The sequence below is a fragment of the Altererythrobacter sp. B11 genome (assembly GCF_003569745.1).
GTDB lineage: Bacteria > Pseudomonadota > Alphaproteobacteria > Sphingomonadales > Sphingomonadaceae > Croceibacterium_C.
The window spans coordinates 788,560-846,230 of the sequence record NZ_AP018498.1; the positions used below are offsets into that span (position 1 = coordinate 788,560).

Genomic DNA, 57,671 nt, shown 5'->3' on the forward strand with positions numbered 1-57,671 from the left:
GCGCTCGGTCATCCCCAGGACGTGGAGCGCGCTGGCGAGGACCGCCAGGCCTACAGTCGGATCGCCAGCTTCGAGACGCTGGAGTGTCTGGACCGATACGAGCATACGCTCGGCCATCAGGCGCTGGGGTAATTTCCGGCGGCGGCGCGCGACCGCAAGGTCCCTGCCCAGTCGCGCAATCGCGCGCTGGCTCTGGGGCGGCAGTCCGCTGGCGGCTCGTGAAGCACGTGGCATGGGCTATTAGATGACATATCATGCGAGTTTATGCAAATTGGCATGATATGTCATGTGAAACGTATAGGGCGGCCACAGTAGAGTCGATCAGCAAGATGTCCGAAAAATGTATCACAATTTCGGAAAATGGACGGGCGGGGATCACAGGCGGGAGGAGAGGCTGCGGCGGAGGACGGCCACTGCGTTGCGAAGGAGCCGAGAATGTCCGTCTGCATCCCTGCACATCACAATTCTTCTCTCGAAGATACAGCACGTCGGATCTGCGAATCGCGCGGCGGCAAATGGGCGGGCACGAAGGGGATGGCTTGCTGCCCTGCGCATGACGACCGTACGCCGTCGCTCGGTGTGTCACTCGGACGAAAGGCCATTCTCTTCCATTGCTTCGCAGGATGCGATCAGCGCAGTGTGCTGTCTGCACTGGCACGCGAAGGTTTCGATGCGACCTCGCTATTTTCAGGTTCCGCGACTGCGGACCATTCCGAGCCGGCCAAGACTCTCAAAGCCTCGGCCGCAGCCCTGAGGATCTGGCGCGGAGCGCAACCGCTGCCCGCGAGTCCGGCAAAGGCCTACCTGGAGGGCCGCGGTATCGTCGCCGCATCGTCGGCTCTTCGTTTTCATCCACGAACGCCACTCGGCCCGAAAGGACGAACCCGCTTTCTGCCGGCTATGATCGCGGCCGTCGGTCTCGACGAGGGACCAATCGCAATCCACCGCACCTTCCTGGCTCAGGATGTCGGTACCAAGGCCGACTTCGCAAAGCCGAAACGCGCGCTCGGCTCGCTGGGCGGAGCTGCTGTCCGCCTTTTCGCTGCGGTTGCCGGCAAGCTCGGATTGGCCGAGGGGATCGAGAGCGCGATGTCGGCCTATGCCCTCACCGGCATTCCTGCTTGGGCGGCATTGGGCAATGAGCGCTTCGGTCTCGTCTGCGTGCCCGACAGCGTGACCGAACTCCATCTCTTCGTCGATCATGACGCCGGTGGCGAGCTTGCTGCTGCACGGGGTCTGGCGGCTTACGCGCGAGAAGGAAGGACGATCCACGTTCGCAGACCGTCTACATGCGGCATCGACTGGAACGATGAGCTCCGTGCGTGGCTGCGCCGCAAGGCGGCGCCCTAGAGGAGAGAGGGCTTCTCGAATTCCTGATCCGGCAGAGGGCGCGCGTCCCGATGCCTCAATCAGGAGGACGAACAGCCATGTACCAGTCAGACTTGTTTCCCGCCAGCGAGCAGTCCCTTTCAGTGCCTCTGGCATACGCCATCGGTGCCAGGATTGCCGAGGAGCTCGCATCAGGACGTCACCTTGCCCGCGCCGATATTTCGGGCCTGTTCGCCGAAGAAACCGGCGTCCAGGATTGGGGAAGTGCCTGGACCATCGACGACTACAATAATGCGGTCGAAATCGGCGCTCTGCTCTGGCTTCGTGAATCGTCACGCATAGACCTTGTGAGTGGGGTGCATGAAGCAGAAGCGCGCTTCGACTGGCTCGAGGCAGCGTTACCGCCCCGCCACGTTCGCAGCGAGGCCCAGGTCGAGCTGCAGCAATTCTCGACCCCGCCGATGCTGGCCTGGCTGATGGCGAAGGCGGCGGACCTCTCCAGCCGGGACATCGTGCTCGAACCGTCCGCCGGCAACGGTGCCCTCGCGATCTGGGCGGACGGCTGTGCGAAGTCACTCGCTCTCAACGAGATCGCTGCCGACAGGCGCGCTGGCCTGAGGCGCATCTTTCCCGGAACTCCGGTCAGTGCACATGATGGCGAACTGATCGCCGACCTGCATCGCGGGCCGGATCCATCGGTCATCATGATGAACCCGCCGTTCGCGCGCAGCCACGAGCGCGGCCAGGATGGTGATACCGCGCGGCGTCATTTGCGCAGCGCGATCCGGGCTTCCGCCGCTGGCGGCAGGATCGTCGCGATCATGCCCGAACGTTTCGACGCTACGCCCTTCGCCAAGACCCACGGCGACGCCTCGTTACTTCTCGATGTCCGGTTGCAGCAAATGTTTGTGCGGACCGGCACGGGGATCGCCGTGCGTATGGTCGTGTTCGACAAGCTTCCGACCGGGTCGGTCCCGCCGATTGAAGGCGATACGCGCCGCCTGATCGAACTCCATGCCTTACTGGCAAAGCTTCCGGCTCGCGCCTGCGCATCCGCGAGCCTTCACCGTCTTCCCGCACGCAAGCCCGTGCGTTTCGGGGCCAGGGCCACGAAGCAGCGCGCGCCGATCCGACCGTCGGCGCCGTTTGCATCGAAAGCAACCTACGGCACCGCGGCGATAGAACTGGCCTATTCCGTGCTTGCGGAGCCTGCGCCCGTGCCCGAGCAGACAGGAATCTACCTGCCCTACCGGCCCAGCCGCATCGCATTCGCCGATACACCGGCGCATCCCACGCCGCTCGTGGAATCGGTTGCCATGGGCTCGGTCGCGGCCCCTCGGCCCGAAGTGCGCCCGATGCTACCAGCAGGTTGGCAGTCAGCCGGTTTGCTGTCCGACGCACAGTGCGAGACGCTCGTCTATGCGGCCCAGGCATTCGCGCGCGACCTTCCCGGGCATTTCCGGCCTAACCAGCAAGGGACGATGCTGGAGTTATCCGGCGACGGTCAATCCTACCGTCAGGGCTTTTTCCTCGGTGACGGGACCGGAGCCGGCAAGGGAAGGCAGATCGCCGCCCTGATCATGGACCGCTGGCTGTCCGGCGAGCGACGCCATATCTGGATCACCAAGAACGAGGCGCTGCTGGAGGATGCGCGCCGCGACTGGGAAGCGCTCGGCGGAATGGCGCTCGATATCCAGCCACTCTCGCGCTGGAAGCTCGGACACCCCGTGACGCTGCCCGAAGGCATCCTGTTCGTCACCTATCCCACCCTGCGCTCCGGTCGCGCCGAAGACACGCGGCTCGACCAAATCCGCGCCTGGGCAAGAGATACGTTCGAGGGCGTGATAGCTTTCGACGAGGCACATGCCATGGCCAATGCGCTCGGCTCATCGGGCACACGCGGCAAGGTCAAGGGCTCCGAGCAGGGCATGGCCGGCCTCAGGCTCCAGAACACCTTGCCGCGTGCCCGCGTTCTTTATGCCTCGGCAACCGGTGCGTCGGATATCGCCAACCTCGGCTACACTGCACGCCTGGGCCTGTGGGGACCGGAAACCGCTTTCCCGACCCACGAGGCGTTCATGACCGATATTCGGGCCGGGGGTGTGGCGGCGATGGAACTCGTCGCCCGTGACCTCAAGGCACAGGGCCTCTACCTCGCCCGCGCATTGTCGTTTGCCGGGGTCGAGTACGATATACTCGAACATCGGCTGACCGAGGCGCAGATCCGCATCTATGACGCCTATGCCGACGCTTGGGCGATCATCCACCGCAATCTCGACGAAGCGCTCGAGGCGACGCGCGTGGTCGACGAGGACAGCGGCGATACGCTCAACCGCAATGCCAAGGCCGCAGCGCTCTCGATCTTCGAAGGCACCAAGCAACGCTTCTTCGCGCAGCTCCTGCTTTCGATGAAACTGCCGAGCCTGATCCCGGCCATGGAGGAAGCACTCGGCGAGGCGCATTCGGTCGTCGTACAACTGGTCTCGACCGCCGAGGCCATGCTTGATCGGCGCCTTGCCGACCTTTCCGACGAGGAACGCGAAGCGCTCGATATCGACCTGTCCCCGCGCGAATATGTGATCGACTATCTCGCCAAGAGCTTTCCTGTGCGCCTGATGCAGGTCTTCACCGACGAAGACGGAAGTCTTCGCTCCGAGGCGATGAGCGACGACGATGGCAATCCCGTCTTCTGCCCGCGTGCCATCGCTGCGCGCGATGCGCTGATCGAACAGCTCTGCGCCCTGCCGCCGATCGCAACCGCGCTCGATGCAATCATCGAGCATTTCGGGACCGAAGCGGTGGCCGAAGTCACGGGCCGGACGCGGCGACTCGTCATGGGGCGCGACGGTCAACAGCGCCTCGAACGACGAAGCCCCAGTGCCAATGTCGCCGAAGCGCAAAGCTTCATGGAAGGAACCAAGCGCATCCTGGTCTTTTCGGACGCGGGAGGAACAGGGCGCTCCTACCATGCCGATCTCGACGCGAAAAATCAGCAGCGTCGGGTTCATTTCCTGCTTGAACCGGGGTGGCGCGCCGACAACGCGATCCAGGGTCTCGGGCGCACCAACCGCACCAATCAGGCCTCGGCACCGTTATTCCGTCCCGTGACCACCGATGTGAAGGGCGAACGCCGCTTCATCTCTACCATAGCGCGCAGGCTCGATGCATTGGGTGCGCTCACGCGCGGCCAGCGTCAGACCGGCGGCCAGAACCTGTTCGACCCCGCCGACAATCTCGAAAGCGAATATGCCAAGGATGCGCTCACCCGCTGGTTCCAGTTGCTTTATGACGGCAAGCTCGAGGCGACGCGTTTCGGAGACTTCGTCGAGCGGACCGGCCTCCGGCTCGAAAACCCCGATGGCGGGCTGACCGACAATCTGCCGACCATCCAGCGGTGGCTCAACCGTATCCTGGCGCTGCCCATCGCCCTCCAGAACGCCATTTTCGATGAATATCTGGGACTGGTTGAAGCGCGCATCGAAGCCGCGCGCGAAGCGGGAACGCTCGATCTCGGTCTGGAAACCGTTCGTGTCGACAGCTTCGAGATTCTTGCGGACGAGTTGCTGCGCACCGATCCTGTCACCGGTGCACAAACCCGCCTCGTCTCGCTCGAGGTAAAGCGGCACCTTCGGCCCTTGCGGCTAGAGCGGCTCGTGCGCATGCACGAGATCGGAAGCCCGCACGCCATTCCCCTGCGCAATGCGCGCTCGGGAAGGATCGCCCTGTCGGTCTCCGCAAGGCGTCTTATTTCTGATGATGGCGCGGTGATCGAACGGCGCCGCCTGCTTCGTCCGCTCAAATCGGCCAACTGGACACTCGACGCGCTCGGCGAAAGCCTGTGGGAGGAAACCGGCGTCGCCGAATTCACCAAGCGCTGGCGGATCGAGGAGGAGGAAGCTGCGGCTTCTCCGGTCACCGAACGCGTGCATCTCGCCACGGGGCTTCTGTTGCCGGTCTGGAAGCGCCTGCCGGGCGATCACGTCCGGGTCACCCGGCTCGTTGCCGAGGATGGCCAGTCGATCATCGGCCGCGAAGTTCTCGATATCGACCTTGCCAAGATCGCCGAGACGTTCGGTCTGGCGGGGGTGACCGGTCCCGCTCCCGACGAAGTCGGGAAGCTGGTTCTGACAAGCGGCACGCCCCAGCCGCTCGCCAGTCATGACGCGCTGATGGTCAAGCGGTCGCTCGTCGGCGGTGAGCAGCGGCTCGAGCTCACCGGCTACGCGCCCGAGCGGCTCGAGTGGTACAAGGCCAAGGGCTGTTTCACCGAGATCATCCGTTACCGCACGCGGCTCTTCGTACCAGTGTCGAGAGCGTCGTCGGTCCTCCCCGCGCTTGCCGCCTGATCCATCGGGCGGACCCAATTCCACAATGAGAGTGGAGGGAGCCCTTTGGGCTTGTGGGCCTCGTGATCCTCACCTGCGCCTTCATTCCATCAGGAGAACACCCATGATCCAGTCGATTCCCTTGAAGAAGCTCGTCACGAGCCCGCGCAATGTTCGCAAGTCGACAGATGACCTGGCCGACCTCCAGCTAAGAGCAGACATCGCCGCGCGCGGCCTGCTCCAGAACCTCGTCGTGCGCAAGGCCAAGCGCGGCAAGTTCGAGGTCGAAGCCGGCGGCCGCCGTCTCGCCGCTCTGCAGGCGCTGGCCGAAGAAGGCACGCTGCCCGCAGCGCACGAAGTCACCTGCCTGGTCATCGAAGGCGAGGAAAGCGAAGTGCGCGAAGCAAGCCTGGCCGAGAACTTCCAGCGCCTCGCGATGAACCCGGCCGATGAGGCGCAGGCCTTCGCCGCTATCATCGAGGCGGGGGCGAGCCCTGAAGACGTGGCGCGTCGCTTCGGTCTCACCGTCCGTTTCGTCGAAGGGCGCCTGCGCCTGGCAAGCCTTGCTCCCTGCGTCTTCGAAGCGCTCGCCGAGGGCGCGATCACGCTCGACATGGCCAAGGCCTATGGCGCGATCTCCGACATCGAGCGCCAGGCGCATGTCCATGCCGAGCTGCAGGATGCCTGGTACCAGATCACCCCCGACACGATCCGCCGCATGGTGCTCGATGCCACGGTGCGCGGTTCCGATCCTCGGGCCGTTCTCGTCGGACGCGATGCCTATCTCGCCGCGGGTGGCCGGATCGAGCGCGAACTGTTCGACGATGACGCCAGCGAGAGCTGGATCGATATCGCGCTGCTCGAGGACCTCGCGCACAAGGCCATGGAAGAAGCCGCTGCCCGGACAGCCGAGGAATACGGCATCGCCTGGGTGCGGCCGACGCTTGGCAATTATGTCAGCCATGATCTCGTCGAAGGTCTCAGTCGCTTGCCGTGCGAGCCTGCTCCGCTGACCGAACAGGAAACGCAGGAACTTGCCGAACTCGAGGCCGATTACGACCGCGTCGCCGCCGTGCTCGAAGACGAGGACAGCGACGAAGACGAGGTCGCCAAGGCCGAACAGGAACTGGTGGCGATTGACCGCGCCATGCGCGTGCTTAACGATCGCCCCCCGGTTCTTGCCGAGGAACTGAAGGCCGAGGCCGGTGCCTTTCTCGTGCTCTCGCGCAACGGCGAGCCGTCATTGGCCCCGCAGTATTACACCGAGACGGAGGTTACTACCGACGACGATGGCGCGATCGAGGCCGTTGAGGAGAGCGGTGGGACGAAGCCCAAGGGCAGTTCGCTCTCGCAGCGCCTGCTCGACGAGCTTGCCATGCAGCGCCGTGACATCCTCGCCATTCACCTCGCCAACGACCCCGCGCTTGCGCTGGACTTCATGGTCTTCACGCTCGCCGATGCGGACGGGCACGACTGGCGCGCGAAGAAGGCATCGACGCTTGTCGGATCCGACGCTTCGGGTCCGATTGCCGGATTCGAGGCCAAGGACGCGCCGGCGAGCGCTGCGCTAGCCGAGTTCGCCGGAGCGCTGGACGAAAGCTGGCGTTCGGGGACAAGCCAAGTCGAGCGGTTCGAGACGTTTCGAGGGCTTTCCGACGAAGCGCGCTCGGCCTGGCTCGGGCATGTCGTTTCGCGAACCCTGATTGCGAGTTTGGCATGCGAAGGCGAACGCTCGGTGCCCCTGCACGAGGTACTGGGTGGTCTGCTCGAAGTGGAGACCGCGCACTGGTGGCGTCCCACCGCCGCCAACTACTTCGATCGCGTGGCCAAGGCCCGCACGCTCGAGGCGCTGGACGCTGTAGGAGGGCCGGAGCTGGTCAGCCGATACGCGGGCTCGAAGAAGGCCGAGCTGGCAAGTGCCGCCGAACGCATCTTCTCGGGCGATTTCATAGGCGAAGCCGGCACCAAGGAGCGCGCGCTTGCATGGGTGCCGCAGATGATGCGATTTTCGGACCTCGACGACACACCTCCGGGCGCCCAACTCGAGCAGGACGCCGGACACCAAGCGGTGATCGCCGAGCAGGCCGCCTGACCCCCTCCTGACAGGCTATGGTCGCTCGGCGGGCGGTCCGTTCCTTCGGGGACGGACCGCCATTCCTCGTGCTTCAAACCTTGACGCCGCAACGAAGCTCGTCATCTCGTGGCCGCAACGCTCGAATACACTGCGCCTGCGAGATGTTCCGCATACGACAGCTGATTCATGTGTGTCGCGGCCGATACCCAGGGCCTGAATTCGCGATATTCGCGCGTCGCGCCGAAGCGCCGAACCAATGGCTCGAGCGCGGTAACCAGCAGGTCGGGCCAGCGTTCGGGAAACTTGACGCCGAGCAGACCGAACCGGCTGCCCGAGCGAAGATCACGTGCGCATCGCCGTATCACATCGTCGTACCGCGGGACCATTTCCAGGCCAAAGGTCGAAAGCACGACAGACGCGGTGCGAGGGACTTCGAAGCTTTCGACATCGCCGCGGATCAATTCCACGTTTTCGAGGCGTGCCGAGACGACCTTCGTTCGCGCCCGATCGAGCATGCCTTCGGACAAATCGATGCCGACGACGCGCCCGCCTGGCCCCACCGCAGCGGCCAGGAGGGCGAGGTTCTCACCCGTACCGCAGCACAGGTCGACGACCTCGTCGCGGGGAGCAATATCCAGAGCATCGACCAAACTCCGCCGCCACCGGTCCAGGCCGAGCAGGCGGAAGGTGATCAGCCAGCCGTCATAGCGCTGCGCTATGCGGTCATAGAGATCTCGAGCTGCCGGCTTGTCGAGGATTGTCACGCTAAGCTTCCCTTTCGTGCCGCCAGTCGCCTCGCCTGGTGGGTTCTCTGGCGGCCATGCTCTTGGGCGAGCCAAGCTCTGCGACGGGCCTTGCTTCCCTCCCAATCGGGTATTTTCGCGCCGAAGTCACAGATAGCGATAGCCCAGCCCCACGAGCAGCGTTGCCGAAAGAATGAACAGGGCGAACAGCGCCATGGAGAGTGCCAGAACGCGGTTTTTGGGTTGAGCCATCGTCCGCAGACCCTCCGAGCTGGTGGGGTAAAGCAGGATGGCGGAGTTCGAGGGCGACCACGCGGTGCGACGCGCATCCATCCGGGTTTCGTGGCGTCCCCACATATCGACCACGGCGATCAGGCCCAGCAGGGTTACGAGGCTGCTGGGAATCCACAGCAGGAAGCCACCGACCATCTCGTCTCGCATCAGGTCGAGGATCGGTACCGGAACCGCGGCATAGCCAGGATACCACGGGACGGACTTGAGGGTGGTCGCCGAACCCACCAGGATCTGGCCCAAAATGGCCAGCCACAGCATCATGAGGCGCACGCCGTGTCGCAGCCCGTGCGGCGCGGGCCGGCGGTCGAAAATCCTTGTCCAGAAAACCATGCCGGCGAGAAACATGCTGAGATGGAGCAGCAGCGCGATGGCGGGCATGAGCAGCGCCGCGTCCTGCCAGGCCGGGACCGACCAGGCGAACAATGTGCCGAGATAGAGGCCGAGCGCTGCCGGAGGCATGCGAACGAGGCGCCAGCCCTCGCGTACCGTCCGGTTCCGGAGCGCCGGGGCAATGAGAGCCCCGCGAACGCCCCGGGGCGTTCCGCGCAGCAGTGTGCCCGCCGGATGGGAGAGCGCGATCAGCATCGGGCCGGCGATCCGCAGGCCGAGGAACATTGCTTGATGGAGGTCGAAGTGGTGCCGTGCCAGGTGTTCGAGAGGCCAGGTCGACGATGCCAACGCAATGATGAGGCCGGCCGCAAAAGTGAAGTCGCGCCAACCCCGGCCATGCTCCTTGCGGCCTCTTGCGTAGGCGATGCCGAAGGCCGGAACCGCGAGCAGCGTGACCACCGTAAGCGGGCCAAGGCCTGTCACTGCATCAGTTCCTCGACGGTAAGGCCTGCAAGGTCACGTGATCGATCCCGAAGCGCTCGTACAGCGTGCAGTGGTCCGGCTGGCGCGCCCATCATCAGGTGCGCCGTCATCCGCGATGGTCGGGAATCCCAGCAAGACGGCCACCGAACAATAGGCGCTGGAGCGCGGCGAGACGCCATACAGCGAAGCATTGCGCGGTGCCGTTAGCCCTTCTCGACGTTTCTGTCACCCCCTTCGTGCACTTGCGGGGCGGGGTCTTGCGCAAGCGGTGGGCATGGTCCTGCGCCCCCGGGCTGGGGAGCCGCGGCCGCAAGACGGTGAGGAAAGAGAGGCTTTTGGACCCTTGACCCGGGACACACCCGTCCCGCCGACAAGGAGAACAGACATGTCCGGTTCCAGGCGCTCGGCCGCAGCCCGATCTCCCGCACACCGCATCACGGCAACCATCATCGCAAAGCTCGAGCAGGGTACCAGGCCCTGGATCAGGCCGTGGCGCGGCCTGCCGGTCGCGCGGCCCTTGCGGGCATGTGGAACCCCCTATCGGGGCATGAACACCTTCTGGCTGTGGCTCATGGCCGACGCGGCCGGCTACGCTTCGCCATACTGGATGACCTATCGCCAATGCCAGGCGCTGGGCGGCCAGGTTCGCAAGGGTGAGACCTCGACGATCGCGATCTTCTACAAGGCCTACCGGAAGGAGGTCGAAGGTCCTGACGGTGAAAACGACACCGAAACCCGCCGTGTTCTCAAGGCCTATGCGGTCTTCAACGCCGAGCAGTGCGATGGCCTCCCGTCCCTGTACCATCCCGAACACCTCCTCGCGCCGGTCGAGCCGGAGGGGCGACTTGAGCGGCTCGACCGCTTCTTCGCAGCGGTCGGCGCGACCGTGCGCCATCACGGCTGCGAGGCCTGCTACGAACCGAGATTCGATCGGATCACGATGCCGCCGACCGGGTTGTTCGACACCTACGACCATTATTATGCCACGCTCGCGCATGAACTCTCCCACTGGACGGGACACGCATCGCGGCTCGATCGCGATCTGAAGAACCGGTTCGGCAGCGCAGCCTACGCCGCCGAGGAGCTCGTCGCCGAATTGTCCTCGGCAATTCTGGGGGCCGAACTGGGCCTCCCGGTCGCTCATCTCGATCATCATGCGAGCTACATCGCGTCCTGGCTTGAGCTGCTGAAATCCGACGACCGGGCCATCCTCACCGCCGCCGCGAAGGCCGAGGAAGCCGCCAGTCTGCTCATGCGCCTTGGCGGTATCGAAGAGCGGTCGTCGTCCGATGAAGCCGGCCGGTTCGATGCGGCGGCCTGAGGGAGAGGCGCCATGGGACGGTCTGTCAGCTACCCGAACGGGGCCATCGTCGCGTTTCGTCTGGTCGGCGAGACGCAGGACGACGCGGCGTGGGCCTATCACTGCCTTATCGACGATATCGTCGAAACCGCCCGAAGCACCTTTCCGTCGCTCGAGCCTTTCGAGGGCTGGCGCGGGCGCGAAGACCGCATCGTGCTGCGCAACGCCTTCGCCGATTGCGGCGTTTCGACCTATGGCGGACTTGCCGCCATCTGGCTCGTCGAGCGCGATGACGGCCCGTATCGGGACGCCGACTGGCGGCACCCGAGATCGGGACGCGCGCGGCGATGGCTCGAACAGGTGTCGGATAGGTTCATCGAACTGTTCGGCGAGCTGCATATGGTCGGACGCTTCTCGAACGGAGAAGCAATCTTCAGGCGCGGCGACGCCTCACTGTGAGGTCGGTGCCTCGCCGCTGTGCCTCCGCCGCTGAAATTCTCGCTCCCGATCCTTTTTCAAAAAGGATGCCGATCATTCGGCTCCGGCCCGTCCGCCGGGAGAGGCCCTGGGCCGGTCGGGTCAAGGCGCAACCTGCGGCCCGTCGGCCCGTGTGGCCCGCGCCAGCCTAGGGCCGCAGGTTCCCCGCTCCCGCGGTGCGCCTTTCTCCTTGTCCCGGCCCTGATCGGGCTCCGGCGGATCGGACCGGGGCCATCAGGGACCGTCTCCGATCCTCCGAACAGATCAGGAGATCGAACCATGTATGACAGCTTCACCCAACAGCTCGCCGGCCTCGACCTGTCCGGCTTAAGCATCAAGCCCGCGCCTTTCGACAAGACCGATTTTCCCTGCGACGACGCGATCGACCAGACGCTTGCCGGGGCCTGGTCGGACCTCTTCGCGATGTTCGCCGACACCGCTCTCGAAGCCGATGCCGAGGATTTCGCCTGGGGCTTCGTCAATCTCTTCCACCGCGCCGCCAGCCGGAAGTCGTCCCAACTCGACCGGGCGAGCGACGAAATTCGCGCCTTGCTCGCCTGTGCCGACGGATCGGAAGTCCATTCGAGCAATCTCGAGGAGCAGGTCGAGCGCGCGCAGGCGGCCGAAGCGACCATGATCGCCTTCGAACGGATGCGCGAAACCGCTGCTGCTCTCTATCTCGACGAGATCGGAACGTCCTGGCGTCCCATGACCGGCTCCCGGTCCAACCACTCCGCCCAGGTTACCTCCGCAGTCATCAATGCCCGAGATTTTCTGCGGGTTCGCGCCGAGCGTCGCCGCGCGGCCCATACGCCCGAAGGCACGCCGGTCGTCTTCGCTGGCGGCCGATCGTCCTTTCCCACGACCGACGAAGCCAAGGCGTTCGCCGCAAATGTATGGGCCACGTTGGACAAGGTGCGCGACCGGGTCCCGGACCTGTTCGTCGTGCACGGCGGCGACAGCAAGGGCGTCGACCGGATCGCCGCGAGCTGGGCCGAGCGTCACGATGTCCAGCAGCTGGTGTTCGCGCTCGACAGAAGGCTAGGCGCCCGCGCCGGGTTCAAGCGCAACGAGCAGATGCTCAAGCTCGAACCGCGCTATGTGATCGCGTTCCCCGGCAACGGCGTACTCGAGCGGCTCGTGATCGAGGCCAAGGCGCGACGTATCACCGTCGTCGATCGGCGCGGTCTGACCGGGAGCGTCTCGAAATCGGATCGCTGACTATTCGGCTTCCCTGGCGCACCAGCACCAATCCGGGCGCTGGTGCGCCAGTTCCTCAACGACACTGCAGGGGATCCCCGCGGCAGGCGATGTGTCATGCGAACTCGAGATTGGCCTGCAACCCGCGCGCGTCTATGGCGGGCAGATGCATCATTCCGATCCCAATCCACTGAGCCACGACCACAATTTCCTCAGCGCCTCGCACGACGCGCACGAGAAGCGCATTCGGTATGTGGTCGCCCTCACCGCGGCCATGATGGTACTGGAAATCGCCGCGGGCCTGTGGACCGGCTCGATGGCGCTCCTGGCCGATGGCATTCATATGGCGACGCACGCGGGCGCGCTCGGAGTTGCGGCTTTCGCTTACTGGTTCGCGCGCCGCCACGCAGACAATCCGCGGTTCACCTTCGGCACGGGCAAGGTCGGCGATCTGGCCGGTTTTGCCAGCGCGCTGGTTCTGGCGATCTTCGCGGTCGGCATTGCTGTTGAATCGATCCAGCGCATCTTCAGTCCGCTGGCGATCGCCTACACCGAAGCGATCTGGATCGCGGTTCTGGGTCTTCTGGTGAATCTGGCAAGTGCCTGGATGCTCGGAGCCGACCATCACCACGGCCACGATCATGGACATGGGCATGGACACGAAGCTCATGATCACAACGATCACGACCATGCGCACGCCGACAACAACTTGCGGTCTGCCTATTTCCACGTCCTGGCCGACGCCCTGACCTCTGTCCTCGCGATCGCCGCGCTGCTCGCCGGCCGCTATCTGGGGTGGGCGTGGATGGATGCGGCGATGGGCATCGTGGGAGCGCTTGTGATTGCGCGCTGGTCGTGGATGCTGCTGCGCGACACGGCGGCGGTACTCGTGGATGCCGACGCGGGGACGGAACGCTACAGTGAAGTGCGCGAAGCACTCGAAGACGGCGATACCGTGGTGGGTGATCTGCACATCTGGCGGATCGGGCCGGGCAAATATGCCGTGATTGCCTCAGTGATCGCCGCGCACCCGGCGACGCTAGAGGAATATGCTAGGCGTCTCCAGATGCACACGGAGTATGTCCATATAACTGTGGAAACTCAGTGTTGTTGCGTCGGCCACTCGCGGTTACATGTGCCATGATCGCCTATCTGTCAGCGCTTTCTCGACATCTGCGAATTTGAAATCATAAATTCGCATTCCTCAAAGTAAGATCTTACTTTGAGCGATGTGTTTGCGGAGTACCAGCATTTAGCGATCCAAGTACCCGGACGAAACCGCTTCTTTTGGGTGCTTCCTGCCGAACCGTGCGTGTGCTGGCATGATGCCGCTGGAACAGCTTATCAGGAAGCTCGCGCATTTGCCCAAAACTGTTCCCATCTTCTGGGTTTCTAGACGCGCAAGCAGGCCGCACAGGAACTCAACATGCTGACAGTTGAAAGCCGACCGATTGGGCTTTCATGCATAAAATCCATATAGACCGAGATGATGCCGATAAAGAACCAGCCTCGATGAAGCGCAATTTTGCGCCTGGATTCCACAATGGCATTGGCCGGACCGCTGGTGTTTTTCACGTATTCGCCGCGATAAACGGGAAGGAGAGGTTTGCGTTCGCATGGGCGATGCGCAAAAGAGTAGAAAAGCTATCACGGAGCAGACGACAAACTCGTAATTATCGGCCGTTGGCTCGGCATCGGGGCGTGTCGCTGCCTTTGGCAATGGGCACGCCTTCATCGATAGCGCGCAGACCGGCCCATGCCGTTGTAGGTTGGAGTTCGTGCGGTGGGCGTAGGATAGTGCACGCCAGTGCACGCCGCGGAATTTCGCCAGTGGTGGCGCTACGGCCAGCGGGCAGGGTCCATTTTGCAACCCACCTATTCATTTGCCGCCTCCATTGTCCCGGTAAGCAAGCAAACGAAGTGCGTTGAAGACTACGAGCAAAGTCGATCCTTCATGAGCCATGACCGCTGGACCGATGCCGAGCCCCATAACTGTTGCCGGCACGAGCAAGGCGACCACGCCGAGACTGACCACCAGGTTCTGTCGAATGACCCAGCGGGTGCTAAGACTCAAGCCCACCGCAAAGGGCAGGTGGGACAAATCATCGGCCATCAGTGCCACGTCGGCAGTCTCCAACGCGACGTCAGAGCCGGCGGCACCCATGGCGATGCCGACTGTAGCGTTAGCCATTGCTGGGGCGTCGTTTACGCCATCGCCCACCATCGCGACCGGCATTTCGGCGCGAAGCTTGGCAATTGCCGCCACCTTGTCCTCGGGCATCAGGTCGCCCCAGGCTTCGTCGATACCGACTTCACCAGCGACGGCAGCGGCAACGCGCTGGTTGTCTCCCGAGATCATGATCATCCGGAGAATGCCGAGCGCCTTGAGGCGGGCGATCGTTTGCTTGGCTGCAGCCCGCGGTGTGTCCAGAAGACCGATGATGCCCAGATCCCGGTCACCGATTTGGACGGCCATTGTCGTCCGGCCTTGCTCGCGCAGGTGCTCGATTGTCTGGGCGGACTGCGACGAGAGCGCAGGAAATCCATCGTGCCCAAACATCTCGGCCTTGCCAATCAACACTATCTTGCCCGCGACACTGGCCTGTACGCCTCGGCCGGTGAGGCTTGAGAGATCGCTCGCGACAGGGATATCTTGGCCGCCAAGAAATTGTTCGCCGTCGCGAACAATGGCTGCTGCAAGCGGATGATCGCTGAGCCGCTCGACGGCCACTGCAATCTTCATGAGATCGCTTTCGCTCACGCCGCTCGCGGGAACGATATCCGTTATTCGCGGTCGGCCCTCGGTCAGCGTGCCGGTCTTATCGAAGGCAAGAGCAGTCAGCGATCCGAGATTCTCAAGCGGACCACCGCCCTTGATCAGGACGCCGCCACGCGCGGCGCGCGCCACCCCTGACAGCACTGCGCTCGGTGTAGCGATTGCGAGTGCACAAGGGCTGGCCGCCACGAGCACAGCCATCGCGCGATAAAAACTGTCACGGAACGGCTCATCGACCACTGTCCAGGCGAACAGCAGAACCATCACCAGCGCCAAAACGGTGGGGACAAATACTCGCTCGAAACGGTCGGTGAAGCGCTGAGTGGGCGATTTCTGCGTCTCCGCCTCGCTTACCATCTGTACCACTTTGGCCAGAGTGGTATCGGCGGAAAGCCGGGTTACGGCAATTTCGATTGCGCCCGGGCCATTGATGGTGCCGGCGAACACACGATGCTCGGCGGACACTGTATCTGGCCGCGACGCCGCTTGCGCCCGGTCCGATACCGGCTCCTTGTCGACCGAAACGCTTTCGCCGGTAACGGGGGCCTGGTTGACGCTTGAGCGGCCCGTCACCACGAAGCCGTCGGCTGCCAGGCGTTCATTGGGTTTCACCACCACTGTATCGCCGATGACAAGGTCCTCGACAGGGATCTCGACCTGACCTTCGCCGCGTCGCACCATCGCCGTGCGGGGCGCGAGTTCCGCAAGAGCTTCGATGGCGCGTTTGGCCCGGCCCATGGCATAATGTTCGAGCGCATGGCCAAGGCTGAACAGGAACAGCAGTAGCGCGCCTTCGGCCCATGCCCCCAGCGCGCCGGCACCCGCCGCCGCGACCAGCATCAACGTATCGATCTCGAAGCGCTTCAGGCGGAGATTGTCGATCGCTTCACGCAAAGTGAACCACCCACCGAAACCATAGGCGGCAAGATAGCAGGTGAGCGAAAACCAGGGCGGAGCAGAGGTCAGCTTTTCGGCGGCGAAGCCGCTCGCCAGGAGCCCGCCACACAAGAGCGCGAAAATAAGTTCGGTCTGGCTGCCGAATATGCCCCCATGGGCATGATCATGGCCTTCCGCATCATTGTCGTTGGAATGGTCCCCTTTCCGGTGCTTATGATCGTGGGCGTGACTCGCTGACGCGGTTTCGGAAGTTATTATGGGTGCGTCGAGGCGATCCAACTCAGCGCGGATTGCTTCCTCCGAAGTTTTTTGGCGATCGAATTCGATCCTGATCATCCCGGCTGCGCTGACCACTGCTTCAACGACGCCCGGCGATGCGGACAATGTCTCGGCGACAGTTCTTGCCCGGCGTTGGTGGGAAATCCCTTCAGCTTGCCAGACAAGATGACCAAACTGGTCGGTAATCGTGGCACCAGCGGTACTGATCATGTCGCGAATGCGAGCGAGCGAGACGGCGTCTGGATCGTAATGCACGCACAGCTGCGGCAGGGTTTCGGCGCTGGTACTGTTCCTGAGATGCGCTTCCTCCACGCCCTCGTGTGCGGCGAGCAGAGCGGTCAGTCTCGCGATACAGCGATCCGCCGCAATTCCCACGTCTGGCAGGACGACCGGAATGTCGAGCCGTATCCTTTCGCTCATCTGGCGTCTCCATGTGGTCGCGCATTCCTGAAGGCTCCGGCCCCGGTCAGCGTGGGGTAGGGCTGCTGCACGGGGCTGGTCATGCTAAGGCATCTGCTTCGAGGAAATTGCGAAGAAGAGCGCTGTCGAGCGTGGCCGCACGCAGAAGGCGGCGCGGCGCTCTTTTTGCGAATGTACGGGATTGAGCGGTAAGGTTCGCCTGGGGCGTATTTTTCGTCTACTCGTTGCCTACGCGCTTCATTACTTATCGACGCAGGAGGCGAATTGGCTGAGGGCGACGAGAGGAGAAACATCATTCACTATCTCCGGCGGCATTTGAGCGCTGGTCCGTCGGAGCGCTCAATCACCATTTCCGGACCAGCAATGCGGACGTTGATGCCGGCGCCGACATAGGTGGAATCTAGCGAAAACGCTGCAAGTCGCACGGGCTTGTCGTTTGGCGGAGAGAGATCCACCATCAGACCTCCCTCGAAAACATCGACGGAATAGGCCTTCCCGTCGCTGCAAGTATAAACATGGCGTCCGATGGCATCGGGATCGGAGCCGGGGATGTGGTCACGGTCTTCTGGCGAAGCCGAACAACCCGAGCTGGCCAAGGCGGCCAGGAGGCCAAGGATTGCGCTCGTCGGCCTATCGATCATCTGGGGCTCCGATTGAGGCTGCGACACGAACTGGTCGCCGTGGGCGCCACAGGGGGCAAGCGCCCACGGCGTGGCCCTTCTCGGTCACGCGATGGCCAGCAAAGTGCTTGAAGGACCGAAACGCGCGCGGGGGCCGATTAGAAGAAACCACCCATAGTAAAGGAGGTGTCTGCAATGCCTGTTCGGATGGATCGGAGCCGCGGTGCGCGACAAGGCGAACAGTTCGGAAGCGGTGGTCCTCCCCTCCGCCAGCGAGGCGAAGGGGAGGTCTCGTTGCGGCAGGCGACGTGATGTTGCCCGCGCAGTCTTGCGTTCGGCATCTTTTGCCCGAAACGCGAGAGCATCTGTCATTCGCGGTCTTCCGCAATCGTTTTCTGGCCCCTGCCGCCAATGACTTCTACCTTTTCGAGGGTAATTAAGCCAATGTCCGGGATGTCTGCGAGGCCATCGACAAAAGTCCGGAGCCTCTGCTCTTTCTCGACGATCTCGATGACGACTGCGCGATCGCTTTCAAAAACGTGACGCCGATGGATATGCGCCGATCTGCCGAAACCCAGCCTGGCATCCAGAACGGTGATGCCCGCCAATCCCGCATCGCGCGCGCGCGATGCAATCACCTCCAGTACCTTGCGGTCGCCCAGGTAAGCGCCTTCGTCGGTGTAGATACGCAGCAACTTTGTCGTTTCAGGCATGATTTTCCTCCTTCACGCCGTTTCTGGTGCAACGGGCGAGGCATTCTCGTCCTTCCTGCGCTGGCGGTTTTCGATTGCTCCGAGCACAACCTTCGCAATCGACGGCAACACCAGAAGGGTGAGGACGGTTGCAGCGATCAACCCGCCGATGACCGTGACAGCGAGCGGCTTCTGAACTTCAGCCCCGGTCCCTGTAGCGATCGCCATCGGAATGAAGCCGATCGCCGGAACAAAACCGGTCATGATGACTGCACGCATCTTCTCGGCCATGCCTTCCCGGATCGCCTCGATCAAAGGCATCCCGTGCTCCTGACGTTCTCGAATAGCGGTCATCACCACCAGACCGTTAAGAACCGAAACACCGGCCAGCACAATAAGCCCGACCGCTGCCGAGACGGAGAAGTTGATACCGGTCACGGCGAGGGTGAAAATCCCGCCGGCCAAGCCCAGCGGCAAGGTCAGGAAGACCGCAGTTGCTCGTCCGGCCGATCCAAGGGCCACGAAAAGCAGCACGAAGATGGCGACAAAGGCAAGCGGGACCACGATTGAAAGTCGTGATGTCGCGGCTTGCAGGCTCTCGAACTGTCCGCCCCATTCCAGATAATATCCAGCAGGCAGCTTTACCTGAGCAATCTTTGCCTGCGCTTCCTGGACAAACGAACCTGCGTCGCGCCCTTCCAGATTCAACTGCACGACGACACGGCGCTTGCCGTTCTCGCGTCTGATTTCGTTGAGGCCTTCCGTGAGACTTATCTGCGCCACCTGTGCCAAAGGAACCTGCTTCCGCAGTTCGCCGGATTCTTCAGGCAAAAGCACAGGAAGTGAGCGGATGTCATCGAGATTGACCCGCGTTGCGTCAGGCACGCGTACAGTGATGTCGTAGCGCCGATCGCCCTCGTAAAGGAGGCCGGATTCGCGCCCTCCGAGAGCTGCGGCTACAGTATCGGCCACTTCCTGGACTGTCAGGCCGTAGCGAGCGATCATTGCGCGATCGAGTTTTACATCGAGCACGGGCGCACCGCCGACCTGATCGGCCTTTACGCTGCTTGCTCCCGGGATAGTCTGCAGCACCCGCACCATTTCGTTTGCCGTCTGCGACATTTTGTCGAGGTCGTCCCCATAGAGTTTGATCGCTACATCGCCGCGGACACCCGAAATCAGTTCGTTGAAGCGAAGCTCGATCGGCTGACTGACTTCATAAAGCTGACCGAGCTGAGCGCCGGCCGCCTTTTCGATGCGTTCAACTACATCGCCTTTGGTATGGACGCCATCCGGCCACTCGTCCTCTGGCTTCAGAATAACAAAACCATCGGAGACGTTCGGCGGCATCGGGTCGGTTGCGACTTCGGCCGTCCCCGTTTTTGAGAACATCAGTTCCACTTCCGGCAACTTAGCGACCGCTTCCTCGACCTTGCGCTGCATTGCCAGCGATTGTTCGAGACTGACCGAAGGCACCCGGGTGGAGGCAACCGCCAAGTTCTTTTCGTCGAGTTGCGGTATGAACTCCGACCCAAGCAGCCCGAAGACCGGAACGGCCGCCAGAAAGAAAGCGACGCCCCCGGCGATGAACGGGAGTGGCCGTGCAAGCGCCTTGTCGAGAAGAGGCAGATACCGATCCTTGCTCTTGCGGATCAGCCACACCTCCTTCTCGGCGACACGTCCGCGAATGACGATCGCTACCAGCGCAGGCACAAGTGTGATCGCAAGGATAAATGCGGAGACGAGTGCCAGCATGATGGTGATTGCCATGGGCGAGAAGGTCTTGCCCTCGACGCCTGTGAACATGAGGAGCGGCGCGAAGGAAAGAAGGATGATCGCCTGACCGAATACCGTCGGTTTGATCATCTCTTGCGAGGCGTGCATTGTCTCCTCAAGCCGTTCTCGAAGCGAGAGCAGCCGACCTTCATGTTCCTGCCGATGCGCCAGTCGCGCGAGACAGTTCTCGATAATGATTACGGCGCCGTCGACGATGAGGCCGAAGTCCAGTGCGCCAAGGCTCATGAGGTTGCCCGGCACGCCGAATGAATTCATTCCCATCGCCATCATAAGGAACGAGAACGGAATGACCAGAGCGGCGATGATCGCCGCGCGCCAGTTTCCCAGCAGCAGGAACAGCGACGCCGCCACGAGCAGGGCGCCTTCGGTGAGATTGCGTTCGACGGTTCCCACGGTGGCGCTGACCAGCTCGGCGCGGTCGAGAACGATTTCGGCTTCTACGCCCGGCGGCAACGTCTTCGATACCTGATCGATCCTCGCCGAAACGTTCTCGGCAACGATCCGGCTGTTCTGATCAATCAGCATGAGCACGGTGCCGATCACCGCCTCCTTACCGTTCAGACTTCCCGCGCCGGTGCGGAGATCGCCGCCGATCTTGACGTTGGCGATCTGGCCGACCGTGACCGGAACGCCGCCGCGCGTGGCTGCAACGGCATTCTTGATCTCGTCGACCGAACGTGCACGCGCATCTACACGGACGAGATAAGCTTCGCCGCCGCGATTGTAGTAATTGGCACCTACGGCAAGATTGGCCTTTTCCAGAGCCTCCCCTAGTTCGCTGTAGGAGATGCCGAAATTGGTTAATTTGGTCGGATCGGGTTCGACAACGAACGTCTTGGCGTAGCCGCCGATCGAGTCGACGCCCGCAACGCCCGGCACTGCCTTCAGCTGGGGTCCGATGATCCAGTCCTGCACGGTGCGCAGATAGCCGGCTTTGGCGACCTCGTCGGTGAGCAGGTCGCCTTCGGGCGTGAGATAGCTTCCGTCGGGTTGCCAGCCAGGTTGCCCGGCGACCTTCTTCGCGCCCTTCCCGTCCGGATTGGTATAGCCGACGGTGTACATGACCACTTCGCCCAGGCCCGTTGTCACGGGTCCGATTTGCGGCTGCACACCTTCGGGGAGGTCCTCGGTCACCTGTCTTAGCCGCTCTCCGACCTGCTGTCGTGCGAAGTAAAGGTCGGTGGATTCCGAGAATATCGCTGTAACCTGGCTAAATCCGTTGCGCGAAATCGAGCGCGTCGTCTCTAGTCCTGGAATGCCAGCGAGCGAGATTTCGACCGGATAGGTAACCAGTTTTTCGATTTCGACCGGCGACAGACGCGGATCGACAGTGTTGATCTGCACCTGGTTGCTGGTGATGTCTGGCACTGCATCGATCGGCAACTTGGTCAGCTGCCAGATGCCGAGGCCAGCGATTGCAAGAAAGAGGAACAGGACCATCCAGCGGGCGCGGACGGACAGTGCGATAAGTCGAGCAATCATGAGCTATTCCTCCTCGCCTGCGCCCTTGCCGAGCTCGGCTTTCAGCAGGAACGCATTCGTGGTGGCGATCATCTGACCCGTCTTCAGCCCCGAAGCGATTTCCACGCGTCCGGCGCTGCGCCTGGCAACCGTGACATTGTTCGCGCGAAATCCGTCCTCGGTTCGCACAAAGACGACATCGCGGCCCTCCAGCGTCTGAAGCGCCTCCTCGGGAATTACGATCGCGTCCGACACCTCGCCGCGGCTCGGCAGCAAGCGGACCCGCACCGGCAGCCCTGGCTGGAGGCTTCCCGGAACGTCGAGCACGGCCGTTGCCGAACGCGTTTCCCCGGCAAGACCGGGCGTAATCGCGCGGACGCGTGCCTCGATTGTTCGTCCATCGGGTAACTCCACGACCGCCCGGTCGCCCCGAACGAGCCGCTGCGCATCCGTTGGCCCGACCGCAGCTTCGATTTGCACCTTCGACGGGTCCGCCACTCGGAACAACTCGGTTTCGGGTTGGACGTATGCGCCAAGACTGACGTTTTCGCTGGTCACCCGACCGGATATGGGACTGGCAACGACTGAGCCGCTGCCATCACCCGTGACATTGGCTGCCCTGGCCGCAAGCCGCGCGCGCTGGGCCTCGGCGGCCGCGACAGCAGCTTCGGCTTGCGCCCGCTCATAATCCACGCGAGCCGATACCTGCTGTTCGTAAAGTTGCCGTTCGCGAGCGAGATTGCGCTGAGCAAGAACCGCCTGCGCCTCTGCGGCGGTCTTCGCGGCTGCGATCTGGGCCGCGTCCCGGCTTCGGACGATGGCGAGCGCCTCGCCAGCGCGGACCGGATCACCGAGCCGCTTGTACACGCGGGTCACAGCCCCACTGGCCAAGGCCGTGACAATTGCCTCGCCGGTCGGCGAAGCGGTCACCGTAGCCTGAGCAAGAACCTCCGAACCGAGGCCGCCCGACTGAACCGTCTCCACAGCAATATTAGCCGCCCGGATCGCGTCCGGCGTCATCGCAAGAGTGTCCATAGGAGCGACCGCTTCCTCGGCCTGTTCCTCATTGCCGGTTTCAACGACAGGGTCTGCGGTACATTGCGATACCGCGACAGCTCCGGCGGCGACGAGCAACACCGCACCCGCTCCGCCCAGGATTCGCCTATTGGGTTGGATCATTGAACATCTCCGGAAATCAGGGGCCTGGCCGCGCGAGGAGTTCCAGCGCCGGAAGCCGCGAGGGCAAGAATGTGAAGCGGCGAAAGAGCTCCACCGAGAAAGTTTCCTTGCGCGTGCTGCGAACTGCAACCGAGCCCAGGACTGCGTGCGGTCAAGCAAGTCATTGGCCCGCAAGCCGCAGACAATGGGGTGTGCTCAATATCGATCGCGAAGAAAGAGATCATTGCGCTGCCTCCATATCTCCCACAGCGGCGGCCTGACGTTCCAGGGTCGCCTGCGCTTCCGCTCTGGCGCGGCGTGCGGCGATGAGCTCAGCCTGCGTTTCGGAATACGCCTGTTGTGCATCAAGGAGCTCAATCAGCGAGGACTTGCCGGCCCGGTACGAGAGTTCGGCAAGTCGCAAGGCTTCGCGTGCCTGGTTGATGGCGCTGCCTGCCAAAGCCGCGACGCGGGCATCAGCGGCATCGAGCGCGGCTCGCGCATTTGCAATCGCCGCTTGCGTGTTGGTCAAAACGCTATTTCGCCGCGCTTCGGCCGCTTGAATGTCCGACCGGGCGGCCGCGACATTACCTTGATTGCGATCGAACAACGGAAGAGGCACAGACAAGCTCGCGACCAACGCGCGATCGCCCGTTTCGCGAAGCTGCCGCACGCCGACGCCGACAGACGGATCGAGACGGCCTTCGGCGCGAGCTTGGCGCAATTGAGCGTCGGCGATTGCGCGCTCGGCTTCGGCGAGGCGCACGTCGAGTGTTTGTGAGGCGCTAACGATGGGAGGCGGAGGGAGGAGATCGCTCCCGGCGAGTTCGGCCGGCGGTATATCCGTTCCGAAAAGCGCTGCAAGTGAACGGCGGGCGGCCTCCTCCTCCGCCTCTGCGGCGCGTAGCGCCGCCGTTGCTTGTGCGAGCGCTGCGTTGGCTCGCAAGCCGCGCAGCGGCGGCTCTTTTCCCGCGTCGACAAGTGCGCGTGCGACACGCGAGACTTCGCGTGCCCTTGCCTCATTCTCGCGGGCAAGGGCCAAGTTGTCACGCGCAGCTACGCCCAAGGCAAAGAGATGGCGAACCTGCAAACCGAGATCGGCGCGCGTAATCGCGAAGCGGTACTCCTGGACAGCGAGTTGGGCTTCGGCGAGCGTCATGCGCGCCCGCCGTCTTCCGCCGAGATCGAGCCTCTGATTCACGGAAACCGTGGTTTCCGTCCCGTTGAATCCCGAATAGGGGCCAGTGCCTGCAAAGTTTTCGACATCGACATTCAGGCTAGGATTGAATCGAAGCCCGGCCTGTTGCAGTCGTCCGCGAGCGGCTTCGACCTCAGCGCGAGCGGCAACCACCGCCGGGGACCGCGCCTCAGCTTCCTCGAGCGCCTGGGCAAGCGTAAGGACGGGGGGCAAAGGTTCTGTGCGAACCAAGGGCGGAACAAAGGGCGCTGGGGGGCCGACAATCGGCTGATCATCCACCTGGGCCGCGACGGATGTGGCCGACGCAGCCACGAGCGCCGCAGCCATAACGGCCGCAAAATTGGCATGCATGTATCAAGGACTCCCGACAAACCGAAATACGCCCGCACAGGACCGGGCGAGCTATCAGTTGTCAGGCCATTGGTGGTCTGAGGATATCAGAGCAGGCGGCCAGTGAAAGGCTCACGCTGTTTCGCACCGGAACGGGCTTCGACGCAGCTACAGGCTCCGATTCTGCATTGGCCATCATCGGAATTCCGATCTGATGACCGTGGCACCCGTGCAAATTTATTGACGCCTTGGAGGGATCGGACTGGCCATCGTCCTTCTGCTTTGAAAGGCCTTCGCAACAATCAATCGAGACCGCCGTGCTCGAATTTTGGCCCGACTCAGCGACATGCGCCATCGCACCCGCCGACAATCCGAAGGCGAGCAAAAGGCTGACAATGATAGAGAGCAACCTCTTCATTGGGACCCCCTAGCCTTGCGGAATGCGCAAGGGAAGAGAAAACTGTATTTGTGTTCAAATCATTGTCTGCGAACCGCAGCGGCTTGTATGATATACGGTCACATACGGCTTTTGCTTTCACACATTTATATTCCCATCAGCTCTGTACTCATTCCCTTCGGAAAGGTAAGCAATAATAGGCGCCAACTATCGTACCCGTAGACCGCTATGTCGTCTTGCAAAGAGTCTTTGTTTTTTGCCTGATCGGTATGACGGAGTACCCTCGCTATCGCCGCCTGATGGGCGCGCCGATTCTATTTTTCGTCCGGAAGGGCTCGGCTGCTATGACTAAGAGAGAGCAGGTGCTTCGGAGGTCGGAGCCGGGAGAGCAAGATGCTTGAGATAGCCGAAGACGATGGCCTGGTCCGGATACGGGCAAGCGGAACACTTGCGGGCTCGGACTTTGATCGCTTCGTCCCCGTCTTCGAAAGCGTGTCCGGACGCAAACCGGGTAGGATCCCCATGATCATCGAGCTTGCGTCCGACTTTTCCGGTTGGGATGTCGGCGGTCTGTTGCGCGACCTGAAGTTTGACGCAAGGCACCATGACGCCTTTGGGAGAATGGCAATCGTCGGCCTGAAGGAGTGGGAAAAATGGGGAACTAATCTCATCGCTTCGCTCTTCCCGTTCGGAGAGATGGAGTTTTTCGAGCTGGCGGATATGCACGAGGCTGAAGCTTGGGCGCGCAACAAAAGCCGGGGTCGAAAGTCGTGAGCGGCGCCGATTTCAACCTGGGCTCGCCGGACAAGCGGCGCACGCTTTGGATCGTGCTCTGGCTAAACGTGGCCATTGCGGTTGGCTTCTTTGTGACGGGTTATCTTGGCGACTCTAACGCGCTCATTGCCAACGGACTCGACAACTCGTCCGACGCCATAGTGTACGGGCTTAGTCTCCTGGCCTTGACCCGATCGCAGAAGTGGAAGCGCGGGGCCGCACGCTTTTCTGGCATCATGCTGCTGGTTTTCGCCGGCGGTGTGATCGCTGATGCCATACGCCGGTTTATCGAGGGATCCGAGCCGGGCGGCCTCATGATGATGGGGATGGCGCTCTTGGCCGGCGTAATCAATCTCTGGTGCCTCTATCTCCTGAAGAAGTTGAAAGGCAAGGACGTCAATTTGCGTGCAGCGACGACTTTCAGTTTCAACGACTTCGTCTCCAACGGCGGGATCATCGTTGCCGGGATCGTAGTGATGGTGACCGGTGCCAATTGGCCCGATCTGGTCGTCGGCATCGCGGTTGCAGGTATCGCGCTGTATGGCGGTATCGATATCTTGCGCGACGCCCACCAGGATACTCACGAGGAGCGCGGAACCGTTCACGACGAGGACAAAGATTGACGCTCATCGAATCGCTATTTTCTTCGCAAGACCTCTCACACGTCTTGCTTCTGGCGATGTTCGCGAGTGTGGGGTTGATCGCTGGGATGGTTTGGGCCGAGTATAGCCGATATCAACCGAACCAGAACGACCTAACTGCGCCCGCCGCGGCGGGCGTCCTCTTTGCCCTTGTTGCAGTTGGGGTAATGCCATCTGCGCAGGCGGATTCCCGCCCTTGGCTTGTTTCTCTGCTCCTCTTGTTCGGCAGTGCGGCTTATGTGCTGCTCGGCATACTTTCCCGCTACATCGAAGATCGCTGGGTCAAAAGCTGCAAGGTTCCGGGGGACGTCAGAAAAGCATCGGGTGGGACCATCAGTGCGGCCGCGATTGTTGATCTTATGAGATACGGTCTTGTGCTTGGAGCGGCCGCAGCTGCCTCCGCGACTTCCGCGATTATGGTGGCCACAGCATTGATTCTGGTCAACATTTCTGGGGCTCGTCGAACTTTCGCTGGATATCATCTACTAGATCTGAGACGCATGGACGGGGTTGCGATATTGGTTCTGTTCGCATTGGTGTTCATTAGCGTCGCGCTCCTCGTGTTCTGGAGTTTGCACGGATGGAACGCAATTGACCAGGCTTGGACCCTGATTTTCCTTGCAGGGTTTCTCCTTGCGGCATCGGCCAAGACCTTGCTCGAGCACGATGACGAAAAGTCTGAAAACCACAGAAAGTCGCTCCTCGCTTTTATTGTTGGGTTCGCAACCTTCGCGCTTTTCACTGCGGCGCTCGCGACAGCTTTCAAGGAATTTGAAATCCCCCAGACGGGTTTGGAGCATCCTAAAGAGCAATCCACAGGCGCGTTGGGCGCCGAACAGGCAAGCGGGGCAAAAAGATAATGGGAAAAGCTCACGGCCACGCCGGGCATAATCACGGCGAAGAGAACCTTAGCGATCGTCAGCTGATTTTTGCGGTAGCGATCAACATGCTGCTGACCGTCGCGCAGATCGTCGGCGGAATTGTATCGGGTTCGCTGGCGCTCATTGCCGATGCGTTGCACAATTTCAGCGATGCAGCCTCGCTCGGGCTTGCCTGGTTCGCCCGCCGGATCGGGCGCAGGCCGGCTGACAAGCTCATGACCTTCGGATACGCGCAGGGCGAGGTTGTCGCCGCGCTCATAAATCTGACGACGCTCTTGATCATTGGCTTCTACCTGATCGTCGAGGCGATCAACCGTTTCGCCGATCCGCAGCCTATCGAGGGCTGGACGGTCATCGGAGTGGCCGGCATCGCTCTGGTGATCGACCTGGTCACAGCATTCATCGTCTATCGCGGCTCGCATGACAGCATCAACATGAAAGCGGCATTCTTGCACAACGTCTCCGATGCACTGGCGTCGGTCGGAGTGATCGTCGCGGGCATCCTGATCTTGCTCTACGACCTTTATGTCGCCGATCTGGTCATCACACTGATTATCGCCGGATACGTCATCTGGCAGGGCGTCACGCTGATGCCGAGGACTGTGCGGCTGCTGATGGGCGCGGTGCCAGACGAGATCGAATTCGAGCGCATCGTCAAGGCGTTGGAGGATCAGGACGGCATTCTCAGCGTTCATCATGTTCACGTCTGGAATCTGGGTGAGCATGCACGCGCGCTTGAAGCGCATGTCGTTCTCGAGGCCGATACTCTGAAGCTGTTTGAAACGTTGAAGAACCGTGTGAAGGAGCATCTCGCAATCGATTTTCATATCCATCACGCAACGCTGGAACCCTGTCAGGAAAGCGAGTGCGAGCGAGCGCTAATTCCTGAACACCCGTCTCCTGGCATGCATTCACACGGTGAAGGACATTAGCGGTTTGCCGCAAGGGTGATTTGTCGGGGCGTTCAAGCGCTGCGATCCAGGAGTTTAGGTGATCGGGATGTCAGTTCTTGCCTATACGCTGATCCCTCTTGCCGCGATAATCTTGGGCGCCGCCTTTGCGATCCTGCGCAAACCGGGAGCCGCGTTCACGGCGGGCGTGCAGCATCTTGCGGCAGGGGTCGTATTTGCTGCTGCGGCCGGCGAAATCCTTCCCGACCTCAAGCATGCCCAGTCCCCTGTCGCGGTATTGGCTGGCGGCCTGGTCGGCGTTGGGCTCATGTTGCTGATCAGGAGAGTCGGCGAGAATTACCAAGGGCCGGTTGGTCTGACCGTTTTGATCGGTGTCGACCTGTTCATCGATGGGCTCGTGCTGGGGATTGGTTTTGTCGCTGCGCTGCAAACGGGTCTGTTGCTTACGATCGCGCTATCCCTGGAAGTCATGTTCATTGGTGTCGCGCTCGCTCTCGAGCTCCAGCAACGAAGTTGGTCGCGCGCCAAAATGCTGGGGACGATGGCGGCCGTGGGCTTGCTCCTGCCCATTGGAGCGCTGTTCGGGACGGCTGCGTCCGCTCTGCCCGCGCCCATGCTGGCGGGTTTGTTCGCGTTCGGCCTGGTTGCGTTGCTCTACCTGGTTACCGAAGAACTCCTGGTCGAGGCGCATGAGGCACCCGAAGGACCCATCGTCACCTCGATGTTCTTCGTCGGATTCCTCGCGTTGCTGATGCTCGAAGAAGGTCTGGCCGGATAGCAGAGATCTTCGGGTCGTGGCCGCCCGATATCAATCTCGATTTCGATCGATCTGTCGGGCCTAAGTCCCTGACCAAGAATGATGTCTATCACGCCATCAGCACGGGCAGAAAATCCCACAGCACGGCGACCCCGGCAAGGGCGATACCGAGTCCGGCAACGGAAACGATCGACCGTATACGCTTCCAGCGCCACAAGGCCGCGAGCGCAGCGAATGCAGCGAGCGTCAGCGCAAGCGTGATCCACAACACCACCGGATCGCCTGGCAGCACCGAGCTTACCGACCAGGCAAGTCCGAAATGCGCCGCCCAGACAGCCAGTGCGGCCGTCGCGGTCCACCAGTCGTGATCATTGTGAAAGTCGGCCGCCATCGCGTCAGCCCGGGAACAGGCGCAGGGCGAGGGTGAAGACCAACGCCATGAGTGCGGCGAAGAACAGGTAGCGCGAAACCACCTCCATCGTTGTGTTCGCGGGGGTTGTCAGCAGTCCGCGCCCGCTGCGGTATCCCAGATAGGCCGCCATGAGCACGCCGATCGCGGCAACGCAGCCTGCAAAGGCAAGCAGAGCGAAAACGGTCGCCCCCTGCCCGGTGGCGGCAGGCGCCAGAGCCTCGCTCTGCCAACCGGCTGCATCCCAGCCCAGCGCAGCGAGGAGCAGCGCGGCGGAGAATGCCTCCGTCATCCAGGGTAGCTGGCCCGCGAACGATCCCGGAGCGCGGGCCGCAAGCAGCCGCCGCCCTCCCCAGGCTGCGGCCGCAGCGAACAATTCGAGCGCCGCGATCCCGGCTGTCTGGCCCAGTGGCGGAGCCCCGATCCAGACCTCGGGATGAATGCCGTACAGATAGAGATAGCTGAACAGGCCCATGAAGCCGATCATGCCCATGACAATCATCAGGACGTTCAGGGCCCACCAGCCGTGGCTGGACGGCCCTGTGATGGCGATCGGCACGGTAATTCCAGCCCCGATGTCGGCCGTCTCCTGTGCAATTGGGCGGTCGGTCTCCCATAACCAGCGCAAGACGCATCCCACTGCGATCACGCCGCTGAACAGGCCGAAGGCATAGGCCTGGATCGTCAGCGAGAGAAAGAAGCCGGCAGTGAAGACAGCCGCTCCCACCGGCCAGGGCGAAGGTCCCGGCATGAGTTGAAGATATTGCGGTTCGGCATTGACCGGCGAGGTAATGATCGTCTCGCGCAGTCCGGTGGCACTGTTGGGCAGGAAGTACCGCCCCGCCTTCACGTCGTCGCAGATGCCGGGATCATCCCACAGCGGCTCGCGGCTCCGTACCAGAGGAATCGAGCGGGTGGAGTACATGCCCGTGGGCAGCCATTCGAGCGTCCCTGCGTCGTAGACGTTGCCGGCATCGTGATCGGTGGTGAAGCGGAAGTTGCGCAGCAGATCGAGCAGGAACAGCAGCACGCCGAGGGCGATGACGAATGCGCCTACGGTCGAGGTCAGGTTGAGCATATCGAGACCGCGTTCGGGCAGATAGGTATAGACGCGTCGCGGCATACCCATGAAGCCGGTCAGGTGCATCGGCAGGAATGTGATGTGTAGTCCGGTGAACATGAGCCAGAATACCCACTTACCCAGCCGCTCGGACAGCGGGTTCCTCGATGTCATGCCGTTCCAGTAGTAGAACGCCGCGAACATCGGAAAGACCATACCGCCTAGCAGCACGTAGTGCAGGTGTGCGACGATGAAGTAGGTGTCGTGCGCTTGCCAGTCGAACGGCACCATGCCTACCATCACCCCGGTCAGGCCGCCCATGACGAAGATAACGATCGATCCGACGAAGAAAAGGGCCGGGGTGGACCAACGGATCCTGCCCGAAGCGAGTGTGGCTATCCAGCAGAAGACCTGAATGCCCGCCGGGAGCGAGACCGCCATGCTTGCCGCACTGAAATAGCCGGTCGAAACGCGCGGCATTCCCGTGGCGAACATGTGGTGCGCCCACACCCCGAAGCTGATGAACCCCGTCGCCACGAGCGCCAGCACGTTGAGCCGGTATCCCACCAGCTCGGTGCGCGCCACGGTCGCCACCATCATGCTCATGAGGCCTGCGGCGGGCAGGAAGATGATGTAGACCTCCGGATGACCGAAAAACCAGAACAGGTGCTGCCACAAGAGCGGATCGCCGCCGCGGGTGGGATCGAAGAATGGCCAGTTGAAGGCGCGTTCCAGTTCGAGCAGCAAGGTGCCCAGAATCACGCTCGGAAAGGCGACTACGATCATCACCGCGAATACCAGCATGGCCCACGCGAACATCGGCATCCGATCGAGCGTCATGCCCGGCGCACGGGTGCGTAGCACGCCGACGATGATCTCGATCGCGCCGGCGATCGCCGAAATCTCTATGAACCCTATGCCGAGCAACCAGAAATCGGTGTTGATGCCGGGGCTGTATGCGATCGACGTCAGGGGCGGATACATGAACCACCCGCCGCTGGGGGCGAGCCCTACGAAAAGCGAAGCGAAGAAACACAGTCCGCCCACCAGATATGCCCAGAAGGCATAGGCCGACAGACGCGGGAACGGCAGATCCCGCGCTGCCAGCATTTGTGGCAACAGCATTACCCCCAACGCCTCGACCATCGGCACGGCGAAGAGGAACATCATCACCGTGCCATGCATGGTGAAGAACTGATTGTAGGTTTCCGGCGCCAGGAAGCTCTGCAACGGTGCGGCGAGCTGCACGCGCATTCCCAGGGCAAGCACGCCCGCCAGCAGGAAAAACAGGAACGCGGTCGCGACGTAGAAAAAGCCAATATAATTGTTGTTGACGACCGTCAGCAGGCCCCATCCCTTCGGATTGGCCCAGATTCGCTCGAGTTCCTCCACCTCGCCTTCGGGCCGCGGACGGTGCGTGGGGAACAGCCCGTACAGATGGTGGTCGAAGCCTGTTTCCGACTTCATTTCTGCGTTTCCAGCCAGGTCGCGATCGCGCCCAGTTCTTCGGCCGAAAGCGTGGGGTAGCTCGGCATTCGGTTTCCGGGCTTGATCGACTGGCTGTCGCCGATCCAGCCGATCAGCGTTCCGCGATTGTTAGGCAAAATCCCAGCGCCCAGAGTTAATCGGCTGCCGACATGCGTCAGATCCGGTCCGGCGAGGCCATTTGCCTCGGTTCCTTGGACGCGGTGACACGCCGCACAGCCGCTATCCATGAAAACTTGCCGCCCAGCCGCGGTCGCGTTACTGCGCCCGACTGGCGAGCGTACAGGGCGCAGGCCGGGCTGGTTCTCGCCGGCGATCACCGCCGCCGGCTCCGGCAGCGTGGGTGCCGTCCCGCCCGCCCGGCGCGCCGCAAGCCAGGCGGACCATTCGGCCGGTTCATGCGTCACGGTGACAAAACCCATCAGTGCATGGGCCGCACCGCAATACTCCGCGCACACTCCGCCGTATCGCCCTGGCTTGTCAGCCTGGACACGCAGCAGGTTGGTGCGGCCTGGAATCATGTCCTTCTTGCCCGAAAGGTGCGGAACCCAGAAGCTGTGAATCACGTCCGCGCTCTTGAGTTCGAACACGACCGGACGCCCCACCGGCAGATGGATTTCGTTCGCATCGCGCAACATCACATTGCCGGCGGAATCGAGATAGTCGACCCGAAACCACCACATTTCGCCGGTCACCCGGATACGCATCTCGTCTCCGGTGATGTCTTCGGTGAGTGCAGCCGTTAGCGTTAGCCCCCAGACCAGCAGCCCGGTCAGCACAAGCCCGGGAAAAGCAATCCCGCCGATCCAGACGGTCCTCTCGCCGCCAAGCTTTCTCTTGATCTGCGGCGGACCCTTGATCGCCACCCAGAGTGCAACAAGCACGACGCCCGTAACGACGAGCCCCATGCCAAGCAGCGCCCAGGCGAGCACCGTCACCCGTTCGGCATAAGGTCCGGCCGGATCGAGTACCGGCGGCGGCCAGCCCCAGAGCGCCTCAATCATCGTCGAAGCCGTACAGGTACGCCGCCACGTCGCGCGCCTCGGCTTCGTTCAGCGGCATTGGCGGCATCGTCGATCCAGGCTTCGCCGCTGGCGCGTTGCGCACGAAGGCGGCGAGGTTTTCCGGCGTGTTGGCCAGCGCCCCAGCTATGAGACCGGCGTCGTCGAAGCCCTCGAGCGAAGGGCCCGTGCGACCCTGCGGCCAGGCGAGGCCAGGAATCGTGTGACATGCGCCGCAGCCAACCCTGCTGATCGCTGCCAGGCCGCGCTGTTCCTGCGCGGGAGAGAACGCATAACGCGATTGCGGCGGCTGCTTGCACGCGGCGAGCGCGATCGTTCCGCCCGTCAGGGCCAGAAGGCAGAAAATTCGTTTTGCGTCGATGTGCCAAATCGTGGCTCGGCCCCTCATGCTGCTTTGAAACCCGACGCCTTGGTCGTAGGTTTCTTGATTGAATGATTTGTACAGACAACAAACGCATTTGCCAGACGCTGGCAGCGATTGCGCTGATGGCGCTTGCCGCCTGCGACGAAGCCGAGCCGGTTGCGCCGAGCGTGTTCGAGGCTACCGGTGAGCTCATCGCGCTTTCGGGCGGTGATGCGGGCGCGGTTGGAGCCTGTGTCACCTGCCATGGTCTGCAAGGGCAGGGCGATGGTAACCTCTCGCCCCGGCTCGCCGGACTCGACGCGGGATATATCGCACGTCAGCTCGAATATTTCTCCGCAGGTCAGCGGCGCCATCCGCAGATGAGCTGGATTGCCGCGCGCCTGGACTGGCGCGCGCGGGTAAAGGTCGCGAACCACTACGCCGCGCTCCCGGTGCCGGAGGAGGAGGAGGGCGAATTTCTTTCGGTCGCCGCCTGCTCGCCCGCCATAGCCCGCCTCTACCAGCAAGGGGATGCGGTGCGCGAGATCGAGGCCTGCGCCGTGTGCCATGGCGCCAACGCGCGGGGCGTGGGCGCAGGCAACCCGCCGCTCGCCGGACAACCAGCGCCCTACCTGGTGCGCCAGCTGGAAAACTGGCGTTCGGGCGAGCGCTACGGCGATCCGCTTGATGCGATGACGCATGTCAGCCGTCTGCTTTCTGCGGCGGAGCTGGTGCCGCTTGCGGAGTATAGCGCGCACCTGACGGATGCGAACGGGCGTCGGGAACCTCGGGCAATATGCCCTCTAACACGTCGTCGCGATCCCAGAAGTGGTGCTTGATCGCTGCGGCGGCGTGCAACGGCACCAGCAGCGACAGCGCGACAATGCCTATCACGTGGACTTCTTCCGCATGGTCGAGCAGCCAGTATTGCCATTCGGGCGTGAGGTCCTGGAACGGCATCGCCGGCACCGGGATCAGTCCCGCCAGGAACAGCGGACGCGCAGGCTGGATTGCGGACCACAGGACCCAGCCCGAAAGAGGGATCAGCACAAAGAGCGCGTAAAACGCCGCCTCCACAGAGTACGCCAGAGTCGATCGCCACCCCTGAATTATCGGCAGCATTTATCGGACCCGGCACCATCAGGCGCCACAACAGCCGCAGAGCGCCCAGCAGGAGAAGCGTCAGCCCGATCTCCGAATGAAGCCGATACGCCTCCAGCTTGTCAGGGCCGACCATGTAGCGCTGCATCAGCCAGCCCGACCCGAGTTGATAGATCACGACCGCCGCCATGACCCAATGAAAGGTGACCCCCACCGGCGTATACTTGCCGCGCCCGCGGTAACGCTCGGCCCAGTCGCGCAAGGAACTGATCATCGCGCCGGCTCGGGACTAAACGATCGGTAAAGGATCTTCAGCGCAGCCAACAGATAGATCAGGGAGGCGGGCGCCCACATCACCACGCCGGCGAGTTGCTGGTCCTCAAGCGGCGAAAGGCCCCATGCCTGAGTGGTCAGCCAGTGCGGGGCGTAAAGAGCCGTTCGGGCGAAGGTCAGCAGTGCGCCGAGCAGCCCCATCGCCACCATCGTTGCAAGCAGCGCGCCAACTGCCGCGGCTGCGGGCGCGCGAACCACTTGCGCCCACCAGATCGCAGCCGTGCCGGTGATCGTGATCTGCATTGCCCAGAATACCGCATCATAGCTCATAGCCGCCGCGTAAAGCGGGGGTGCGTGCCACACCAGAAACACCAGCGCATGCACCGCAGTATAAAGGGCGAGCGAGCCGTGAACCGCACGACGCTCCAGTGCGAAGGCTTTCATGACCAGTGGAGCGAGCAGCGCGACCAGGATAACGTCATGGACGACACGGATGGTAAACAGAGCAGAACCAAGCACGCAGAACGGGCTGAGAAAGAGAAACAGCGCGGTCAGGCCTGCGCCTGTAGCGCTTTTTTTCGCTTCGTGATCGCCCCAGCGGGACCACATCGCGACTGCCAGAACGAATCCCAGGCCGAGCAGCGGATCGCCATTCCAGCGCGCAAGCCATTCGCCCGGCGCGGGCGCGGCACCGCAGTATGGACTCCACATCGTCGTTGCGTCTGCCAAGGTCGGTCTCGCTGGCATAATCTATCTCGGCATCAGCCGATGCCTCATGCTAGAGGCGTGACGATGAGCAAACAACAATTGCCGCTGGCGCAACAGGCACTAATTCACGACCGATATCTGCCCGACGCCTTCACCGTCCAGCATATTCGCTGATCACCGCTCTCCTAGTTGCTTGCTTGCGTTGCTATGGCCTGACGAAGTCGGCGAAACCCACTTCAGTCCGGTATGGCAGCGCACCCTCTGGATCGCGCTTTTAATCAATGCCATCAGGTCAGGGGTCGAAATCGTAGCGGGCATGGCGGATTCGCGCGTCCTGCAGACCGATGCACTCGACTTTCTGGGAAAATGTTGCACTACGCCATCAGCCTCGGAGTGGCCGGAATGGCGCTCGCTTGGCGAAGACGCGCGGCGCTTGCCAAGACCGCGACTATGTTCGCTTTCGGCGTCTGGGTGCTGGGTTCCGCGATCTGGGGCTTCCCTGAAGGCGCATCGCCGGATGCCGGGACGATGGGCATTATCGGCAGCGCGGCTCTTCTGGCGAACCTGACGGTTGCGGTGCGGCTGTTTCGCTTTCGCACCGGGACGCGAACATGCGCTTGGTGTGAATCTGCTCGCGCAAGGACGCAATCGGCAGTGTTGCCGTCCTGGGAGCAGCGCCGGGTGTCTTCGGAGCCGGCGCAGGAATGCTGTGGCAGGCTTTCTGGGTGCTGGTGAAGGGCGCTCCTCCCGCTATGCCATCGCCGTCCTGATCGCCTCCACCAACTTGCTTATCGAACTCGGCGTGATGCGACGGCTCATTTCACTTTTCGAGTAGGACGGGCGGCAAATTTCTTCGTGGGTCTACGCGCTGGTTCCAGCGCATTCGCAATCGGCTTCCGTGGTGCTTGATCTATCGAACCTGCGAGCTGCTCGGAGCCCGCATAAAGTACGGATTCGACTATCGCAAAGGATGTCAGAACCAGGATCTTGGCCGTGGCCACGCTCCTGTCGGAAGCCTTGCGGCTGTTATCTTATGGCGTTCTTCGGCTGCCCTGTTCTCGAGAGCTGACCTATGGATTCCATCAGGGCTCATTCGTGATCGCTTCCCGGAGAAAGCGCACGCAATATATCGCAATCGCCGATCGAACCGCCGGCGCAGGATTCGACGAGGTCGGTCAACTCGCGCCGCAATGCGGTGAGGTCGGCAATCTTGCGATCGATCGCGGCGAGATGCTGAACCGCGATCGCATCGACCGTGGCGCAATTCTCCCCGGGGTTACGCGTGAGATTCATCAGCTGGCTGACCTGATCGAGCGAGAAGCCGAGATCGCGCCCTCGCTTGATGAAGGTGAGCCGGTTGAGAGACGCCTTGTCGTATTCACGGTAGTTGCTGGCACTGCGATCCGGCTCTTCGAGCAGCCCTGCCTTCTCGTACCAGCGGATCGTTTCCACACGGACGCCTGTTCGGCATGCCAGTTCACCGATGCGCATTGATCCGGCCCCTTGACCCTATAGTGACTTCAGGGGGCATATGGTGGCGCCATGACCGATTCCAACACCCACAGGTACGACAATGGCAGGATGTGATTGCGCGCCGAGCGATGAACCCGCGGACGATCCCCAATGGCGCCGGGCACTGTGGATCGCGCTGGCGATCAATCTGGCGATGTTCGCGGGAGAAATCGGCGCGGGGCTCATCTCGGGCTCGCAGGCGCTGCGGGCCGACGCGCTCGACTTCCTGGGCGATGCAGCCAATTACGCGATCAGCCTGGGCGTGGCCGGTTCGGTCCTTGCATGGCGCGCGAAGGCGGCGCTTGCCAAGGGCGCGACGCTCGCGCTGCTGGGGCTGTTCGTGCTGGTCTCCACCGGAATCGCACTGATGAACGGCACCGTGCCGCGGGCCGAACTGATGGGCGTGGTGGGGGTCATCGCACTGATCGCCAATGGCGCGGTGGCGATCATGCTGTTCCGTTTTCGCAGCGGCGACGCGAACCGGCGCTCGGTCTGGATTTGCTCGCGCAACGACGCGATCGGCAACGTCGCCGTGGTTGCCGCTGCCGCGGGCGTGTTCGGAACCGGCACGGCCTGGCCCGATCTCATCGTCGCCGCGATCATGGCGGCGCTGGGCCTGTCCGGCGGGTGGCAAATCATGCGGCACGCGCTGCGCGATCTTGGCGAAGCGTCACGATCGTCCGACACATCGGCCAATGCTCATTCTAAGAATGCGTCGCAATAGCCTTGACCCTGTAGTGGCTTCAGGGTGTATGCGCGCCACATGACGAATCTCGGATCGAATCGCATGATGCGCCGGCTGCGCGGATTTCTGGCAGTCCTGCTCATTATCGTGGCATCGGGGCTCATGGCCTCGCCTGCGGCAGCCCAGGCGCTCGAGCCGGCGACCGCCGAACGGGTCGGTACGACGTGGAAGCTCCTCGATTACATAGCGGTCGACTACGAGGGCGCCGTGTCGGGGGGCAAGGTCACCAGCGACGGCGAATATGCCGAGATGCAGGAGTTCGCGGCCACGATCGCGGATGAGCTCGATCAACTGCCCGACCGGCCGCGGAAGGCCGAGCTCGTTCGCGAGGCACGCGCGCTGCGCGACCAGATCGCCGCGAAAGCTCCGGCGGCGCGAATAGCTTCGACCTCCCACAAGATCTCCGGCGTGCTGCTCGAGGCCTATCCCGTCCCGGTCGCGCCTTCGAGAGCGCCAAACGTCGCGCGCGGTGCTGCTCTCTTCGCCGATAATTGCGCCGCCTGCCATGGCGCGAGCGGGAACGGCAAGGGGCCCGATGCTGCCGGGCTAGAAACGCCGCCGATTGCGTTCACCGACACGGCCCGCGCGCGCAAGCGCAGCCTCGCGGCACTCGAGCAGGTCATCTCGCAAGGGATCGACGGTACCGCCATGCAAAGCTTTCGCGACCTTCCTGCCGAGGATCGCTGGGCGCTCGCCTTCCGCGCCGGAGCGTTCGCCTTTTCGCAGGCCGACGTGCAGCGGGGCGAGAGGTTGTGGCAGAGCAGCGCCGACATTCGCGCGAGAATGCCCGATCTGAAGGCTCTCGTCACGACCACCCCAGAAGCATTAGGCGAGCAGATCGGACAGGGGCGGGCCGACGCCGTCATGGCCTATCTTCGCGCCAATCCCGAGGCTCTGACGGCCCGGGCTTCGGGCGATGCCGGCAAAGCCATCGCCACGACCCGCGCCAGGCTCGGCGAAAGCGTCGACGCCTACCGCTCCGGAGACAGGAAACGGGCCAAGGCGCTCGCCCTGTCGGCCTATCTCGACGGCTTCGAACCCATCGAGCCGCTGCTCAGCGCCAAGGACGCCGGACTGATGGCGAATATCGAGACGCGCATGGGCGCGTTCCGGGCAGCGATCGGCGACGGAATAGCGCCCGATGCCCTGGCGACGCAGGCGGGAGCAATCGATACGCTCCTCGATGACGCCGAGCGTTCCCTGGCGCCCGGCGCGTCGAGCGCCGTCACCACGTTCGCCGGCGCGTTTGCCGTCCTGTTGCGCGAAGGCCTCGAAGCGCTGCTCATCGTCGTGGCGATGCTGGCGTTTCTGGAGAAGGCGGACCGCAAGGACGTGTTGCGCTACGTTCACGGCGGCTGGACGAGCGCTCTCGTTGCCGGAGGAGCGACCTGGCTGGTGGCCACCTATGCGATCGGCATCAGCGGCGCGAGCCGCGAGCTGACCGAAGGGTTCGGCTCCCTGTTTGCGGCGGTCGTGCTGCTGTCGGTGGGCATCTGGATGCACGGCAAGGCGCAGGCCGGCCAGTGGCAGAGGTATATTCAGGAAAAGCTCGCCAGGGCCCTCGGCGGCCAGTCGGGCTGGTTGCTGTTCGGCCTCGCCTTCGTCGTCGTATACCGCGAGGTGTTCGAGACGATCCTGTTCTTTGCCGCCTTGTGGTCGCAGGGCAACGGAGCGGCAATGCTCGCTGGAACGGTCGCCGCCGTACTTGTACTCGCCGGCCTCGCGTGGGCCATGTTGCGGTACAGCCGGCAACTGCCGATCGCCAGTTTCTTCCGCTACAGCTCCTGGCTGATGGCCGCGTTGACAGTGGTGCTCGCGGGCAAGGGTGTCGCCGCATTGCAGGAGGCAGGCTGGATCGATATCGCACCCGTCTCGTTCGTTCCGCGACTTTCGATCGTCGGCCTGTTCCCCACGCTCGAGACGGTCGCGGCGCAGATTCTCGTCCTTCTCGCGCTCGTCCTCGGCTTTGCGGTCAATCGTCGCCGCGTGGCCGCAGACTGATGCGCTGCTTTCCTGGCCGATTCGGACCTACGGCGCGATTCAGCCGCCGCTCTCGCGCTGCATGACCCGCCCGCGGATCGAACGAAAACCTCCCGATCGGCGCCGACCTGCGGCAAACCGGATCGTGTTCGTCTTGCTATTGCCGGATGCCCGGTCTATCGCGCCGGGGTGAAGTTCCTGCGCGCCCTGGCTCTGGTTTGTTTCGGCTTCGGACTGTTCGTCCAGGTCGCGGCCAATGCCGCGGCGGTGCCCCAGGTCGAAATGGCGACGATGGGCGATTGCGCTCACGCTGAGCAGGCGATGTCCGGGCACCGTATGAAGGGCATGGCGGACTCCTCCGATCACAAGGGTTCTTGCCCCGACATGACGATCGAGTGTCTGATCGCCATGAACTGCCTGCCACCGCTTGCGCTGCCCGATACCGGAGCGGCCCAGCCGACCCCGCTTCCAGCCGCCCGGATCTACGGTCTTGCGAACGCAGTGCGGCTCGAAAGCGAGCCCGCGCGTCCGGAGTCGCCCCCTCCCCAAACCTACCTCACCGTCTAGTTTCGAACGGCGCCGCGCGATGCGCGGCGGGCCGGATCGCGAGCTGGGCGGACGACTGCGTCTGACCGGTCCTTGCGGCCGTTGCTAACGCCAACCGTCTTCCTGGCCCGCTCTGAACGAGTGAGGTTTATCGCATGTTTTGGCGCATTTGCTGGCTGCCCATGGCAGCCGCGCTTGCCGCGCAGGCTGCCCAGGCGCAGTCGGTCGGCTACGATGAGGCATTGCGGGCAGCGCAAACGCAGCAGCCCGTGCTGCAGGCGCGCGAGCTCGAGATCGAGGCCCTGGAGAGGACCGCGGAAGCGGCAGGCGAACTGCCCGACCCGCGGTTGCGCGCGGGCATCGTCAACTTGCCGGTCACCGGACCGGCTGCGTTCGATCTCGATCGGCAGCTTCCGACGCAGGTCCAGGTCGGGGTGGAGCAGGACTTCCCCAATCTCGCCAAGCGCCACGCCAGGACGGGAGTCGCGGACTCGGACATCCGCGTGGCCGATGCCCGGTTGGCGCACACCGAACACATGGTTCGGATCGAAACCGGCGAGGCCTGGATCTCGCTCGCATATGCCCAGCAGCGACTGGCGCTCGCCGCGAGGGCCCAGGACGACCTGCACAAGCTGGTGCCGGTCGCGCGCAGCGCCGTGGCGGCCGGCTCGGCGCGTCCCGCGCAGAGTCTGGAAATACGCCGCGCATTGCTCGACATCGACGATGCGCGGACGCGGATCGAAGCCGACCGGGAAGCGGCGCAGGCCCGCCTGAGGCGGTACATCGCCGGGACCGAACCCGTCGCCGAAGGGCCAGTCCCATCGGCCGACATCGATCCCGTGACGCTGCGGGCGACGCTTTCGCGAAACCCAGAGATCATCCTGGCCGACGCGGCCGAGGATCGCGCGCGAGCCGCGATCGACCTTGCCCGTGCGGACAAGCGGCCCGACTTCGGCGTCAACGTGAGCCTTGGGCGGCGCAACCCCGATTTCGGAAGCGTGGTCTCGGTCATGGGTTCGGTGACCGTGCCGATCTTCGCCGGTCGGCGGCAGGAGCCGCGCATAGCCGCGGCCGAAGCGCAGGCGGCGGCGGCTCGCGCCGAGCGGGCCGACATGCTGCGCGCGCTCGAAGCGCAGTTCGCCGCCGACCTCGCGGCCTGGCGCAGCGCGGCCCGGCAATGGCAGCGCGCGCGCGAGGAGCTGTTGCCTCTGGCCCGCAATCGGGCGAACCTCGAAACCGCCAGCTTCGCCGCCGGCCGTGCCGAACTGATCGACGTGATCGCGGCCAAGACCGCGCTGGCCCTCCTCGAACTCGAAGTCCTCGAGCGGGAGGAGGCGACGGTCGAAGCCGCCACCAAACTGCGACTTACCTATCGGGAGCACATGCAATGAAAGCTGCTTGGGAAAGACTGACGCCGCGTCAGAAGTCCTACACGCTTGCCGCCGGGATCGCGCTCGTGAGCATCGGCGCCGGTTACGGGCTTGCGACACTTGGAGACGGCAATTCCGGCAATTCCGCAGATAGCAGTGCGGCGACCGAAGCGGGCTGCAAGCAGGTCGCCTACTGGTACGATCCGATGAAGCCCGACCAGCACTTCGATGAGCCGGGCAAATCGCCCTTCATGGATATGCAACTGGTGGCGAAATGCGCCGGGGGCGAAGCTGCGAGTGCGGGCGGGGTGAGCATCGATCCCACGCTGGTACAGAACTTCGGCGTGCGCACCGCGCAGGCCGAGATCGGCGTGCTCGAGCCCGAGACGAACGTCACCGGCACGCTCGCCTACAACGCGCGCCAGGTGTCGACCGTGCAGCCGCGCGCGAGCGGGTTCGTGCAGCGCACCTACGGCCTCGCGCCCGACGACATTGTCCGCCAGGGAACCCCGCTCGTCGATCTGCTGATCCCCGAGTGGGGCGGCGCGCAGCGTGAGTACCTGGCGGTCGCCGCAACCGGTGACGCGGCGCTGACCCGCGCGGCGCGCGAGCGGATGCGCCTGCTCGGAATGCCCGACGGGGTGATCTCCTCGGTCGCGCGCAGCGGCAGTCCCCGCTCGACCATTACGATTACCGCGCCGTCATCCGGCGCTGTCACGAACTTGAGCGTGCGGCCGGGAATGAGCGTGTCCACGGGTCAGACCCTGGCCGAGATCACCGGTCTCAATCCGATCTGGCTCGAAGCGGCGGTTCCGGAAATCCTCGCCGGCGAAGTACGGGTGGGACAGCCGCTGAGCGCGACGCTGACAGCGTTCCCGGGCGAGAAATTCGCCGGCCGGATCACCGCCATCCTGCCCAGTGCGCAGGCGCAGAGCCGCACTCTCACTGTCCGGGCCGAGCTGCGCAATCCCGACCAGCGGCTGCGGCCTGGAATGTTCGCGCAGGTCTCGCTCTCGCCCGCGCGGCGCGAGGCCGTACTGATTCCGTCCGAAGCGGTCATCCGCACCGGCGAGCGCACGCTGGTGATGCTGGCGCAGCAACGCGGCGGCTATCGCCCCGCCGAAGTGCACATAGGCCGCGAGGCGAATGGCCGAACGGAAGTGCTCGCCGGCCTCGCCCCGGGCGAGAAGGTGATTACCTCGGGCCAGTTCCTGCTCGATTCCGAAGCCAGTCTGGCGGGGTTGGACGTTCGCGACATTGACGAGGCGCCCGCGGCCACTTCCGGCGGCGACACCAAGCAGACGCAGCAGCAGGGGCCCAAGCAATACAGCGCAAACGGCACGATCGAGAAGATCACCGCACGCTCTGTTACCTTGCGCCATGGCCCCGTTGCCGGACTCGGCTGGCCGGCGATGACGATGACCTTCGCGACGAAAGGACCGGCCCAGCTGCGCGGATTCAAACGCGGCGACAAGGTCACTTTCCGGTTCGTGCAGGACGGTAAAGCTGTGCGCATCAGCGCCATCAAGCAGGCAAGCAGCCAATGATCGCGCGCATAATCGAAGGCTCGATCGCCAACCGCCTGTTCATCGTTCTGGCCTCGGTCGCGATTGCTCTCGCAGGCTTCTGGGCGGTGCGGACCACGCCCGTCGACGCGCTGCCGGACCTGTCCGACGTCCAGGTCGTCATTCGCTCGAACTATCCCGGGCAGGCGCCCCGACAGGTCGAGGACCAGGTGACCTATCCCCTGGCGACCACAATGCTCTCCGTGCCGGGCGCGAAGACAGTGCGCGGCTATTCGTTTTTCGGCGATAGCTATGTCTATGTGATTTTTGAGGACGGCACGGACCTCTACTGGGCACGATCGCGCGTGCTCGAATATCTCAACCAAGTGCAGGGTCGGCTGCCCGAAGGCGTGTCGAGTTCTCTCGGACCCGACGCCACCGGTGTGGGATGGATCTATGAATATGCGCTCGTCGACCGGACGGGCGGCAACGATCTGGCGGGCCTGCGAAGCCTGCAGGACTGGTTCCTGCGCTACGAGCTCAAGACCATCCCGGGCATCGCCGAGGTCGCCAGCATCGGCGGCATGGTCAAGCAGTACCAGGTCGTGCTTGATCCCTACCGGATGGCGTCGCTGGGAGTGACCCACGCCGACGTGGTCAAGGCGATCCGCGCCGCCAATCAGGAGGCCGGTGGCTCGGTGATCGAGATGGGCGAGGCCGAGTACATGGTGCGCTCGTCGGGGTACCTGAGCAGTCTCGCCGACTTCAGGGCAATTCCGTTGCAAGTCGCGGGCGGGGGGGTCCCTGTAACTTTGGGCGATGTAGCGACCATCCAGATCGGTCCCGAACTCCGGCGCGGGATAGCGGAGCTCAATGGCCAGGGCGAAGTCGCAGGCGGCGTCGTCATTCTCCGACAGGGAGCCGACGCGCGATCCGCTATTACCGCAGTCGAGGCGAAGCTCGAGCAGCTCAAGCAGAGCCTTCCCGAAGGCGTCGAGATCGTCACGACATACGATCGTTCGAAGCTCATCGACGCTTCGGTCGAGAACCTGACGCACAAGCTCGCCGAGGAGTTCGTGGTTGTCGGCCTGATCTGTGCATTGTTTCTGTGGCATGTGCGCTCGGCGCTTGTCGCCATCGTCACCCTGCCGCTGGGCGTGCTCGCCGCGTTCATCGTGATGCGCTTTCAGGGCGTGAATGCCAACATCATGTCGCTGGGCGGCATCGCTATCGCGATCGGCGCAATGGTCGATGCGGCGATTGTCATGATCGAGAACGCTCACAAGCACTTGGAGCGCTGGAAGCATGCGAATCCGGACGGCGTGCTGGCAGGCAAGGAACGCTGGCGCGTCATCGGCGACGCCGCCAAGGAGGTCGGTCCAGCGCTGTTCTACAGCCTGCTGATCATCACCTTGTCCTTCATCCCCGTGTTCACCCTGCAGGCGCAGGAAGGACGGCTGTTCGCGCCGCTTGCCTTTACCAAGACCTACGCGATGGCGGGCGCGGCGATCCTGTCGATCACGCTCGTGCCCGTGCTCATGGGCTGGATGATCCGCGGCAAGATCCCGCCTGAGGAGCGCAATCCGATCAACCGCGGCCTGACGCGCGCCTACCGACCCGGTCTCAATTGGGTCATGCGTCGGCCCAAGGTCACGCTCATCATAGCCGGTCTGGTGTTCCTGACTGCGGCCATACCTTTGAGCCGGCTGGGCGGAGAATTCCTCCCGCCGCTCGATGAAGGCGACCTGCTCTACATGCCGACCGCGCTGCCGGGCCTGTCGCCGGGACAGGCGTCGGCGTTGCTCCAGCGGACCGACCGGCTGATCAAGTCGGTCCCCGAAGTCGACACCGTGTTCGGCAAGGCGGGCCGCGCCGACACCGCGACCGATCCGGCGCCGCTGACGATGTTCGAGACGACCATCCGCTTCAAGCCGCGCGCGCAGTGGCGCGAGGGCATGACCCCCGACAAGCTGATCGACGAGCTCGACCGGACGGTGCGGGTGCCGGGCCTCGCCAACATCTGGGTGCCGCCGATCCGCAATCGCATCGACATGCTGGCGACCGGGATCAAGAGTCCGATCGGGGTCAAGGTCTCCGGGGAAAACCTCAAAGAAATCGACCGGGTGGCGCAGTCGATCGAACAGGTCGCCAAGCAGGTACCGGGCGTGAGTTCCGCGCTGGCCGAGCGATTATCGGGCGGGCGCTACGTGGATGTCGAGATCGATCGCCTGGCGGCGGCCCGCTACGGCCTCAATATCGCCGATATCCAGACGATCGTCTCGGGGGCGATCGGCGGAGCCAATGTCGCCCGAACGGTCGAAGGACTGGCGCGCTATCCGGTCAACGTGCGCTATCCGCGCGAGATCCGCGACAGCGTCGATGAAATCAGGGCCTTGCCGGTCCTGACACCATCGGGGCAGCAGATCACCCTGGGCAGTGTGGCCCGGATCGGCGTCAGCAGCGGACCCCCGATGCTCAAGAGCGAGCAGGGACGGCCGACCAGCTATGTCTATGTCGATGTGCGCGGGCGCGACCTCACCTCGGTAGTGAGCGATCTGCAGGACAGGATCAGCGCCGAAGTCGATCTGCCTGCGGGCGTGAGCATCGCCTACGCCGGTCAGTTCGAGTATCTGACCCGCGCGGCCGAGCGGATGAAGATCGTCATACCCGCGACGCTCGCGATCATCTTCCTGCTGCTCTACCTGATCTTCCGCCGCTTCGACGAGGCGCTGCTGATCATGGGGACGCTGCCCTTTGCGCTGACCGGCGGCTTCTGGCTGCTCTACCTGCTCGGCTACAACCAGTCGGTCGCGACCGCGGTGGGATTCATCGCGCTCGCGGGGGTTTCCGCCGAGTTCGGCGTGGTCATGCTGATCTATCTGAAAGGGGCGCTGGAGGAGCGACCGGCCAACCCTTCGGCCGATCAGGTCGATGAGGCGATCCGCGAAGGCGCTTTGCTGCGGGTGCGTCCCAAGGCGATGACCGTCGCGGTTATCCTTGCCGGCCTGTTCCCGATCCTGATCGGCACTGGCGCTGGCTCGGAGGTGATGAGCCGCATCGCCGCACCGATGATCGGCGGCATGATCACCGCGCCGCTGCTGTCGATGTTCGTGCTTCCCGCCGCCTACCTGCTGATGCGGCGTCCCCGGGCCGAGCGATCCAAACCATCCGAAGGAGAAGAAGAATGCGTACCTCAACCTACCTGATGCTGCTTGCCGCGCCGCTGGCGCTGGCTGCCTGCGATGCCGGCGAACAAGCGTCGGATACATCGGACAGGCCAATGGCGGATAGCCAGATGGCCGGCGGCCAGACGGCAACAGGCGGCGAAGACATGCCGATGATGCAAACAGGCGAGGGCGAGCAGATGGGCACTGGCGAAGGGACCGTCGCGGCGGTGGACGCTGAAACGATTACCATCGATCATGGCCCCATCCCCGAAGTGAACTGGCCGGCGATGACCATGTCCTTTTCAGCCGATGAGGCATCGCGCCAGAAGGTAACCAAAGGCGATCAGGTCACTTTCGCGTTCCGCAAGACCGAAGGCGGCGGTGAGATCACTTCGATCGACAAGAAGTAGCGTTTGAGGCCCGGGCGGCGGCGTTGCCCGACGTTCGGGCTTTCTCCGAGAGCGGGGCGAGTTCGGCGGGGCCGGAGTTCATCTGGCGCGACGTTACAGCGCAACAGGAGGCTCGAGCGTGCCGAGCCACGAAACAAGGATCAGCACCGCGATTCCCAACACCGTTTCGAGCGCAATACTTCGCCGCAGGGGAGGGAGTGCGCGGCGCCGGAGCTTCTCGTCGCTCAACGCCTTGCCCAGCGCGGGGGTGAGCCGAAAGCGGTTGGCGGCGGCGAACGCGATCATGATCACGAAGAGCACGATCTTGACGACCAGCAACTGGCCGTAGCGCGTAGTCCAAAGCTCTAACACCTTGTCCGGCCCCACCAGGACCCAGCTGTTGACCAGTCCGGTCAGCAGGATGAGCGCGACAGCGGCCGATCCGATCCCGGAAAAACCGTGCAGGGCTGCGTGGATTTCCAGGCTGTCGCGGTCGCTTCGGGGCCGGGCGAGAAGGAGTTGCCACAATCCGAACAGCGCACCGATCCAGACTCCGGCAGCCATGACGTGCAGAATATCGCTGAGCAAATGGACGGTACCGATGGACCCTTCTCCGGCCGCCGCGTGACCGAGCCAGGCGAGGCTCGCCGTGGCCGCCGTGCCAAGGACGGCTGCGGTCATCCAGCTGGTCCTTCCAGCGGGCAGGATGAGGAGCAGCACCGTTGCAAGCGTCGCCGCCGCCGCTCGAACCAGAGCCGCCTTGCCAAGATCCATTCCGAACGCGACTGTGCGCAGCGAGTTCACATCTAATCCATCGGACAGCGACCCTGCGAACAGAATCGACTGCGCCGCGACGGCCGCGAGGCTTGCGACTGCGAGAGCCGAGGCGGCGGTGAGCAGGAGAAGGCGTCGGGGCCGTGCCAGGCCTCCGCGTTCCGGGAACGGTCGGCCGCCCGAGTAAAGAAAGAAGAGCGATGCTCCCATGAGAAGCATCGCTCCCAGATATTGGATAAGCCTGAGGCTGACGACTACCGGCTCGATCATGTCAGCCGACCTTGAAGTTCAGCTCGCCCGTCATCTTATGGCCATCGGCGGTTGCAGCGCTCCAGACGACTTTGTAAGTGCCCTTGGGCAGCGCCTGTGCTGGAGTTCCGACGATCGTCTTGCCGTCCTTTGCCACCGCAGTCTTTACCGGAACCGCCATTCCGTGCTCGGGCATAGTCACCTCGAATTTGGAAAAAGCCGGCACGAGCTGTTCGTTGAACGTCAACGAGATGGCTTTGGGCGCTGCAGACACCGTGGCGTGATCGGCGGGATTGGAGGACGTAAGTTTGGCGTGCGCAAAAGCGGGCCCGGCGATCAAGAGCGATGCAGCGCCAATGGCGCCCAGAACGCTAGACGTAACGTTTTTCATTGGTCATCTCCTTTGGTGAAAATTATTCTACTTGTTGTACAAAAGGCATGTGAAGCACGGCTTAATACACGACCTTGTCCTGACTCTCAGGCTCGCGAAGATCCTTTCGTCATTTCCGCGGCGCGCGAGACGAGGAATGATATTGGACGATCTTCCATCCTCCATCGTCTTGCATCAGCACCGAAGTCGCGGCGCCTTCGCGGTCGATCACCCGTCCGTCGGATAATTCTATCCGGTAAGTGTATGTCTCGCGGCCATAGGCCATGCGGCCCATGGTGGTCACCGTCACCGTTGGTCTGCCGAAGGTGAAACTCGCAATCTCGGCAAGTTCGGGTCCGAGATGATGCTCCATGTAATTTGCGAAGCTGCCCTCGGCCTTCCCGTTCTCGAAAATGGCCGAGTCCTGGGCGAACAAATCCGTCATGGCCTTTGCATCGCGCGCGGTCAGCGCATCGCGATAGGCGACGAGCAAGGCTTCGGCGCCGGAAATTTCTTGAGCGTTAGGGGCTGGACCTCCCGCCGCGGTAGCCATGGTGTGGGCGGAATGATCCGGGCTCTGTGCATGGGCAGAAGCCGCAGGCAGCGCCAGGCCGAACGCGAGCGCGGCAGCAAGAAGAGGGGTTTTCATCGAAATGTCCTTGTTGAAGCTCAGAACCAGAATCGGACTCCGACCACGTAATTGGTCACGCTCGGATCATCCCCCCGCGCACGCGCGTAATCCGCGCTCTGGCCGATCTTCCAGGCTTGTTCGATACCGATGTAGGGAGCGAATTCGCGGGCGATTTCGTAGCGCAGCCGCACACCCAGCTCGAGCGTATCAAGACCGGCTCCGATACCCAGTTCGGGAATATCTTGCGCGGCCAGATTCACTTCGGCCCGCGGCTGCAGGATCAGGCGTTGAGTTACGCGCTGATCGAGCTCGCCCTCGAACCGGGCGGTGAGGTCACCCTTGTCTGACAGGAACGCAGCGGCATCGATATCGAAGCGGTAGGGCATCAGCCCCTGGATACCTATGACCCCGTAAGTCCGATCGCGCGGTGCGAAGTCCTGGCGCAGCCCCGTCTGAAGGTAGAACCACGGGCTGATTGCCCGACTGTAGAGCGCTTGTGTTTCCGCGCTTTCGATCTTCTCGCCGAAGCTTCCTTCGCCTTCGGATTTGAACCAGATCTTGTTGATGTCGCCGCCGTAATAGCCCTGGACATCCCACAGATAGCCATCCTTGCCCTGACGGACCTGGTATTCGGCGCGGTCCGCCATGAACCAGAGGAACTTCTGTCCGCCCTGTTCAAGGCGAAGCGCCTCGCGCGATCCGCGCATGGCTTCGGCGCCCCAGATGGCGTCGGCCGCACGCGGCGGTCCGGACCCGGCAGCGGCCGGCGGTGGTCCCTCGGGGATGGGCATGGCCATTGCGCCCATGTCCATCTTGGAGTGATCCATGCCGCTCATATCCATCTGGGAATGGTTCATCTGGCCCATGTCCATGTCGCCGTGATCTTCAGGCGAAGAGGGGGCGGGAGACGCAGCAGTGCCTTGATCCATCTGACCCTGATCCATTGCGCCATGGTCCATCATACTGTGGTCCATCGCGCCCTCGGCGGGAGGCGGCGAGACGCTGGTCGCGGCCGGAGCCTTCGGCGCTCCAGCCACGGGCTTCTTGGCCGGAGCGACTTTCTTTGCCGGCGCCGGGGCGTTCTTAGTCGGGGCTGGAGCAGGGGGCGCCTTCTTCGCCGGCGGAGTGGGTTTGGGGGTCGCCTTGGGGGCTGGCGTCGGCGTCGGCTTCGGCATCGGCATGCCCATGGGCATGCTGTGTCCGGCATGTTGCGCCACCGCCGGCGTCGCGACGCCCAGCATCATGAGTGCGATAAGCGGCCTCATGCGCCCGCTCCCGGCTGCGCGACGGTGACGATCTGAAACATCCCCGCATGCATGTGATAGAGCAGGTGGCAGTGGAACGCCCAGTCGCCGGGCTCGTTGGCGGTTAGGTCGAACGTGGCGCTTCCGCCGGGCTGGACGACGACCGTGTGCTTGTTCGGCTGATGTTGCGCCGGGGCGCCGTTGACCAGCTCGAAGAAATGCCCGTGAAGATGAATAGGGTGCGCCATCATCGTGTCGTTCACCAGCTTGACCCGCACCCGTTCGTTGTTGGCAAACCGGATCGGCTTATCGCTCACCGAGGAGAACTTCTTCCCGTCGAACGACCACATGAACCGCTCCATGTTGCCAGTCAGGTGGATTTCCATCTGCCGCGAGGGGGTACGCAGCTCGGCATGCGGGGCAAGCGCAACGAGATCCTTGTAGGTCAGAACCTTGTACGGGAGGCCGTCGAGTCCGATGCCGGGGTCGCCCATTCGATCGACCGGGTTCATCGCTACCATGTCGAGCCCGGGACCCACCTTGACATCAGGCGGCAGCATCGAGGTGTCGCGCATGTTCATGCCGCCCATGTCCATCCCGCCCATCGGCTCGGGCGCGGTGGTCATGGCCGGATTGGCTGCATCGCCCATAGCGCCCGACCCCATGGCGGAATGGTCCATGCCGGCCATACCACCCGCACCATGATCCATCCCTTCCATCCCTTCCATGCCTCCGCCGCCATGGTCCATTCCGCTCATGCCCATATCGGCCATGGTGAGCAGCGGCGGATCGCGTAGCACCGGAACCGGCGCGCGCGCGCCGGGGCGGCTGGCGAGAGTGGCCACCGCCATGCCCGAACGGTCCATCGATTCTGCGACGATCGTCATCGCCTCCCCGGTGGGCTCGACGACGAAGTCATAGGTTTCCGCGGTGCCGATCTGGAACTCCTCGACCGGCACCGGACGCACGTTCTGGCCGTCTGCGGCGACGATATGCATGGTTGCCCCCGGGATACGGACGTTAAAGAAGCTCATCGCACTGCCGTTGATCACCCGGATGCGGATCCGCTCGCCCGGTTTGAACAGGAACTCCATTCCTTCCTTCGGTCCGAAACCGTTCGCCAGATAGGTGTATGTCGAGCCGGTGACATCGAGGATATCCGTGGGCATCATGCGCATCTTCGCCCACATCCGCCGGTCAGCCCCGCTCAGCGGATAGTCGTCGGTCCAGGTGTTCTTCTGGTAATTGAAATAGCCTTCGCCCTTCTTGAGCTTGTCCATGACCGCGTGCGGCATCATCGGCGTGAACTCGCTGAGCAGCAGCACATAATCCCGGTCCGCCTGCACCGGGTCGGATCCGGCGGGATCGATTACGATCGGCCCGTAATGCCCGGCCTGTTCCTGAAGATCGGAATGGCTGTGCCACCAGTACGTGCCCGCCTGACGGATCGCCGGCAGGTCGTAGGTGAAAGTCTGCCCCGGCTTGATGCCAGGAAAGCTCACTCCCGGAACGCCGTCGAACTGAAATGGCACCAGAAGTCCGTGCCAGTGGATCGAACTGTCAGCATCGAGGGTGTTTGTGACGTTGAGCCGCACCGGCTGACCCTCCTTGAGGCGCACGAGCGGCCCGGGTACGCTGCCGTTTACGGCGATCCCGTGCCCCCGGCGTCCCTGGACCAGGCGCTGTCCTTCACCAATGGTGAGGTCGATGCTCGTGCCCGACACTTCGTCGAATCCTTGACGAATCAGCCCGCCCATCAAGCTGGCGCCGCGCGCCCAGGCGGGCACCGCACTCAGCAGGCCAATCGAGGCGAGCGAGGTCGCGCCTGTGTGCAGGAAGTGTCTACGATTCAACGCCGGCATATCTGTCATTTCCATTGAGCTGTTTCCATCTAATACGGCTGGTCAGTGCTCACCCCTCAAAAATCCGCGAATTTTTCTCTGAGCTGTTGCCGTGCCCGATATATCCTTGTTTCGACGGCCTTTTCGCTGATGTCGAGAATGGCGGCCGCTTCTGCCTGACTGCGGTTATCGAAGGTCACGAGCACGAACGGCTCACGCAGTTTCAAAGGCAGAAGGACTATCTCGCGTTCCACTTGCGCGAGCAGTTGTCGGCCATGCAGCTGGTGTTCCTGGTCGGGCGTGTCGTCGGCGATCAGAAAAGTGCCGTCATCGCCGCCTGAGCTTAACATTTGCGTAAAGCGCCTGCTGCGGATGGCATCGCGGCACTTGTTTATGGTAATTGTGGCCAGCCACGGCCCAAGGCGCAGCGCCGGGTCGAAGCGGGACAGTGCAAGCCATGCCGAAGCCAGCGCGTTTTGCACGGCGTCTTGGGAATCCGGGACGTTTCCGAGCATTCGGTTCGCCAGCGCGAGAAGTCGCGGCGTATGCTGTTGGAGCAAGCGGTCGAACGCGCTGCGATCACCGCCTTGCGCGGCTACTACCAGTGCACGCTCGTTCGTATCATTGGCGAATTCCATGTCCTCAGTCGGATGGATCGGCGGTCAGGGCGTTTGTCACCTCGTGGTCGAACGCGGACTGCTGCCGAGGATTGAGCAGGTCGCGCATGGCGAATACGTGACGAACGGTCGCCTTCTGGAGATCACCCATCCTCGTGTGGACCCGGTCGATCGCAATGCCGACCCCGGGTCCGTAGCGATGTTCACTCTCCATCGCTTCGGCGAGCTGAGCATTGGCCGACCTCAGTTCGAGCTCGAGACGGCGTTGCTCCACTGCAAAACGCTCTTCCAGTCTGTCGAGCTTCTGCTCCTGGGCGGGACTAAGATCGAGTTCCTCGTGTACGAACGCATGCAGGCCCGCAGGCGCTTTGCTTTCGGAGATCAGCCAGTTCGCGGCAATCGCACTCAAACTGCCCACAGCGGCCGCAATGGCGAGCAGAAGGACGGTCTGCCAGGTTCGCAGCTTCATGGGGAAACGTGGAGCAGCGCGGACGGTGCGAGCTGGGTCGTTTCCGCCATCAGGGGCGTCTCGGCTTGCGCATATAGGGGGAGGCCGCTTGTGCCCAGTCCAGCCCCGAGTGCAACGACGGCTACAACAAGTCCAAGCAGCGAACGACCGCGCCGATCGCGCCTTTCCTGCATCTGTCCTATCCGCTGCCACACGCCGGGGTAAAAATCGGGGCTCCAGTCGGAGGCGTGGGTGTTCGCTGCAAGTCTGGCAAGGGCATTGTCCAGAGTGACTTCGTCCATGGCTTCTCATTCTCCATCGCCGTTCTGCTTCTCATACGCGCCCCGACGCCCTAGCCCTCGAATATTTTTTTGAGGGCTACAGCCTTGTGCACCGTATCACAGTCAGACGCGTCTGCGCTTTGCCGGACTAAGGTGCTTCGAGGCCTCCCGGCTTAACAAGTTCCCTTGGCAGGGTAATTTCGCTCGTCAGCGTCGAAGATAGAACAATCGTATTCAGGGAGAGCTAAATTGGCTTACAAGAAACCCTATGACCTCAAGCGGCACTTGCCGAGTGTTTCGTTCGTCGTGGTGGCCTTGATGGCCTCCGCTGCCGTTGCCGGTGCCTTCATTTACACCGGGGTCTACAATATCGGCGCCGATGCCCCCCACTGGAGCTTCGTCTACAACACCCTCGACACCTTGCGGGAGCGCTCGATTTCGCGGGCTGCCGATGGCATCCGGGCACCGACCGATCTCGACAGCCCGGACCGGATTGCGAGCGGTGCGGGCCTCTATACGGAAATGTGCACGGGCTGCCATCTTGGCCCGGGACTCGAGCCGTCCGAAATGAGCCAGGGGCTCTATCCTCAGGCGCCCCGATTGGCCTCGGCCGGTCTTGATCACACGCCCGCCGAGCAATTCTGGGCGATCAAGCACGGAATCAAGCTCAGCGCGATGCCCGCGTGGGGCAAGACCCATAACGACGAGCTGATCTGGGACATGGTCGCCTTCGTGCGCAAGCTGCCCAAAATGTCGCCCGCGCAGTACAACGCAATCATAGCCAGTGCGCCCGCCGATCATGACGAGATGATGGAGGGCATGGCGCCGCCTGCCGACGGTGCTGACCACCACGGCGGTGGCTCGGGTCATGATGCAGCGATGGAGGGGATGGCGGCTCCTGCCGGAGATGCAGGCCATGTGGATCCACCGGGAGCCTCTCACGCTCACTGACGTTAAATCGAAGGCGGAGATACCTCCGACGTAAAGCGAGAAGTCCACTGACAGATCACCAGAAGCATGTTCATGACCAGGCGCATCCGGCGATCCCGGGAACGGCCGTCGATCCGGTCTGCGGGATGGTTGTGACGATCGAGGGCGCCAAGCACGTCGCCGAGCATGTGGGCGCAAAGCATTACTTCTGCTCGAGCCGGTGCAAGGACAAGTTCCTGATCGACCCGAATCTCTACTTATCGGGTGCCCACCTTGATGCGGTCGAGGACGCGCCCGAGGGCACGATCTACACCTGCCCGATGCATCCCGAGATCCGTCAGCCGGGTCCCGGGAGCTGCCCGATCTGCGGCATGGCGCTCGAGCCCGAAATGGTCAGCCTCGACGAGGGTCCCGATCCCGAACTCGTCGATATGCGCCGCCGCTTCTGGTGGAGCACGCTCTTTACAATCCCGCTGTTCGCCTATGCGATGGGCGATCTGATCCCTGGGATAAACTTTGACCGGTTGATCGAACCGGCAGGGGCGCAGTGGGTGCAGTTGCTGCTCGCAAGCCCGGTGGTCTTGTGGGGTGGGTGGCCGTTCTTCGTGCGGGCGATTCAGTCTCTCAAGACGCGCAACCTCAACATGTTCACGCTTATCGGGTTCGGCGTAGCGATCGCCTATCTGTTCAGCGTCGTGGCGACGGTTGCACCCGACCTCTTTCCCGCAGCGTTCCGCGATCATTCGGGCCGAGTGGGCGTGTATTATGAAGCCGCGGCGGTTATCACCACGCTGGTCCTGCTCGGCCAGGTCCTCGAACTGAAGGCGCGCGGATCGACTTCGAGCGCCTTGCGTGCGCTGCTCGAACTGGCGCCGCCGAGCGCGGTCAAGATCTTCGGCGTGGGCGATGAACGCGAGGTGCCGCTCGATCAGCTTGCCACCGGCGACCTCCTGCGCGTGCGCCCAGGCGACAAAGTTCCGGTCGACGGCGAAATCGAGGAAGGATCGAGCGCTATCGACGAATCGATGATCAGCGGCGAGCCACTTCCCGTAGCTAAACGGGCAGGCGACACCGTGATCGGAGGGACGGTCAATCAGACCGGCGGGTTCGTGATGCGCGCAACGGGCGTGGGCACGGATACGATGCTGTCCAAGATCGTGCAGATGGTGGCAGCGGCGCAGCGCAGCCGTGCTCCCATACAACGGTTGGCCGATCAGGTCGCAGGTTGGTTTGTACCTGTTGTCATCGGCATTTCGGCGGTCACTTTCGTCGTCTGGGCGATCTGGGGACCGGCGCCCGCGCTGGCCTACGCGCTGGTCAATGCGATCGCGGTGCTCATCATTGCCTGCCCCTGTGCCCTCGGCCTGGCCACGCCGATGTCGATCATGACCGGCACCGGCCAGGGCGCGCAGCACGGAATCCTGATCCGCAATGCCGAGGCACTCGAGACGCTCGAGAAGATCGATACGCTGGTCGTCGACAAGACCGGCACGCTGACGATGGGCAAGCCCGATCTGGTTGCGGTGACGACTGCGGAAGATATTGACGAGACCGGGTTCCTCGCCGCCGTCGCAGGTGTCGAAATGGGCAGCGAGCATCCGCTTGCACATGCCATCGTCGAAGGCGCGCGGGCACGCGGGGTGTCGCCTGCAGAGGCCACAGACCTCGCCTCCACGACCGGCGAAGGTGTCGAGGCGATGGTGCATGAGCGCCGCGTTGCCATCGGCAACGAGAAGATGATGCGGCGCGTGGGAATCGATGACGAGACCTGGCTCGCTTCGGCGGAAAGCGGCCGCAAACAGGGCCAGACGGTAATGTTCGTTGCGGTCGATGGCCGCCCCGCCGGACTGATCGCCGTCGCCGATCCGATCAAGCCCACGAGCGCCGCAGCCATCGCGGCGCTGCACACGCGCAACATACGCGTGGTTATGCTAACCGGTGACAGCCGGGCTACTGCCGAAGCGGTCGCGCGCGAGATGGGCATCGACGAGGTTCACGCGAATGTCTCGCCCGAGGACAAGCATCGCGAGATCGAACGGTTGAAGTCCGAAGGGCGCCGTGTCGCCATGGCGGGCGACGGCATCAACGACGCGCCCGCGCTTGCTGCCGCCGATGTCGGCATTGCGATGGGCACCGGTACCGATGTCGCGATTGAAAACGCCGGCATCACGCTGGTTCGAGGCGATCTGACTGGCGTCGTTCAGGCCATCGTGCTGTCCCGCGCCACGATGCGCAACATCCGGCAGAACCTGTTCTTCGCCTTCGCCTACAACACGCTCGGGATTCCGGTCGCGGCGGGTGTGCTGTTCCCGGTCTTCGGGCTGCTGCTCAATCCCATGATCGCGGCCGCCGCGATGAGCCTGTCGTCGGTCTCCGTGATAGCGAACGCGCTCCGCTTGCGCGGGCTTCGCCTCCCCACGCTCGCGAGCGGCATGGCGAAATGATTACCGCGCTTCTCATCGGCGTTGTGTTGTTCATTCTGGGTCTTTCGCTCCACCTGGGGATGCTTCGTCTGGCCAAGCGGGTCTCGCCCCCCGGGCGAGCCCCACGCGGAGCCCGCCTGGTCGGCGGCTCGCTGATAGTCCTTGTCAGCCATTTGGCTGTGGCTGCCTTGTTTGCGCTCGGCTTTGCCTTCGCCGCCAGTCTCGGGCTGGGCGGGTTTGCCAAGGAACCGTCTATGGCTTGGATGGATTACTATTACTTCTCGTTGATCACGGTCACCACCGTCGGTTTGGGAAACATTTATCCTACGCAGCATTTGCGGGTGATCACCGGAATTGCATCGCTCACCGGATTTCTCCTGATCAGCTGCACCGCCCAGTACGTCTATCAAACCATGAGCAAACAGGAGGAATGAATGCCCGAAAATCAACAATCACATCAATCGGGAGGGGGCGGCGGTTACGTACGCTTCATGTCGATGATCGCGACGTCCACCGTCGTCATGTTCTTGCTGATGTATGCCAACACCTACAGCGCCGACCACATCTTCTGGAGCGAAACACGCTTCTGGATGACCTTCGTCATGGGCGCGGTGATGATGGTAATCATGCTGCTGTTCATGTGGTCGATGTACAAGAACAAGACCAAGAATTTCATCATTCTGGGCACCGCAGCAGTGGTCTTCAGCCTGGCGTTGTGGCTCGTGCGAAGCCAGTCGACGGTCACCGATACCGAGTACATGAAGGCGATGATCCCTCACCACTCGATCGCGATCATGACCAGCGAACGGGCCCACATCCGCGATCCGCGGGTGCGCGAACTCGCCAAGGACATCATCGTCGCGCAGCGCCGCGAGATCGCCGAAATGAAATATCTGATCGAAGACATCGAGAGAAACGGCGTGCGCACTGCGCAAAGGCAGCCGCGCCCCGCCGAAATGGCTCCCAAGGCCGCACCCCTGGCCACGCCGGTAGAGGAGAATGCACAGTGATCCGTTTAGCACCGATTGCCGCCCTCGGCCTGCTGGCTCTGACCGGCTGCAACCAGAACACCGATCCGGGAAACGACCGGGAGGCTCAACTCGAGCCTGCGCCGACACCGGCGCCCAAGATGGGCGCCGCCGAGGCACTGTCGGGCATCGCGACCGAAGCAATCCAGCCGGAGACCATGAGCGATGCAGATGTCGCGAGTCTAGGAGGAATGAGCGGCAAATGTTCGCTCCGTCTGACCGCGGTCGGCTTCCCGTCGTTCGTCTACGACGATCCGCAGGGCACGGGCGTCATCAAACTCAACGGCAAGCTGATCCCGCTGGCCTCGCGCGGCGAAGGTAAGTTTGCGGATGGCGGTCTGCGCGTCGAACTGCGCCCGGTCGATCAGGAGTTTGGGGACGATGGCAGGCGCGAAGCCGAGATGATCATCTGGCTCCCAGAAGCGAAGGATGAGCTGGGCTTCCGGGGGTACGAGGTGTGCACCCAGAAGCGATGAAGGAAGCGAACGGCCCAAGTCCAAGGAAAGTTTCAAGGAGTACAGACGATGCCGCCCGTTCATCCCGCCCTTGTCCATTACCCCGTAGCCTTGGGAGTCACCTCAGTCATCGCAGATACCGTCGCCGCGGTCGCTGGGTTTCCGCAGCTGTTCGTCGTTGGCCAATGGGCGATGGCGATTGCAGCGGCAGGTGCGGCCGT

At 63.1% G+C, this 57,671-nt stretch carries 51 protein-coding genes and 2 pseudogenes (2 of these 53 only partly in view); 27 read left to right on the forward strand and 26 right to left on the reverse strand.

The window, feature by feature from the left end; translation table 11 throughout:
- Positions 1-117, reverse strand: the 5' portion of a protein-coding gene (locus AEB_RS03800) for an XRE family transcriptional regulator (protein WP_231958891.1). 108 nt of this gene lie to the left of the window's left edge; the window shows 117 of its 225 coding nt (coding positions 1-117); its start codon is at positions 115-117; its stop codon lies beyond the left edge, outside the window.
- A gap of 318 nt (positions 118-435) precedes the next feature.
- Between AEB_RS03800 and AEB_RS03805 the strand changes: the two genes are divergently transcribed.
- The 3 genes from AEB_RS03805 to AEB_RS03815 all read left to right on the forward strand — a co-directional run bounded on the left by AEB_RS03805 (position 436) and on the right by AEB_RS03815 (position 7,746).
- Positions 436-1,350 carry a DUF7146 domain-containing protein gene (locus AEB_RS03805; RefSeq protein WP_119082009.1) on the forward strand — a complete coding sequence of 305 codons (915 nt, stop codon included), beginning with the start codon at positions 436-438 and terminating at the stop codon, positions 1,348-1,350.
- Between the two features lie 77 nt (positions 1,351-1,427).
- Positions 1,428-5,675, forward strand: coding sequence for a strawberry notch family protein (locus AEB_RS03810; RefSeq protein ID WP_119082010.1), 4,248 nt, complete (start codon positions 1,428-1,430; stop codon positions 5,673-5,675).
- Positions 5,676-5,778: 103 nt separating this feature from the next.
- Positions 5,779-7,746 carry a ParB/RepB/Spo0J family partition protein gene (locus AEB_RS03815; protein WP_119082011.1) on the forward strand — a complete coding sequence of 656 codons (1,968 nt, stop codon included), beginning with the start codon at positions 5,779-5,781 and terminating at the stop codon, positions 7,744-7,746.
- 101 nt (positions 7,747-7,847) lie between these two features.
- Here AEB_RS03815 and AEB_RS03820 read toward each other — a convergent pair whose 3' ends face one another.
- Together AEB_RS03820 and AEB_RS03825 are read right to left on the reverse strand one after the other, a co-directional pair.
- Positions 7,848-8,492, reverse strand: a complete 645-nt coding sequence (locus AEB_RS03820) for a methyltransferase domain-containing protein (protein WP_119082012.1) — start codon at positions 8,490-8,492, stop codon at positions 7,848-7,850.
- Positions 8,493-8,618: 126 nt separating this feature from the next.
- Complete coding sequence (locus AEB_RS03825; RefSeq protein WP_172592992.1) at positions 8,619-9,554, reverse strand: cytochrome c oxidase assembly protein; 936 nt, start codon at positions 9,552-9,554, stop codon at positions 8,619-8,621.
- A 409-nt stretch (positions 9,555-9,963) separates the two neighbouring features.
- Here AEB_RS03825 and AEB_RS03830 point away from each other — a divergent pair, with 409 nt between their 5' ends.
- From AEB_RS03830 to dmeF, 4 genes are all read left to right on the forward strand, one after another.
- Positions 9,964-10,899 (forward strand): ArdC family protein, encoded by a 936-nt coding sequence (locus tag AEB_RS03830; RefSeq protein WP_119082014.1) that lies wholly within the window; start codon positions 9,964-9,966, stop codon positions 10,897-10,899.
- Between the two features lie 12 nt (positions 10,900-10,911).
- A complete protein-coding gene (locus tag AEB_RS03835; RefSeq protein WP_119082015.1) occupies positions 10,912-11,337 on the forward strand; it encodes a hypothetical protein in 426 nt (141 codons plus the stop codon).
- 297 nt (positions 11,338-11,634) lie between these two features.
- A complete protein-coding gene (locus AEB_RS03840) occupies positions 11,635-12,576 on the forward strand; it encodes a DUF2493 domain-containing protein (protein ID WP_119082016.1) in 942 nt (313 codons plus the stop codon).
- 145 nt (positions 12,577-12,721) lie between these two features.
- Positions 12,722-13,699, forward strand: coding sequence for a CDF family Co(II)/Ni(II) efflux transporter DmeF (gene dmeF / locus AEB_RS03845; RefSeq protein WP_119084437.1), 978 nt, complete (start codon positions 12,722-12,724; stop codon positions 13,697-13,699).
- A gap of 735 nt (positions 13,700-14,434) precedes the next feature.
- Here the strand turns inward: dmeF and AEB_RS03850 are convergent.
- From AEB_RS03850 to AEB_RS18065, 7 genes are all read right to left on the reverse strand, one after another.
- Positions 14,435-16,927: a heavy metal translocating P-type ATPase gene (locus AEB_RS03850; RefSeq protein WP_119082017.1), complete on the reverse strand. Its 2,493-nt coding sequence runs from the start codon at positions 16,925-16,927 to the stop codon at positions 14,435-14,437.
- Between the two features lie 299 nt (positions 16,928-17,226).
- Positions 17,227-17,568, reverse strand: coding sequence for a hypothetical protein (locus tag AEB_RS03855; protein WP_119082018.1), 342 nt, complete (start codon positions 17,566-17,568; stop codon positions 17,227-17,229).
- Positions 17,569-17,915: 347 nt separating this feature from the next.
- Positions 17,916-18,260: a DUF190 domain-containing protein gene (locus AEB_RS03860; RefSeq protein WP_119082019.1), complete on the reverse strand. Its 345-nt coding sequence runs from the start codon at positions 18,258-18,260 to the stop codon at positions 17,916-17,918.
- Between the two features lie 12 nt (positions 18,261-18,272).
- The gene (locus AEB_RS03865; protein WP_119082020.1) at positions 18,273-21,518 is read right to left on the reverse strand and encodes an efflux RND transporter permease subunit; all 3,246 of its coding nucleotides are present in this window, start codon (positions 21,516-21,518) and stop codon (positions 18,273-18,275) included.
- A gap of 3 nt (positions 21,519-21,521) precedes the next feature.
- Entirely contained in the window at positions 21,522-22,676 is a 1,155-nt protein-coding gene (locus AEB_RS03870; protein WP_119082021.1) for an efflux RND transporter periplasmic adaptor subunit, read from the reverse strand.
- A gap of 220 nt (positions 22,677-22,896) precedes the next feature.
- Positions 22,897-24,204, reverse strand: a complete 1,308-nt coding sequence (locus AEB_RS03875; protein ID WP_119082022.1) for a TolC family protein — start codon at positions 24,202-24,204, stop codon at positions 22,897-22,899.
- Between the two features lie 61 nt (positions 24,205-24,265).
- Entirely contained in the window at positions 24,266-24,601 is a 336-nt protein-coding gene (locus tag AEB_RS18065) for a hypothetical protein (RefSeq protein ID WP_145985261.1), read from the reverse strand.
- Between the two features lie 372 nt (positions 24,602-24,973).
- Between AEB_RS18065 and AEB_RS03880 the strand changes: the two genes are divergently transcribed.
- From AEB_RS03880 to AEB_RS03900, 5 genes are all read left to right on the forward strand, one after another.
- On the forward strand, positions 24,974-25,354 hold the full coding sequence (locus AEB_RS03880; RefSeq protein WP_119082023.1) for an STAS/SEC14 domain-containing protein: 381 nt from the start codon (positions 24,974-24,976) through the stop codon (positions 25,352-25,354).
- Positions 25,351-25,977, forward strand: a complete 627-nt coding sequence (locus AEB_RS03885; RefSeq protein WP_119082024.1) for a cation diffusion facilitator family transporter — start codon at positions 25,351-25,353, stop codon at positions 25,975-25,977. The genes AEB_RS03880 and AEB_RS03885 overlap by 4 nt, the downstream gene beginning before the upstream one ends.
- Positions 25,974-26,855, forward strand: coding sequence for a hypothetical protein (locus AEB_RS03890; RefSeq protein WP_119082025.1), 882 nt, complete (start codon positions 25,974-25,976; stop codon positions 26,853-26,855). The genes AEB_RS03885 and AEB_RS03890 overlap by 4 nt, the downstream gene beginning before the upstream one ends.
- Positions 26,855-27,808: a cation diffusion facilitator family transporter gene (locus AEB_RS03895; RefSeq protein WP_119082026.1), complete on the forward strand. Its 954-nt coding sequence runs from the start codon at positions 26,855-26,857 to the stop codon at positions 27,806-27,808. Before AEB_RS03890 ends, AEB_RS03895 begins: the two co-directional genes overlap by 1 nt.
- A gap of 67 nt (positions 27,809-27,875) precedes the next feature.
- The gene (locus tag AEB_RS03900) at positions 27,876-28,565 is read left to right on the forward strand and encodes a ZIP family metal transporter (RefSeq protein ID WP_119082027.1); all 690 of its coding nucleotides are present in this window, start codon (positions 27,876-27,878) and stop codon (positions 28,563-28,565) included.
- Positions 28,566-28,653: 88 nt separating this feature from the next.
- Here the strand turns inward: AEB_RS03900 and AEB_RS03905 are convergent, their stop codons facing one another.
- The 4 genes from AEB_RS03905 to AEB_RS03920 are packed head-to-tail and all read right to left on the reverse strand — an operon-like array spanning position 28,654 to position 32,908.
- Entirely contained in the window at positions 28,654-28,935 is a 282-nt protein-coding gene (locus tag AEB_RS03905; RefSeq protein ID WP_119082028.1) for a hypothetical protein, read from the reverse strand.
- Positions 28,936-28,939: 4 nt separating this feature from the next.
- Complete coding sequence (locus AEB_RS03910; RefSeq protein WP_119082029.1) at positions 28,940-31,480, reverse strand: cbb3-type cytochrome c oxidase subunit I; 2,541 nt, start codon at positions 31,478-31,480, stop codon at positions 28,940-28,942.
- Positions 31,477-32,502 (reverse strand): cytochrome c oxidase subunit II, encoded by a 1,026-nt coding sequence (locus AEB_RS03915; protein WP_119082030.1) that lies wholly within the window; start codon positions 32,500-32,502, stop codon positions 31,477-31,479. Before AEB_RS03915 ends, AEB_RS03910 begins: the two co-directional genes overlap by 4 nt.
- Positions 32,495-32,908: a c-type cytochrome gene (locus AEB_RS03920; RefSeq protein WP_119082031.1), complete on the reverse strand. Its 414-nt coding sequence runs from the start codon at positions 32,906-32,908 to the stop codon at positions 32,495-32,497. Before AEB_RS03920 ends, AEB_RS03915 begins: the two co-directional genes overlap by 8 nt.
- A 98-nt stretch (positions 32,909-33,006) precedes the next feature.
- Between AEB_RS03920 and AEB_RS18585 the strand changes: the two are divergent.
- A pseudogene (locus AEB_RS18585) lies at positions 33,007-33,471 on the forward strand (c-type cytochrome); the annotation flags it as partial.
- 94 nt (positions 33,472-33,565) lie between these two features.
- On the opposite strand, the gene AEB_RS18355 reads toward AEB_RS18585, so the two are convergent.
- The 3 genes and pseudogenes from AEB_RS18355 to AEB_RS03940 form a co-directional block, all read right to left on the reverse strand.
- Positions 33,566-33,985 carry a cytochrome b gene (locus AEB_RS18355; RefSeq protein ID WP_119082033.1) on the reverse strand — a complete coding sequence of 140 codons (420 nt, stop codon included), beginning with the start codon at positions 33,983-33,985 and terminating at the stop codon, positions 33,566-33,568.
- Between the two features lie 82 nt (positions 33,986-34,067).
- Positions 34,068-34,238, reverse strand: a pseudogene (locus tag AEB_RS18590) (cytochrome b); the annotation flags it as partial.
- The gene (locus AEB_RS03940) at positions 34,235-34,966 is read right to left on the reverse strand and encodes a cytochrome c oxidase assembly protein (RefSeq protein WP_231958893.1); all 732 of its coding nucleotides are present in this window, start codon (positions 34,964-34,966) and stop codon (positions 34,235-34,237) included. The gene AEB_RS03940 and the pseudogene AEB_RS18590, both read right to left, overlap by 4 nt.
- Positions 34,967-35,654: 688 nt before the next feature.
- Between AEB_RS03940 and AEB_RS18510 the strand changes: the two genes are divergently transcribed.
- Complete coding sequence (locus AEB_RS18510) at positions 35,655-35,780, forward strand: hypothetical protein (RefSeq protein WP_269461558.1); 126 nt, start codon at positions 35,655-35,657, stop codon at positions 35,778-35,780.
- 254 nt (positions 35,781-36,034) lie between these two features.
- Here AEB_RS18510 and AEB_RS03950 read toward each other — a convergent pair whose 3' ends face one another.
- Positions 36,035-36,436: a MerR family transcriptional regulator gene (locus AEB_RS03950; RefSeq protein ID WP_119082035.1), complete on the reverse strand. Its 402-nt coding sequence runs from the start codon at positions 36,434-36,436 to the stop codon at positions 36,035-36,037.
- Between the two features lie 82 nt (positions 36,437-36,518).
- Here AEB_RS03950 and AEB_RS03955 point away from each other — a divergent pair, with 82 nt between their 5' ends.
- From AEB_RS03955 to AEB_RS03985, 7 genes are all read left to right on the forward strand, one after another.
- A complete protein-coding gene (locus tag AEB_RS03955) occupies positions 36,519-37,181 on the forward strand; it encodes a cation transporter (RefSeq protein WP_119082036.1) in 663 nt (220 codons plus the stop codon).
- Between the two features lie 39 nt (positions 37,182-37,220).
- A complete protein-coding gene (locus AEB_RS03960; RefSeq protein ID WP_119082037.1) occupies positions 37,221-39,203 on the forward strand; it encodes a cytochrome c/FTR1 family iron permease in 1,983 nt (660 codons plus the stop codon).
- Positions 39,204-39,371: 168 nt separating this feature from the next.
- Complete coding sequence (locus AEB_RS03965; protein WP_119082038.1) at positions 39,372-39,749, forward strand: hypothetical protein; 378 nt, start codon at positions 39,372-39,374, stop codon at positions 39,747-39,749.
- A gap of 161 nt (positions 39,750-39,910) precedes the next feature.
- Positions 39,911-41,119 (forward strand): TolC family protein, encoded by a 1,209-nt coding sequence (locus AEB_RS03970; RefSeq protein WP_231958894.1) that lies wholly within the window; start codon positions 39,911-39,913, stop codon positions 41,117-41,119.
- Entirely contained in the window at positions 41,116-42,645 is a 1,530-nt protein-coding gene (locus AEB_RS03975) for an efflux RND transporter periplasmic adaptor subunit (RefSeq protein WP_119082040.1), read from the forward strand. Before AEB_RS03970 ends, AEB_RS03975 begins: the two co-directional genes overlap by 4 nt.
- The gene (locus tag AEB_RS03980) at positions 42,642-45,809 is read left to right on the forward strand and encodes an efflux RND transporter permease subunit (RefSeq protein WP_119082041.1); all 3,168 of its coding nucleotides are present in this window, start codon (positions 42,642-42,644) and stop codon (positions 45,807-45,809) included. The genes AEB_RS03975 and AEB_RS03980 overlap by 4 nt, the downstream gene beginning before the upstream one ends.
- Complete coding sequence (locus AEB_RS03985; protein ID WP_231958895.1) at positions 45,788-46,180, forward strand: copper-binding protein; 393 nt, start codon at positions 45,788-45,790, stop codon at positions 46,178-46,180. The genes AEB_RS03980 and AEB_RS03985 overlap by 22 nt, the downstream gene beginning before the upstream one ends.
- A gap of 93 nt (positions 46,181-46,273) precedes the next feature.
- Here AEB_RS03985 and copD read toward each other — a convergent pair whose 3' ends face one another.
- The 8 genes from copD to AEB_RS04025 all read right to left on the reverse strand — a co-directional run bounded on the left by copD (position 46,274) and on the right by AEB_RS04025 (position 52,635).
- Positions 46,274-47,203 carry a copper homeostasis membrane protein CopD gene (gene copD, locus AEB_RS03990; protein WP_119082043.1) on the reverse strand — a complete coding sequence of 310 codons (930 nt, stop codon included), beginning with the start codon at positions 47,201-47,203 and terminating at the stop codon, positions 46,274-46,276.
- Between the two features lies 1 nt (position 47,204).
- Positions 47,205-47,573: a copper homeostasis periplasmic binding protein CopC gene (copC, locus tag AEB_RS03995; protein WP_119082044.1), complete on the reverse strand. Its 369-nt coding sequence runs from the start codon at positions 47,571-47,573 to the stop codon at positions 47,205-47,207.
- A 109-nt stretch (positions 47,574-47,682) separates the two neighbouring features.
- The gene (locus AEB_RS04000; protein WP_119082045.1) at positions 47,683-48,201 is read right to left on the reverse strand and encodes a YybH family protein; all 519 of its coding nucleotides are present in this window, start codon (positions 48,199-48,201) and stop codon (positions 47,683-47,685) included.
- Positions 48,202-48,221: 20 nt separating this feature from the next.
- Entirely contained in the window at positions 48,222-49,448 is a 1,227-nt protein-coding gene (locus tag AEB_RS04005) for a copper resistance protein B (protein WP_119082046.1), read from the reverse strand.
- The gene (locus AEB_RS04010; RefSeq protein WP_119084438.1) at positions 49,445-51,289 is read right to left on the reverse strand and encodes a copper resistance system multicopper oxidase; all 1,845 of its coding nucleotides are present in this window, start codon (positions 51,287-51,289) and stop codon (positions 49,445-49,447) included. The genes AEB_RS04005 and AEB_RS04010 overlap by 4 nt, the downstream gene beginning before the upstream one ends.
- A 56-nt stretch (positions 51,290-51,345) precedes the next feature.
- On the reverse strand, positions 51,346-51,906 hold the full coding sequence (locus tag AEB_RS04015; RefSeq protein ID WP_119082047.1) for an RNA polymerase sigma factor: 561 nt from the start codon (positions 51,904-51,906) through the stop codon (positions 51,346-51,348).
- 4 nt (positions 51,907-51,910) lie between these two features.
- Positions 51,911-52,354, reverse strand: coding sequence for a Spy/CpxP family protein refolding chaperone (locus AEB_RS04020; protein WP_231958896.1), 444 nt, complete (start codon positions 52,352-52,354; stop codon positions 51,911-51,913).
- A complete protein-coding gene (locus AEB_RS04025) occupies positions 52,351-52,635 on the reverse strand; it encodes a hypothetical protein (RefSeq protein WP_231958897.1) in 285 nt (94 codons plus the stop codon). Before AEB_RS04025 ends, AEB_RS04020 begins: the two co-directional genes overlap by 4 nt.
- A 228-nt stretch (positions 52,636-52,863) precedes the next feature.
- On the opposite strand from AEB_RS04025, the gene AEB_RS04030 reads away from it, so the two are divergent.
- The 6 genes from AEB_RS04030 to AEB_RS04055 all read left to right on the forward strand — a co-directional run.
- Entirely contained in the window at positions 52,864-53,565 is a 702-nt protein-coding gene (locus AEB_RS04030; RefSeq protein ID WP_231958898.1) for a c-type cytochrome, read from the forward strand.
- A gap of 125 nt (positions 53,566-53,690) precedes the next feature.
- Positions 53,691-55,988: a heavy metal translocating P-type ATPase gene (locus AEB_RS04035; protein ID WP_119082048.1), complete on the forward strand. Its 2,298-nt coding sequence runs from the start codon at positions 53,691-53,693 to the stop codon at positions 55,986-55,988.
- Entirely contained in the window at positions 55,985-56,401 is a 417-nt protein-coding gene (locus AEB_RS04040) for a potassium channel family protein (protein ID WP_119082049.1), read from the forward strand. Before AEB_RS04035 ends, AEB_RS04040 begins: the two co-directional genes overlap by 4 nt.
- 63 nt (positions 56,402-56,464) lie before the next feature.
- On the forward strand, positions 56,465-56,977 hold the full coding sequence (locus AEB_RS04045; RefSeq protein ID WP_119084442.1) for a DUF305 domain-containing protein: 513 nt from the start codon (positions 56,465-56,467) through the stop codon (positions 56,975-56,977).
- Positions 56,974-57,471, forward strand: a complete 498-nt coding sequence (locus AEB_RS04050; protein ID WP_231958899.1) for a DUF6692 family protein — start codon at positions 56,974-56,976, stop codon at positions 57,469-57,471. Before AEB_RS04045 ends, AEB_RS04050 begins: the two co-directional genes overlap by 4 nt.
- Before the next feature lie 48 nt (positions 57,472-57,519).
- On the forward strand, positions 57,520-57,671 hold the beginning of the coding sequence (locus AEB_RS04055; RefSeq protein ID WP_119082050.1) for a DUF2231 domain-containing protein. It continues 355 nt past the right edge of the window; only the first 152 of its 507 coding nucleotides appear in the window; the start codon lies at positions 57,520-57,522; the stop codon falls past the right edge of the window.

Coding starts and splice junctions, on each gene's coding strand:
- AEB_RS03805 (WP_119082009.1), top strand. CDS start 436: ATGTCCGTCTGCATCCCTGCACATCACAATTCTTCTCTCGAAGATACA.
- AEB_RS03810 (WP_119082010.1), top strand. CDS start 1,428: ATGTACCAGTCAGACTTGTTTCCCGCCAGCGAGCAGTCCCTTTCAGTG.
- AEB_RS03815 (WP_119082011.1), top strand. CDS start 5,779: ATGATCCAGTCGATTCCCTTGAAGAAGCTCGTCACGAGCCCGCGCAAT.
- AEB_RS03830 (WP_119082014.1), top strand. CDS start 9,964: ATGTCCGGTTCCAGGCGCTCGGCCGCAGCCCGATCTCCCGCACACCGC.
- AEB_RS03835 (WP_119082015.1), top strand. CDS start 10,912: ATGGGACGGTCTGTCAGCTACCCGAACGGGGCCATCGTCGCGTTTCGT.
- AEB_RS03840 (WP_119082016.1), top strand. CDS start 11,635: ATGTATGACAGCTTCACCCAACAGCTCGCCGGCCTCGACCTGTCCGGC.
- dmeF (WP_119084437.1), top strand. CDS start 12,722: ATGCATCATTCCGATCCCAATCCACTGAGCCACGACCACAATTTCCTC.
- AEB_RS03850 (WP_119082017.1), bottom strand. CDS start 16,927: ATGAGCGAAAGGATACGGCTCGACATTCCGGTCGTCCTGCCAGACGTG.
- AEB_RS03855 (WP_119082018.1), bottom strand. CDS start 17,568: ATGATCGATAGGCCGACGAGCGCAATCCTTGGCCTCCTGGCCGCCTTG.
- AEB_RS03860 (WP_119082019.1), bottom strand. CDS start 18,260: ATGCCTGAAACGACAAAGTTGCTGCGTATCTACACCGACGAAGGCGCT.
- AEB_RS03865 (WP_119082020.1), bottom strand. CDS start 21,518: ATGATTGCTCGACTTATCGCACTGTCCGTCCGCGCCCGCTGGATGGTC.
- AEB_RS03870 (WP_119082021.1), bottom strand. CDS start 22,676: ATGATCCAACCCAATAGGCGAATCCTGGGCGGAGCGGGTGCGGTGTTG.
- AEB_RS03875 (WP_119082022.1), bottom strand. CDS start 24,204: ATGCATGCCAATTTTGCGGCCGTTATGGCTGCGGCGCTCGTGGCTGCG.
- AEB_RS18065 (WP_145985261.1), bottom strand. CDS start 24,601: ATGAAGAGGTTGCTCTCTATCATTGTCAGCCTTTTGCTCGCCTTCGGA.
- AEB_RS03880 (WP_119082023.1), top strand. CDS start 24,974: ATGCTTGAGATAGCCGAAGACGATGGCCTGGTCCGGATACGGGCAAGC.
- AEB_RS03895 (WP_119082026.1), top strand. CDS start 26,855: ATGGGAAAAGCTCACGGCCACGCCGGGCATAATCACGGCGAAGAGAAC.
- AEB_RS03900 (WP_119082027.1), top strand. CDS start 27,876: ATGTCAGTTCTTGCCTATACGCTGATCCCTCTTGCCGCGATAATCTTG.
- AEB_RS03905 (WP_119082028.1), bottom strand. CDS start 28,935: ATGGCGGCCGACTTTCACAATGATCACGACTGGTGGACCGCGACGGCC.
- AEB_RS03910 (WP_119082029.1), bottom strand. CDS start 31,480: ATGAAGTCGGAAACAGGCTTCGACCACCATCTGTACGGGCTGTTCCCC.
- AEB_RS03915 (WP_119082030.1), bottom strand. CDS start 32,502: ATGATTGAGGCGCTCTGGGGCTGGCCGCCGCCGGTACTCGATCCGGCC.
- AEB_RS03920 (WP_119082031.1), bottom strand. CDS start 32,908: ATGAGGGGCCGAGCCACGATTTGGCACATCGACGCAAAACGAATTTTC.
- AEB_RS18355 (WP_119082033.1), bottom strand. CDS start 33,985: ATGCTGCCGATAATTCAGGGGTGGCGATCGACTCTGGCGTACTCTGTG.
- AEB_RS03950 (WP_119082035.1), bottom strand. CDS start 36,436: ATGCGCATCGGTGAACTGGCATGCCGAACAGGCGTCCGTGTGGAAACG.
- AEB_RS03955 (WP_119082036.1), top strand. CDS start 36,519: ATGGCAGGATGTGATTGCGCGCCGAGCGATGAACCCGCGGACGATCCC.
- AEB_RS03960 (WP_119082037.1), top strand. CDS start 37,221: ATGACGAATCTCGGATCGAATCGCATGATGCGCCGGCTGCGCGGATTT.
- AEB_RS03970 (WP_231958894.1), top strand. CDS start 39,911: ATGGCAGCCGCGCTTGCCGCGCAGGCTGCCCAGGCGCAGTCGGTCGGC.
- AEB_RS03975 (WP_119082040.1), top strand. CDS start 41,116: ATGAAAGCTGCTTGGGAAAGACTGACGCCGCGTCAGAAGTCCTACACG.
- AEB_RS03980 (WP_119082041.1), top strand. CDS start 42,642: ATGATCGCGCGCATAATCGAAGGCTCGATCGCCAACCGCCTGTTCATC.
- AEB_RS03985 (WP_231958895.1), top strand. CDS start 45,788: ATGCGTACCTCAACCTACCTGATGCTGCTTGCCGCGCCGCTGGCGCTG.
- copD (WP_119082043.1), bottom strand. CDS start 47,203: ATGATCGAGCCGGTAGTCGTCAGCCTCAGGCTTATCCAATATCTGGGA.
- copC (WP_119082044.1), bottom strand. CDS start 47,573: ATGAAAAACGTTACGTCTAGCGTTCTGGGCGCCATTGGCGCTGCATCG.
- AEB_RS04000 (WP_119082045.1), bottom strand. CDS start 48,201: ATGAAAACCCCTCTTCTTGCTGCCGCGCTCGCGTTCGGCCTGGCGCTG.
- AEB_RS04005 (WP_119082046.1), bottom strand. CDS start 49,448: ATGAGGCCGCTTATCGCACTCATGATGCTGGGCGTCGCGACGCCGGCG.
- AEB_RS04010 (WP_119084438.1), bottom strand. CDS start 51,289: ATGCCGGCGTTGAATCGTAGACACTTCCTGCACACAGGCGCGACCTCG.
- AEB_RS04015 (WP_119082047.1), bottom strand. CDS start 51,906: ATGGAATTCGCCAATGATACGAACGAGCGTGCACTGGTAGTAGCCGCG.
- AEB_RS04020 (WP_231958896.1), bottom strand. CDS start 52,354: ATGAAGCTGCGAACCTGGCAGACCGTCCTTCTGCTCGCCATTGCGGCC.
- AEB_RS04025 (WP_231958897.1), bottom strand. CDS start 52,635: ATGGACGAAGTCACTCTGGACAATGCCCTTGCCAGACTTGCAGCGAAC.
- AEB_RS04035 (WP_119082048.1), top strand. CDS start 53,691: ATGGTTGTGACGATCGAGGGCGCCAAGCACGTCGCCGAGCATGTGGGC.
- AEB_RS04040 (WP_119082049.1), top strand. CDS start 55,985: ATGATTACCGCGCTTCTCATCGGCGTTGTGTTGTTCATTCTGGGTCTT.
- AEB_RS04045 (WP_119084442.1), top strand. CDS start 56,465: ATGATCGCGACGTCCACCGTCGTCATGTTCTTGCTGATGTATGCCAAC.